This window comes from Stenotrophomonas sp. Sm10 (genome assembly GCF_030985515.1).
Lineage (GTDB): Bacteria > Pseudomonadota > Gammaproteobacteria > Xanthomonadales > Xanthomonadaceae > Stenotrophomonas > Stenotrophomonas hibiscicola.
Map to the genome: position 1 here is coordinate 1 of NZ_JAPTFO010000031.1, position 46561 is coordinate 46561.

A 46561-nucleotide genomic window follows, 5' to 3' on the forward strand; every position below is an offset into this window, starting at 1 on the left:
GCCGGCCGCTGGCCGGCAATCCCGTGTTCCCGGAGATGTCATGAGGTAGCCGGCCAGCGGCCGGCACTACCGTTTTCCAGCGATCAGCCGTTGTCGCGCAGGAACCGCGCCATCGACGAAACGCCCGGCACGCGCGGTTCGAACTCACCGGCCACGTCGATGAAGCCGCGCATCACGGCGATCTCGCGCGGGCTGCGGTTGAGGCTGTCGCGTGCTTCCGGATCCGCCCCCGCGCGCAGCAGGCGCTGCACCAGCAGCGGCAGGCCATGCAGCGCGGCCAAATGCAACGGGCCGAAGCCGCGCGGATCACGCACGTCCAGGCTCACGTCCTCATCCAGCAGGCGCTCTACCGCCGCCATCACCACCTGCTCGTCGCAGGCGGTACCCGGCTCGGCGCGTGCGCCCAGCAGCAGCAGCAGGGGCGTGACCGAACCGGCGGCGGCCTGGTCCGGCTCGGCGCCCGCCAACAGCAGGGTGTCGAGCAGGGCCAGCAGGCGCGAGCGGTCGCGGGCACTGAAACCGTACAGCGCGGCACAGTGCAGCGGGCCCAGCTGCTGCGCGTCACCGGCATGCACGTCGGCACCGGCAGTGAGCAGGCGCGCGACGATGTCCGGCAGACCCAGCGCCGAGGCCAGCATCAGCACGGTCACCCCGCCCGGCAGGCGATGTTCCAGCTTGGCGCCGGCATCGAGCAGGGCCGAAACGATGTCCACCTGGCGCATGCTGACCGCCGCCGACAGCGGCGTCGCGCCACTGGCCGCGGCGTGCTGCGGATCGGCGCCGCGCGCCAGCAGCAGGTCGGTCACCGCCAGGTGGCCGCCACCGGCTGCACGCAGCAGTGCGGTGCAGCCCTGTGCGTCGACCGCATCGACGGCGAAACCCAGATCGATCAGGCGCCGCACCGCATCCACATCACCTGCCATTGCAGCAGCCGGCAGATCGGCCTCGCGCAGGGTACGGCGCGGCAACGGCCACACCCGCCAGTCCAGCCAGTCGGCCAGATCACGGCGACCGATCGACAGCGCCACGCCCAACGGCGTCTGGCCGTCGGCGGCGCGGGCTTCCGGCGAGGCACCGTGCTGCACCAGCAGCTTCAGTGCGCCTTCGCGGGCCAACGCGGTGGCCAGGTGCAATGCGGTCATGCCGTGGCTGTCGCGCGCTTCACGATCGACACCGGCCTTGAGCAGGGCCTGCTGCAGGCGCAGCCAGCCCAGGCGCACCGCGAGCGACAGCGGCGGATCGCCGGCCGGCGAGGCGGCGAACGGATCGGCGCCACGTTCCAGCAGTTCCAGTGCCAGCTGTTCCAGGCCACGGGCGGCCTGGTCGTGTTGTGCGCAGGCAGCCAGGAAGCGCGCCAGGCCGCCGCGGCCGGTCGGCGACAGGCCACGCTGCAGCATGACCTGCAGCGCCGGCACCGCGTCGATGCCACGCGATAGTAGAGCGAACATCGGCGTGTCGGAACAGGCGTCACGCACGTATGGATCGGCACCGTGGGCCAGCAGCCAATCGACCGCACGCGGCTCCAGCGCCAGCTCCGGATCGAGCAGCAGGCCACCCAGCTCTTCCGGCTGGCACAGCTTGGCCAGCGCGGCCATGCCTTCGGTGTTGCCGAAGCCCAGCGCTTCGCGCAGCAGGGTCAGCGGCGGGCGGTCGGGCAGCAGGCCACTTGCGCCGGCGGCTTCGCCACGCTCGGCCAGTCCATCGCTGACCGCAGCCGGCAATGGATAGGACGGGTCCAGCAGAGCCACGATCGCCCAGCGGCCGGCTTCGGCGGCGTAGTCCACCGCACGGCGGCCGACCGGATCGGTGGCATCGGCCGCGATGCCCAGTTCGACCAGGCGCTTGATCAGCAGCGGCGAGACATCCTCGGCCATCGCCGCCAGCTGCACCGCATTGCGGCCTTCGCCGTCCACCGCGACCAGGTCCGGCTTGTGCGGCAGCAGGTGCTCGATCACGGCGGCGCGACCGGCACGGGCCGCTTCCAGCCACGGCGTACGGCCCAGCGCATCGCGCGCTTCCAGATTGGCGCCGGCAGCCAGCAGCACGCCGATGATCTCGACGTGACCGGCCAGCGCCGCTTCATGCAGCGCGCTGCGACGCTGGCGATCACGCGCGTCGGCCCGCGCCTTGTGCTTGAGCAGCAGCTGCACGCCCGCCGGATCGTCGTCCTCGGTGGCGGCGGCGGCCAGCAGCACCGGGGTGCCATCGGCCGGTTCGCAGCGTGCACCGCGTTCGAGCAGGAAACGGGCCAGGCGCCAGTTGCCGACCTGGCAGGCCACGGCCAGCGGCGACCAGCCCTCGTTGTTCAACGCATCGACTTCGGCGGCGGCATCGCGCAGCAGCGCCGCCACACCCGGGTCGGAACTGCGCGCGGCATGGTGCAGCGGCGTGTTGCCATCGCTGTCGGTGGCACGCGAGTCGGCACCGTTGGCGAGCAGGGTCATCACCGCCTCGGGGCGGCCATGCCAGCTGTCACGGGTGGCGGCCAGCAGCGGGGTCATGCCCCGGTGCGGTGCGTTCACATCGACGCCGCGGGCGATCAGCTCGCGCAGCAGGCGCAGGTCCGGCAGCACCGCTGCCAGCACCGCCAGGCTGCGCTGGTCGCGCCAGTTCGGGTCCGGCAGCGCATACGGATCGGCACCGGCCTGCAGCAGTTGCAGGCCCCGGTCGATGCGGCCATGGCGGGCGGCTTCATACAGCGCCGGGGTCAGCTCCTGCGGCGCCATCGCCTCCAGCGGCGTGGTTTCGACCGCAGCGGAGAACATCGGTTCGCGCTCGTCGCTGGCCGTGGCCAGTGGGCCTGCGCGCAGCGACACCAGCGGTGCCGGCGCCACCCGCTGCAGCAGCAGGTGCAGCACGGGAGACAGCAGCACCACCGCCAGCGCGGCGGGCCAGTGTGCGCTTTCCGGCAGCAGCCCCGGCCAGGCCGGCAGCACCACCAGCGCGGCCAGCGCGATCACCAGCGCGGCCACACCGAGGCCGCGCCAGGCGCCCAGGTCACGCCCCGCCAGCGCCTGCCAGTGCTGGGCCAGGCTGCCGTCGAGGCGTTCGACATCGTTCCACAACGGCCAGGTGCGCCAGGCGGCGAGCAGGCCGGCACTGACCAGCACGCTCAGGCCCAGCACCGCCGCAAGGCTGCCGCTGTCGCGCAGCGCCGCCAGCGGCCAAGCCAGCAACAGCGCCAGCAGCAGCGGCGCGGCCGTCCACAACGCCAGCAGCGCCGGCAGGTCCTGGCGAGCGACCACCTTCAGCGGCAGCAGCGCGCGGCTGCGACGCCACCATGAGATCGCCAGCGCGAACGCTGGCTGCGCCAGTGCGGCCAGGACGGCACCCGGGAAGCCGCCCACGGCGGCGCCCAGCGCCAGCACCGCGCCCGCGGCGAAGGCAATTGACACAAGGCGCGGACGGGAGGCGTCAGTCATAGTGGCGCGGCATCAGGCTGGCCACCGACGGCGGCACCTGCAGGTAGAACCCGCGCTCGCTCATTTCGCTGCGGACCTTTTCCGGGTCAGCCTGCGCCAGGCGGCGCTGGGCATCCAGGGCCACCTCCAGGACGAAGGCGAGCGTCCCCAGCGAGGTGAGCAGCGGCGCGGGCAGCGCGCTGAAATCATCGCGACGGGGAACGTAGACGTAGGTGTCCGGCTTGAGTTGGCTTTTATAGACGTAGGCGTGCATGTCCGCGGGACGATAACCCGGGAAGAGCCATGATTGTGTCGGAAAGCCGACACCGGGGAAAGCCGTCAGCCGACGTTGGCGGCGTGATCGACGGCGTTTCCCCGGCGAGGTTCAGCAATGTGGCGGCGTCGTTCAGCCACGGCTGCCACCACACGGGCGCTTACTTGACCTTGGCGTAGGTGCCCTTCAGCGCGACACCCGCGAGGATGGCACCGGCGTAGCACTCGTAGTTGGTGCTGCTCTTGAACTCGTTCTTCTTGTAATAGCTGACGATGTCGACCACGGCGTTGGCGCCGCGCGACTTGGCACCGTCCTGCAGCGCGCGCAGTGCCGACAACGCAACCCAGCGGCAGGCCTCGGCATCGCTCTTGTTGGCGGCGTTGGTCTTCTTGTTGGTCACGTCTTCGCCCAGGCGCTGCTGCACGCTGACCGGCTGGCCGGCCAGATAGAAGCGCACGCTGCCGTCGATGCCAGCGTCCTTGGCGGCCTGCGAATTGACCAGTTCCTGCAGGGACTGTTCGACACGCGTGTCGCGGGCAGAGGCGGTGGAGGTCAGGGCCAGCAGCGCGGTGGCAGTGGCGATCATGAGAGTGCGGCGCATCGAAACTTCTCCTTGTCAGGGGTGCGGGTGGGTAGCGGAAACAGTGCGGTGGGACGGTGGTTCACTCGCGCCAGCGGCGGAACACCAGCGAGGTGTTGATGCCGCCGAAGGCGAAGTTGTTGCTCATCACGTACTCGGCCTGCAGTTCGCGGCCCTGCCCGGTGATGAAGTCGAGCTGGCCACAGCGCGGATCGACCTCGGCCAGGTTCAGGGTCGGCGCGAACCAGCCGGTGCGCATCATCTCGATGCTCAGCCAGGCCTCGAACGCGCCACAGGCACCCAGCATGTGGCCGACGTAGCTCTTCAGCGAGCTGATCGGCACGCGGCTGCCGAACACCTGTGCGGTGGCCTGGGTCTCGGCGATGTCGCCGTGGTCGGTGGCGGTGCCATGGGCGTTGACGTAGTCGATCTGCGCCGGGTCCAGGCCGGCGTCCTCCAATGCCAGGCGCATGGCCTGGGCCATGGTGTCGGCACTGGGCTGGGTGACGTGCTGGCCATCGCTGTTGGTGCCGTAGCCGACCACCTCGGCCAGGATGGTGGCGCCGCGCGCCTGCGCGTGTTCCAGGTCCTCCAGGATCAGCGTGCAGGCGCCCTCGCCCAGCACCAGGCCATCGCGGCCGGCATCGAATGGGCGTGGCGTGGTCTGCGGCGCGTCGTTGCGCACGCTGGTGGCGAACAGCGTGTCGAACACCGCCGCAGCGGTGGCATCGAGCTGCTCGGCACCGCCGGCCACCATCACCGTCTGCTTGCCGCTGCGGATGGCTTCATAGGCCGCACCCACGCCCTGGCTGCCCGAGGTACAGGCACTGGACGTGGTGTACACGCGCCCGGACAGGCCGAAGAACACGCCGATGTTGACCGGCGCGGTGTGGCTCATCATCTTCAGGTAGGTGGTGGCACTGATGCCATCGGTGGTGAACTCGTTGAGCATGCGCCCGAATTCACCGGTGGCCTCATGGCTGCCCGACGAGGAACCATAGGCCACGCCGGTACGGCCGCTGCGCAGCACCGGATGCTCGTGCAGGCCGGCTTCACGCAGTGCCACCTCAGTGGCGCGCACCGACATGATCGCGACCTTGCCCATCGAGCGGGTGGTCTTGCGGTTGTAGTTGGGCGGCAGCGCGAAATCCTGCGCCGGCGCCGCCAGCTTGGTGTTCAGCCCGGCATACACATCCCACTCGGGCATCGCACGCACCGCATTGCGGCAGCTGCGCAGGTGTGCCTCGATGGTCGGCCAATCGTGGCCGAGCGGACTGATGGCGGCGGCACCGGTGACCACCACGCGACGATTGGCGGCCATCAGAGCATGCCTCCGTTCACCGAGATCACCTGGCGGGTGATGTAGCCGGCCGGCTCGGACAGCAGGAACGCCACCGTGGCCGCCACTTCGTCGGGACGGCCGACGCGGCCGGCGGGAATCAGCTTGAGCGCGTGTTCAACCACTTCATCGTTGAGCATTTCGGTTTCGATCAGGCCCGGAGCCACGCAGTTGACGGTGATCTGGCGGCTGGCCAGTTCCAGCGCCAGCGCCTTGGTGGCACCGATGATGCCGGCCTTGGCAGCACTGTAGTTGACCTGGCCGCGGTTGCCGGCCAACCCGGATACCGACGACAGGGTGACGATGCGGCCCGGCCTGCGCCGCCGTACCATCGGCATGATCAGCGGATGCAGCACGTTGTAGAAGCCATCCAGGTTGGTGTGGATGACCTGGTCCCAATCGTCCTCCGACAGCGCCGGGAAGGCGCCGTCACGGGCGATGCCGGCATTGCAGACCACGCCGTAATACGCGCCATGTGCCTCGACATCGGCTTCCAGCGCGGCCCTCGCGGCCTCGCGGTCGGCCACGTCGAACACCAGCACGCGGGCCTGCTGGCCCAGTGCCTGGATCTCAGCCTCCACGGCCTGTGCCTCTTCCAGGCGGCTGCGGCAATGCACCACCACGTCGAAGCCATCGCGCGCGATGCGCAGCGCAATGGCCCGGCCGATGCCCCGGCTGGCGCCGGTCACCAGCACGCTTCGATTCCCTGTCATGCCTGTCCACTCTCCAGATAAGCCATCGCGTCGGCCGGTTCGTACACCGACACGTTGGCTGTCGCCCATTCGTCCTCACCTGCCAGGATGCGGCAGGCGAACATCCCCAATCCATTGTCACCCAACAGCTCGCAGCGCGCCTGTACGCGCAGCCGCGAACCGGCGGGGAAGCTGCTGCGCGCGCTGCTGTAGCGGCGGCTGCCGAGCAGGAAGCCCAGCTGCGGCGGCTTGCCGGCCGCACGCGCGCGGCAGCCGGCCCAGGCCGCGATGGCCTGCGCCATGTATTCGATGCCGACCCACGCCGGCACTTCGCCGTTCTCCACGAACAGGCCGGCCTCGGGCACCACCAGTTCGGCCTCGAGGGTGTCCTGGTCCCAATGCGTGATGCGCTGCAGCAGGCACATGTCCTGGCGGTGCGGCACCACCTCTTCGATTGCATACAGCGTGTTCATCGACGCTCCAGTGCCAGCACGGCGTTGCTGCCGCCGAAGGCGAACGAATTGCTCAGCACCCGCCGCGGTGGCTGCGCAAGGCGCGTGCCCGGTGCGACCAGCGGCAGCACAGGCAGTGCCGGGTCGGCCACGCCGTCCCACCAGTGCGGCGGCAGCTGCTGCTGCGGGTTCTCGGCCAGCACGATCCAGCACAGCGCCGCCTCGATGGCACCCGAGGCACCCAGCGTGTGCCCGGTCAGCGGCTTGGTCGAACTGGCTGGCACGCTGTTGCCCAGCACCTGCGAGACCGCCAGGCTTTCCATCGCATCGTTGTGGCCGGTGGCGGTGCCATGCAGGTTCACGTAATCCACTTCGTCGGCGCCCCAGCCTGCGCGCAGCAGTGCCTGCTGCAGCGCGTCGATGGCACCCAGCCCCTGCGGGTCGGGAGCGGACATGTGGTGCGCGTCGGCCGATTCGCCCCACCCCGCCAGGCATACCGGGCCGGGCTCGCGGGTGAGCAGGAACAGCGCGGCACCCTCGCCGATGTTGATACCAGTACGATGCTGCGAGAACGGATTGCAGCGTTGGGCCGAGACCGATTCCAGCGCGCTGAAGCCAGCCACGGTGAAGCGGCACAGGGAGTCCGCGCCGCCTGCGATCACGGCGTCGACGATGCCGGCGCGCAGCATGCGCGCGGCCGACATCAATGCCTTGGCGCTGGACGAACACGCCGTGGACAGGGTCCACGCCGGTCCCAGCGCGCCACTGCGCTGGCGCACGAACTGCGCGGCGGTACCCATTTCCTGCCGGGCGTAATCGAACCCTGGCGGCCACTGGCCCTGCTCGGCATGGGTGCGCAAGGCCTGCTCGGATTCACCGATGCCCGAGGTGCTGGTGCCCAACACCACCGCTACGCGCTCGGCGCCATGGCGGGCAATGGCTGCGCTCACCGCCGGAGCGATCTGCGCCAGTGCCACGTCCAGCAGGGCGTTGTTGCGCCCACGCAGGGCCACCGGCAGGTCTTCCAGCTTCGGCAGCGGCGTGCGTACTTCTCCCAGCGCCAGGGTGCGCCCCGGCATCAGGCTGTCGTTGGTGCTGAGCCCGCCCGGTACATCGGCGAACAGCGCCGACGCCACTGTGGCACGGTCCTCGCCAAGCGCGCAGACCATGCCCAGGTCGTTCAGGTAGATCGGTGCACTCATCGGTCCTGCCCGGCCATGTCGATTGATTCGATGCGCAGCGCATAGCCTTCGGCGCGGTTGTCCAGCTGCATGCTGCCATCGTCCAGGCGCTGCAGCAGCAGCCACACCGTGCCGTCGCGCGACAAGCTGCGCTGGTGGCCGTCGTCGATGACCTCCCAGCCGGCCGGCAGCGCTGCGGCGATGGCCGCGGTCGGCCACAGCGCGAACTGCAGGTCATCCAGCACACGCTCGGCACGCACCTGCGGCGGCAACCACGGCGCACGCTGCTGGGTCAGCTGCTGGCCGTCCCACTGCAGGCGCACGCCGGTCTGGCCCATCGCCTGCACCGCCAGCTGCACCCGCTGTGCATCGGCTTCCAGCAGCGCATCGAGGTCGCGCTCATGGCTGCCGAAACGGAAGTGCAGCTGCTGCTGCAGCGCCAGCGGCGCCGGCAGGCTGGCCGGCGACAGGCGCAGCGGCGGCAGTTCCACCTGTGGCTTGGGCATGCGCCCGGCACAGGCGGCCAGCAGCAGGCACAGCAGCAGGGCCGCAGTACGGAAGATCAGGCGCTGCACAGTTCCTCCAGCACGCGCATGCGACGGCCGCTTTCGTCGGCCACATACGGGTTGTTGGTGTCCCAGGCGTAGCCGGCCAGGATGGAGCTGATCATGTCGCGCACTTCGGGCTGCTGCTGCGGGTGGTAGATGATCTTCTGGAAACCGCCGTCGTACCAGCTTTCGACGAAGCGCCGGAAGGTCTTCACGCCGGCACGCAGCGGAATGGAGAACTCAGCCTCCCAGTCCACGGCCTGGCCGGCATAGCGGCGCTTGAGGCATTCACTGGCCAGCTGCGCGGACTTGAAGGCAATGGTCACGCCCGAGGAGAACACCGGATCGAGGAACTCGCCGGCGTTGCCCAGCAACGCGTAGCCGGGCCCCCACAGCGAACTGACGTTGGCCGAGTAGCCGGTGATGCGGCGCACCGGCAGCACCGCCCATTCGGCGTTGGCCAGCAGCCCGGTCAGGTTGGGGTCCTCGCCGACGATGGCCTGCAGCTTCTGCAGGTCGTCGCCCTCGTAGCGCTCGAAGAACGACGGCTCGGCGACCACGCCCAGCGAACAGCAGCCGTTGGAGAACGGGATCGTCCAGTACCAGACGTCGATGTGCTCGGGATGGGTGGTGATCAGGATCTTGTTGCGGTCGAAGTCCGCTTCGGCCGGAATGTTGTCGCGCACGTGGCAGAAGATCGCGCCGCGCACCGGGAAGTTGGACGGCGACTCCAGCTGCAGCAGCCGCGGCAGCAGGCGCGCGAAGCCGGAGGCATCGAGGATGAAATCGGCCTCGATGCGGTATTCACTGCCGTCCGGGCGGCGCACCGTCACCGCCGGTTGCTCGCCCGGCTCGACAGCAAGCACTTCGTCGCCGAAGCGCAGCGTGGTGCCCATGCGCTCGGCACCGCGTGCCAGCACGTTGTCGAAGTCGGCGCGCTGCACCTGGTAGGTGGTGCCCCAACCCGGCGAGAACTTCTTCCTGAAGTCGAATGCAGTGCGCGCTTCGCCGTGCACGAAGGCGGCACCGTTCTTGTACTGGAAGCCCGCCTCGACCACATCCTGCAGCAGGCCGGCCGCCTCGATGTACTCCATGCTCTGCGGCAGCAGGCTTTCGCCGATGGAGAAGCGTGGGAACTGCTGGCGTTCCAGCATCAGCACCTGGCGGCCCTGCTGGCGCAGCATCGCCGCAGCCACCGAACCGGCCGGGCCCGCGCCGATGATCAGGATTTCAGTACGTTCGACAGCATCCACAGCAGTGTTCATCGGTGCGTCCTTGTTGCTCGATCAAGTGGAAAGAAGGAAGTCGGAAAACAGGCTCAGGCCGGCGGCAGATCGTGCGGCGGCGGACGGAACAGCGGCGAGATCAGCCAGACCAGGCCGATGCCGAACAGCAGGGTCAGGCCGAACGCGCGCAACGCCGGGGTCTGCGACAGGCCCAGCAGGCCGAACGACAGCCAGGTGCTGGCCGCGCCCACGCACACCGCCAGCCAGGCGCTGGCATCGCCGCGGTGCTCGATCAGGAAAATGCCGTAGTCGATGCCCATGCCCAGCAGCAGCATCAGTGCCAGCACGTTGAACAGCTGCAGCGGCTGGCCGAACAGGCCAAGCAGGCCCAGGGTCAATGCGCCGGCAATCAGGGTCGGCGCGAACACGCGCCAGGCCTGGCGGCGGTAGCGCAGCCACAGCGCGCCGAACACCAGTACGATGCCGACCAGCAGCAGCCCGCCCATCAGCTTGCGGTAGTGGCCCAGCAGCTGCGAGAAGTCGGCGGTGCGATCCACCCAGCGCACGCCGGGCAGGCCCTCGGCGGCACCTTCCAGCGTGGCCAGGGCATCGGCGCGCGACAGGTCGTCGACCATCACCACGCTGATCATCTGCCCACCGACTTCACCCACCCACAGGTGGCTGAACGGCTGCGAGGCCGGCGAGGCCAGGAAGGCTTCGGCGGTGAGCGGCGCTGCGGCGAACTGCGGACGCTGCAGCGGCTCTCCCACCGCCTCGGACACGGCCGACAGCACGCCAGGTTCCACCTTCGCGGTCAGCGCGGCATCGGCCTGCTGGCGTGCCGGCGACGGCAGCCAATCGCTGATCGCGCGATAGCCACCAATGCGCTTGTCGTTGGCCAGTACACGCAGGCGCTCGGTCAGTGCTTCCTCGCGCTGCAGCAGCTGCGCAGCATCCGCGCCCTGCACCAGGTAGAACTGCGCCGGGCTGGGCATGCCCAGCAGCTGGCTCAGGCGGATCTGCTGCGCCATCAACGCTGGCGGTGATGACTGCAGGCTGCGCAGGTCGTCGTTGCTGTGCAGGCGTGCGATGCCGATCGCAGACAGTGCCAGCGTGATCACCACGAACATCGTCACCGCGCGACGGCCATGCAGGCGCGGGAAACGTTCCAGCGTATTGCCCAGCCACTGCGAGAACCGGGTCTGGCGGATCTCGCCGCCATCGAGCCACGGGAACCAGAAGATCACCGTGAGGAAAGCAGCCGCCAGGCCGACCACCGAGAACAGCGCCATCTGGCGCAGGCCCGGGAACGGGGCCAGGCCCAGTGCCAGGTAGGCCAGCGCGCTGGTCAGCAGGGCCAGCCACAGGCCGGGCAGCAGGTGCCGCAGCAGCTTCCAGCGACGATCGGCCGGCTCGGCCTGGCGCGAGGCGAACCAGTGGATGCCGTAATCCTCGGCCACACCCACCAGCGATGCACCGAACACCAGGGTCAGCACGTGCACCTTGCCAAACACCAGCACGGTCACCGCCAGTGCCACGCCGCAGCCGATCAGCAATGACGCGGCGACCAGCAGGATCGGGCGCAGCGAACGGAACGCCAGCCACACCAGCAGCAGCACCGCGGCCAGCGAGCCCCAGCCGATCGTGTTGATCTCACGGTTGGCCTGCACTGCGGCTGCCTCGGCATGCAGCGGCACGCCGGCGTGCAGGATCTCCAGCTCCGGTGCTACGGCCTTGGCCGCCTTTCCGGCGCGTTCCAGCAGGCCATCGAGATGGCGTTCGCCGTCAAGCTGGAATGCCGAACCAGGTGTATCGAACTGCAGCACGGCCCAATGCCTGCCCTCGGCTTCGAGCAGGCCGTCATCGCCCAGCCGCAACCCCGAGCCCTGCGCCTGCTGCTGCCACCATTGCGGCCACAGCGACAGCGGGTCCTGGCGCCAATCGGTCAGGCGTGGGGCGCCCATCGGACCGTACAGCGCAGCCAACGCCTGCTCCGCCAGCGCGCCCGGCTCGCTGCCCTTCAACTGCTCGCGCTGGGCCGGCGTCAGCAGCCGGTCACGGTACGGCGCATAGAACGCGCGCGCCTCATCGAACCAGCCCTCGATGGAACCACTGGGCACCAGCAACGCGTGATCGGCGTCCTTGGCCATGGCCGCAGCGAACGCGGACTGCGCGCGCTTGGCGGCGGCACTGTCCTGGCTGCCGAGCAGCACCACCACCTGCCGTGAACTGCCATCGGCGATGCGCCGGGTGACATCGCTCAACAGGCGGTCATGCGCATCCTGCGGCAGCAGCGCGAGGATGTCGGTGTCGATCCGCGATTGCTGGCTCCACAGCTGCCACTGCTGTGCGCCCAGCGCCAGCAGCAACACCAGCCAGGCGATGCCCAGCCAGTGCCACCAGCGCCGCAGGCGGTCCGGTGCGTTCGATGCCACGGCCTCACTCAAAACGGCGGGCCTCGTCGGCGCTGAGCGTAGCCGGGGCCTCGCTCAACGCGCTGAACTGGATCTGCGTGCGGTCCTTGTTGGCCTCGACGATCTCGACCTGGCGCACGTAGCGGTCGCCCTGCAGGGTCAGCGACTGGAAGGCCTTGGCCAGCATCGCCGACTTCGGCGTCAGCCGCAGCCGCCAGCCCTGCCCTTCACGGCTGGCCGCCACGTTGAACTGGCCGGACAGCGCCTGCACGTCGCCACTCATCAGCGCGAACATGATCGCGTTCACCGAACGCATCGCCGGCTGCTGCCGTGCATCGAGCTCGACACGGGTGCTGCCATCGCGCTGGCGGCTGAGGATGCGGTCGGCGGTGACCACCACTTCGGAGGGGAACGGCTTGAGCGTGGTCCAGATCACGCCATGCTGGCGCGCGACCACGAACTGGCCCTGCGAGCGCAGCGGGTTCCTGAAGCCGCTGACCTGCTTTTCCTGGCTGAACTGGCCACGCAGCACGTCCGGCCGCGCCACCGCCTGGGTGATCGCATCAATGGCGGGGTCGGCCGCCTGCACCTGCGGTGCGGCAACGAAGATCAGCGCGCACAGCAGCGCGCTGGAAAGACGGACAAGGGTGTTCACGGTGCAGGCACTCCCAGGCGTTCCCACAGTACCGGCGGGCACTGGTACAGCATTTCCTTGCTGGCCGCGTCCACCGCGACCTGGATGGTCATCGCGCGGGTCAGCACCTGGCCGCTTTCCGCATCGAGGATTTCATACTCAATCTTCAGCCGGTTCTCCCATTCCACGATGCGCGCGACCACGCGCAGGGCCTGGTTGAACAGCAGCGGCCGCACGTACTTCACCCGCGCATCGACCACCGGCCACAGGTAGCCCGATTCCAGCATCTGCGGATAGTCGTAGTTGTAGCGCCCGAGCAGCGCGCAGCGCGCGATCTCGAAGTACTTGAAGTAGTTGCCATGCCAGACCACGTTCATCGGATCGCAGTCATGGAAGGCAGGGGTCAACGCGATTTCGCCAACCCGTTCGATGGCCTCATTCACCGGCGTACAGCTCCCAACGTTGCGCGCGGATCTCCACCAGCAGTTCCCGCAGTTCGCGATCCAGCGCGCGGTCTTCTTCGACCAGGGCGATGCGCTGCCCCAGGTCGGCGTACATGTCGGCCAGACTGCCATGCAGCTGCGCATTCAGGCCAACCCGTTCGCGCAGCGCCAGGCCCTGGCGGGCAGCGATCAGCATCGCGGCCACCACCTGCTCGGTCAGCTCGATCACGCGCAGGCAGTCGCGCGCGGCAATGGTGCCCATGCTGACCTTGTCCTGGTTGTGGCACTCGGTGGAGCGCGAGAACACGCTGGCCGGCATGGTCTGCTTCAGCGCTTCGGCGGTCCAGGCCGAAACGCTGATCTGCAGCGCCTTCAGGCCATGGTTGATGGCCGCGCGCGGGCCGGTGGCCGCCGACAGGTTGGCCGGAAGGCCATGGTTGTAGCGGGCATCGACCACCAGCGCCAGCTGCCGGTCGAGCAGATCGGCAACGTTGGCCACGGTGTTCTTCAGGGTGTCCATCGCCAGCGCGATGTGGCCGCCGTAGAAGTGGCCGCCGTGCAGGATCCGCTCGCCATCGGCATCGATCAGCGGGTTGTCGTTGGCGCTGTTCAGCTCGGTTTCGATCAGCTGGCGCAGGAACGGCAGGCTGTCTTCCAGCACGCCGATCACGTGCGGCGCGCAGCGCAATGAGTAACGGTCCTGCAGGCGCTGTTCATTGCGCGGCGGGCGTTCGCTGTGCAGGTCGCTGCGCAGGCGCGCGGCGATGCGGCCCTGGCCCGGGTGCGGCTTGGCCGCGAACAGGGTTTCGTCGAAGTGGTGCGCGTTGCCGTCGCTGGCCAGCACGTTGAACGCGGTCAGGCGCGTGGCCATGCGGGCCAGGTAATCGGCGCGCTGCCAGGCCAGGCAGGCCAGGCCGGTCATCACCGCGGTGCCGTTCATGATCGCCAGGCCTTCCTTCGGCCGCAGTTTCAGCGGGGTCATGCCGATCTTCGCCAGCACCTCGGCCGCCGGCTGCACGCGGCGCTCGTGCAGCACCTCGCGTTCGCCGCACAGCACTGCCGCCACGTACGACAGCGGGGTCAGGTCGCCACTGGCACCGACCGAGCCTTCGGCCGGAATCATCGGCAGCACGTCGTGCTGCAGCAGCGTGGCCAGGCCTTCCAGCAGCGGCAGGCTGACACCGGACATGCCGCGCACCAGCGACGCCAGGCGCGCAGCCAGCACCGCACGGGTCTCGACCGGGTCCAGGTAACGGCCCAGGCCGCAGCCATGGTAGGTGTACAGGTGGTGCGGCAGTTCAGCCACCAGTGCCGGCGGGATGTTCACCGTGCACGAGTCGCCATAGCCGGTGGTTACACCGTAGATCACGCCGTCCTCGCGCAGCAGGCGGTCGAGGAAGTCGGCGCCGCGCTGGATGTGCGCGCGGAATGCCGGCGCGTCGCTCAGTGCGGCCTCACACTGGCGCTGGGCCAGGGCAACCACGTCTTCGATGGTCAACGGTGCATCGCCAAAGCGGCACACGGGTACGGCGTCAGTCGTCATGCGGAGCCTGATCCCAGAAGGGGAAGAAATTGAACCAGTCCAACGGGGACTGGATGACCTGCAGTTCCAGCCAGCGCGCGAAGCGCTGTGCCTGTTCGGCCAGCGCGGCGTCGCGCGAGCCACGCGGCAGCACGATGCGTTCGGCGAACTGTTCGAATGCCACCCGATAGCCGTCGCCCTGGTGCAGGCAGGCCATGGTGTAGACCGGGCAGCCCAGCGCGGCGGCGAGCACATAGGCGCCGATCGGGAACGGCGCGCGGTGGCCCAGGAAATCGGCGGTGACGCTGCGGCCACCCTGTACCGGCGTGCGGTCGCCGACGATGGCAACGAAGCCCCCCGCCGCAACGCGCTCGGCCAGCATCACCGCCGTGGCCGGCCCCATTTCGGTCACCTGCACCAGTTCCACCGCCGCCAGCGGGTCCAGCCGCTGCAGCAGACGGTTGAAGCGCTGCGCGTGTGCGGTATGCACCAGCACGGTGATGCGGAATCCCGGCACCTGCTCGGCCAGCACCTGGCACAGCTCCAGGCAGCCGATGTGCGCGGTGAGGATCAGCCCGCCCTCGCGGCGCGCGATCTTCTGCAGCACCAGGTCGCGGTGCAGGTGGATGCGTTCGGCCGGGTAGCGCCCGCCCAGGCCGAGGATCTTGTCCAGCATCGTGTCGGCGAAGGTAAAGAAGTGGCGCAGGCTGTCACGCCGTTTCGGCGCGTGGCCGAGCACGCCGCTGTGCGCCTGCAGCCGCTGCAGGTACTGCATCGAGGCCTGTCGCCCCACACGGTTGCCCAGCCAATGGCAGGCCACCACCGGCCACACGCACAGGCGGAACGGCCAGCGCCCGAACCAGCGGTGCACCCAGCACAGGAACAGCACGCCGGCCACCGAGGTGGATTCGCCGATGTCGGCCCAGTGTGGGGCGCCCTGCGCGGCCGTCATCTCAGCGCTGCCCCCGCAGGCGGCGCCACAGCAGGCGCGGCGCGCGCCAGAGCATGCCGAAGAACAGACGGGCATGCATGCGGCTGATGCGCACGTTGTCGCGCCACACATCGAAGTGCGACACGCCATCGGCAGGATAGGTCACGCGCGTGGCCAGGTGCTCGACCGGCAGCCCGCGCCAGTACAGGCGCACCATTATTTCGGTATCGAAATCCATGCGCCGGCCGATGGTCTCTTCACCGATCAGGCGCAGCACCGGCGGCAGTGGATACACGCGTAAGCCGCACATGGTGTCGCGCAGGTGCAGCGACAGCGTGTTGATCCAGACCCAGATGTGGGTGGCGTAGCGACCGTACAGGCGCGCCTTGGGAACACTGGCGTCGTAGGCCGGAATGCCACAGATCACTGCACCCGGGTGCAGGCGCGCGGCTTCGATGAAGCGTGGCAGGTCAGCCGTATCATGCTGGCCGTCGGCATCGATCTGCAGCACGTGGCTGTAGCCTCGCGCGCCGGCCTCGGCGAAACCGGCCAGCATTGCCCCGCCCTTGCCCTGGTTCACGTCCAGGCGCAGCAGGTCGACACCCTGGCGTTGTGCCAGCGCGCGCAGCACCGCCGCGCACCCATCGTGCGAACCATCGTCGACCAGCAGGCAGGGCAGTCCCGCGGCCTGCACGCCGTCGAGCACCGCCGCGATGGCGTGCTCGTGGTCGTAGACGGGAATCACCACCAGTGGCGCGAATGCGGCACCGGCAACGGCCGGATCAGTCCGCATCGGCGAAGACCACTTTGCCGCTGGCATGCACACCATGGCTGGAGGTGTAACGGAAGGCCAGCGCGCTGCGTGCGGCATCCCAGTCCAGCTGCAGGGTCAGCTCATCGCCGGGGCGGGCCACATGCTGGAACTTCACCGCATCCATGCGCAGAAACGCTGCCGGCATTGCGAACACCTGGCGGCCGAAACGCACCGCCCAATCCAGCTGCGCCACGCCGGGCAGGATCGCTGCCTGGGGGAAGTGGCCCTGGAACGGCCGCAGCGTCGGGTCCAGGGTCATGCGCAGGGTGGCGCTGGCGGCGTCGCGGCGGTCCCAGACCGGCACCGGCATCAGTGGCTGGAACAGCGCTGCCAGCGCCGCCTGGGTTACCTTGCCCTGCGCATTGATCGGCAGCGCCTGCACCAGGCGCCAACGGCGCGGCCGGGTCACTGCGTCATGCGCGTGCGCCAGGCGCGCGCCAAGGCGCTGGCCCAGGGCGCGGCGCGCGGTGTCACCACCCGCCAGCAGCGCCCGGTCAGCCGGTACCACCACGGCCGCCAGCTGCTCGCGCTGGCCGGGCAGGACCAGCACGCGCGCGTCGTCCACTTCGGCGTCTTCGCGCAGCGCGCGCTCCAGTGCATCCAGCGAGACGCGGCGTTCTTCGATCTTGACGATGCGATCGGCCCGGCCCAGCAGGCGGAACCGGCCATCGGCCAACGCTTCCACGCGGTCCTGGGTACGCCACCAGTCGAGGGTTTCCAGATGCGCCGAGGCGACGGCCAGGCAGCCATCCTCGATGCGCCACTGCACGCCCGGCAACGGTTGCCACGGTGGCAGCTCGGTGTCCCAGCGGCGCCAGGCGATGCCACCGGTTTCGCTGCTGCCGTAAACCTCGGTCGGCGCCACACCCAGCCACTGCCGCACCTGGCGTGCGGCTTCTTCCGGCAGCGGGCCGCCGGAGGAGAACACCGCGCGCAGGCGGCCATGCAGGCTGGCCCAGTCCAGCTGCTCGGGCAGGCGCTTGAGGTGGGCTGGCGTCGCCACCAGCACCGTGTCGGTACCGGCCAGCGCACCCACCAGGTCTTCATGGAAGAACCGGCGTGGATGGATCAGGCGGCCGGCGGCCAACGGCCACAGCACGCGGAACAGCAGGCCGTAGATGTGCTGGTGGGATACCGTGCCATGGACCTGCACGCTCTCCATCTGCGCGCCGAACGCGGCCTGCAGCGCCTCCACCTCGCGCGCCAGCTGGTCCAGGCGCTTGCCGATCGCACTGGGCTGGCCGGTGCTGCCGGAGGTGAACACGCACAGCTCGCAGGCGCGCTCGTCCAGCGCCTGCAGTTCATCGTCCACCGTGATGTCCAGTGCCGCCAGCGGGTGGTAGTCGGCGCTGACATCACCCGCGAAACCGCTCACCTGCGGCTGCAGTGCCTGCAGCGTGGCCGGCAGGTTGTCGGCCGCCAGGAACACCCGCTTGCCGGCATGCCAGGCACCGAACAGCGCCGCCGCGAAGGCCACGGCGTCATCGAAGTACAGGGCCCAGTCGCGGCCTTCGGCCGCCGCAAAGGCGGCGCGCCAGCCCAGCACGCGCTGGCGGAAGCGGGCGTGGTCGATCACCTCGCCATCGCAGACGCCAACATTGCGCTGCGGCCGCGCCTCCAGCAGCAGCCGGTCCAGGGCAATCCACTCAGCCATGCACGTGCGCCGCCTTCACCCGCCGCCGCACCAGCCACTCACCTGCGAACAACACGCCCATCATCACGTACGCCAACAATCCGTTGTAGAGCATCCAGACCCGGTCCGACGCGTACAGCGCGGTCAGCAGGGCCAGGCTACCGTTGAGAACGAAAAACCCGCACCACACCTGGGTGACGCGTCGGGTATACGCCACCGCGAACGGGGGCAGGTCCGGCTCCTGCATCCGCGCCAGGCGCTCCACCAGCGGTGGCCCGAAGCGCAGGCTGGTGCCGAACACTGCCAGCATCACCGCATTGACCAGCGCCGGGTACAGCTTCAGTGGCAGGGCCTGGTTGAGCACGGTAGCCAGTACCGCCAGCAGGCCGGTGCCCGCCGCTGCGGCCCACCACAGCGGCTGGCGCGAACTCAGCGCGCGCAGCAGGGCCAGGGTGAACAGCAGCAGCGACAGCCAGCGTGGCTCGAAGCGACCCATCGCCAGGTACACCAGTACCGGGTAGGCCAGCGAGATCGCAGCCACCACGACGGTACGTGCGCGTGCCATGGTGGAGCCGTCGGCGCTGCGGTCAGGCGGCTGCCTGGTCCGGCAGCAGCCTGTGCACCACATCGACGATGTCCTGCACGGTACGCACGGCCTTGAACGCTTCCGGCTGCAGGTTGCGGCCGAGCAGCGGCTTGAGCTGCACGATCAGGTCCACCGCATCGATGCTGTCGATGTCCAGGTCGTCGTACAGGCGGGCTTCCGGGGTGATCCGGGCCGTTTCGATCTCGAAGCTGTCGGTCAGGATGCTGACGATGCGTTCGAACAGTTCATTCTTGGTCATGGCAATTCCTGGCGCCGTTACGACTGGCGGGCGGCGACGAACTCGCCGAGCGCGCGCACGCTGGAGAAATGGCGACGGGTTTCTTCCGAATCGGCCGAGAGGCTGACACCGTACTTCTTCTGCAGCGCCAGTCCCAGCTCCAGCGCGTCGATCGAATCCAGGCCGAGGCCCTCGACGAACAGCGGCGCGGTCGGATCGATGTCCTCCGGCGTGATGTCCTCCAGCGAAAGGGAGGAAATGATCAATTCCTTGATCTCGTGCTCAAGTGCTTGCACGGTTCGGATCTCCAGACAGGTCGAAATAACGAGAAAGGTGCTCGGTGACGCGACGGGCCGCCAAGGCATCCCCCCTTGGCGAGTCGTCTTCGGCCAGAAATGGCGCGATCGGGATATCTTCGCCGATCTGCAGCCGAACGTGAAAGCGACGTGAGGGGACACGATACCACTTCTGCCCCTTGGTCAGCGTTGGCGGGCTGCAGGTGATCCGCACCGGGGTGACGTCGATGCGGCCCCGTACGGCGATGTTGGCGGCCCCGCGCTGCAGCCGCGGTGGCTGCCCCGGCACGCTGCGGGTGCCTTCCGGGAAGATGACCAGGGTGCCTCCAGCGCGCACTGCGGCCACACAGTCATCGACCAGGCCGGCGCCATCATCATTGGAGATGTAGCCGGCAGCCCGCACCGGGCCGCGCATGAACGGGTTGCAGGCCACCGCCCGCTTGACCACGCAGTCGGCGTTGGGAAGCAGCGAGATCAGGCAGACCACGTCGATCAGGGTCGGGTGGTTGGCCAGCACCAGCAGGCCGTCGCGCTGCAGGCGTTCGCCGCCCTCGATCTCGTAGGTCATCACCCCCAGCCCGCGCATCAGCCGCAGATGGCTGGCGAACGCGACCTGGACCACGCGCCGGGCACGGCGGCGCCGCGCCACCGGATCACGCATCAGCAGCAGCACCGGCATCACCAGAACGCCGAGCAGCAGCCCGCCCAAGCCGAATGCGGCAAAGCTCAGGCCGGTGCCGAGCACCCGCCAAGCATGATCGAGACGGCGCAGCGCCTCAGCCACGGCGCCCCCAGCGCCAACGCTGGCCCTGAGCCACGTGCTCCAGCGCCGGCGCGCCGGACAGCAGAAAGCGGTGCAGGTCCAGCGCGTGCGGCAGCGTGCCCGGGGCGGTGGCAGTGGCCTCCGGCGCCGCCTCCCACTGCAGGGAGAGGATCGGCTGGCCCGGCATCGGCGCCGTCAAACGCCAGCACCAGGCAAAGAACGGGTCAGGTTCGTCGGCAAACGTCGCGTAAATTTCAGGAAGCGGCGACTCATAGACCACCACCCGCACTTCGCGGGCGCCATCGGCGAGCAGACCGGCCGCTTCCAGGCAGGCGGTCTCGACCGTGGCCTGGCCGGCGGCCAGCGCCAGGTAGTTGCCGCGGTGACCGCGCGCGATCGAATACAGTGCGGCGATCGCGTTGTGCACCGACAGGCCGAACCCCGTCGGTGACAGGGGCTGATCGCTGGCGAGCGCCCCCAGCAGCTCCATCGAACGGGCCACGTCGCCGTGGCGGCTGGCGAACACCAGCGGCACCTGGCTGTCAGCGCCCTGCCCGTCCTCGCACCAGCAGGCAGCCTGGATCGCCATCCGGCCCAGCCGCTCGATTCGGCGGCGCTGCATTGCCGGGATTTCGGCGAGCGGCGGCGTGTCTTCGCCAACCGGCGGATACGGCGCATCGGCCCAGCCCAGCCACTGGCTACGCTCGCTCAGGCCGGGCGCCCAGGCAGCCCAGTCGACGATGGAGAATTCGATCATTAGCGAAGGTGCTTCAACGGGAGAACGATAGGCACGAGCCATTACGGCGACGCGCGGCGGCCCCCCGTTCCTGCAGCCGTGCGTCCGTCCAGGACGTCGCCGGCTGCCCCCCTGGCTGCCGGAAAGGAGCGCACGCTAGCACGTCCCGCCCGGGGTGTGCAGATTTCACATTCCACAACAGGGGGCCCGGCACCAGCGGGCCCCGCTTCAATCGATCAGTGGTAACCGCTATCGGCGCGCACTTTGCCGCGGAACACCCGGTACGACCACGCCGTATAGCCGAGGATGACCGGCAGCAGCATGACCAGGCCGACCAGGCTGAAGCCCAGCGAGGAGGCCGGCGCGGCGGCCTGCCACAGGGTCATCGACGGCGGCAGCAGATAGGGCCACATGCCCAGCACCAGGCCGAGGAAGCCAAGCACGAACAAGGCCAGGCTGAGCAGGAACGGCGGCAGGTCGCGGCGCGGATGGGTCGCGCTGCGCCACAGCGCGGTGGCCACCGCCAGCGTCAACAGCGGCACCGGCGACAGCCACCAGAAGTTGCCGTCGCTGAACCAGCGCGCCATCAACCGCGAATCGAGGAACGGCAGCCAGCTGCTGACCAGGCCCATCGCCGCGATCACCGCCACCACCAGCGGCCGGGTCATCTGCCGGGCCAGCGCCTGCACGCGCCCTTCGGTCTTCAGGATCAGCCAGGTGCTGCCCAACAACGCATAGCCAGCCACCAACGCAGCACCGGTCAGCATCGCGAACGGGCTGAACCAGGTGAATGCGCCGCCCTGGTAGACGCCGTCCACCAGCGGGATGCCCTGCACCAGGGTGCCGAGGATCACGCCTTGGGCAAAGGTCGCCAGCAGCGAACCGAGGCCGAACGCCACGCTCCACAGCCGGCGCGATCGATGCGCCTTGAAGCGGAACTCGAAGGCCACGCCGCGGAACACCAGCGCCACCACCAGCAGCAGCACCGGCAGGTACAGCGCCGACAACAGCACCGCATAGGCCTTCGGGAACGCCGCCAGCAGCCCGGCGCCGCCCAGTACCAGCCAGGTCTCGTTGCCGTCCCAGATCGGCGCGGCGGTGTTCATCATCAGGTCCAGCTGCTCCTCGTCCTCGGCGAACGGGGCGAGGATGCCGATGCCGAGCACGAAGCCATCCAGCACCACGTACATCAGCACGCCGAAGCCGATCACCGCAAACCACGCCACCGGCAGCCAGGTCATCAGGTCCATGTCAGCGCTCCTCCAGCGGTTCGTCGGCCGCCGACAGCGGGCGTGCCGGGGTGTGGCTGCCGTGGTCCAGCGATGGCCCATCATCGTGCGGACGCGGTCCGTGGCGCAGGATCTTCACCAGGTACCAGATGCCCCAGCCGAACACGAAGGCGTAGCCGACCACGTAGACGCCCAGCGACAGCGCGGTCATCCACGCGCTCTGCGGGCCCACCGCATCAGCGGTGCGCAGCACGCCATACACCACCCACGGCTGGCGCCCCATCTCGGTAACGAACCAACCCGACAGCAGCGCGATGAAACCGCTGGGCAGCATCCAGTTCCAGCCGCGCAGCAGCCACGGCGAATCCAGCAGCTTCTTCCGCCACAACTGGAACGCTGACACCCAGGCCAGCAGCAGCATCAGCGTGCCCAGCCCGACCATGATCCGGAAGGCGAAGAACACCGGCGTCACCGGCGGCCGCTCGCTGGCGGGTACCGAGGTGAGAGGATCGAAGGTGCCGTCCAGGCTGTGGGTGAGGATCACGCTGCCCAGCTTCGGGATGGCAACTTCGAAATCATTGCGCTCTTCCTTCTCGTTCGGCAGCGCGAACACCACCAGCGGTACGCCCTCGCCCTCCTTGGTTTCATGCCAGTGCGCTTCCATCGCCGCGATCTTCATCGGCTGGTGCTTGAGCGTGTTCAGGCCATGCATGTCGCCGACGAAAATCTGCACCGGCACGGTCAGTGCCGCGAACGCCACCGCTGCCACCAGCATGCGCCGGCCCGCTTCCACATGCGTGCCCTTGCGCAGGTACCACGCACCGACACCACCGATCACGAAACAGGTGGTGATGAACGAACCCAGCGCCATGTGCGCCAGGCGATAGGGGAACGAGGGGTTGAACACCACCTGCCACCAGTCCACCGGATGCACGATGCCGTTGACCATCTCGTAGCCGGCCGGCGTATGCAGCCAGCTGTTGGACGACAGGATCCAGAACGTGGAGAACAGCGTGCCCAGCGCCACCATGCAGGTGGACAGGAAATGCAGGCGCGGCGAAACCCGGCCCCAGCCGAACATCATCACGCCGAGGAAGCTGGCTTCCAGGAAGAACGCGGTCAGCACTTCGTAGGTCAGCAGCGGGCCGATGACCGTGCCGGCCACCTCGCTCAGCCGTGGCCAGTTGGTTCCGAACTGGAAGGCCATGACGATGCCGCTGACCACGCCCATGCCGAACGACACCGCGAAGATCTTCTGCCAGAAGAAATACAGCTCGCGCCACACGGGCAACTTCGTGCGCAGCCAGCGCCATTCGATGAAGGCCAGCCAGCTGGCCGTGCCAATGGTGAAGGCGGGGAACAGCACATGGAAACTGATGACGAATCCGAACTGGATCCGGGACAACAACAACGCGTCCAAGGGACGCCTCCTGCCTGTGACCGGTGGGATACCGGACCATTTTAGGAGGATTTCGTTAAGGTGGGATGCGACCGGGTGACGCGCTGCTTCACTTTGTCGCAGGGGAAGCTGGGTGACAGGATGAATGGGCTACAGGGGCTTCAGCAAGGCCAAGGGCGGCTCCTTGGCGATTCGCAGGGCGCGGGGTACAAGTGCAGTCAAGCAGGCCGCCATCACCAGCACGACAGCGCTCGATATCGAGAACCACGGTGAACCTGTGATGCCGTCCTGCGGCGCCCCTACCCACTGCAACGACAACGCGCCGAGCAGGGCGCCCAGCGTGGTGAACAGTGAAACCTCGAACATGATTTCGGCGAAGATCACGGACCTGCGAGCACCCAATGTCCGTCGAACCCCGATGGAGTACCGGCGCCGGTCAAGCCACGCGCCTACAACTCCGGAAACGCCGGCCATCAGCACACCGAGAACAACGGCCGTCATGACCGCGAGCACGGTCGTAGCAAAGCGATCAGCTTTGACGTAGGCATCGCGATATCCCGCCAGGGTCTCGACACCGGCCGGAGTCACGATCCGATAAGGCCGCTGCAGCGCATCGACAGTACGATCAAGCGATGAACGATCAACCTCCGACCTCCACTTCGCCAGATAGTAGCGACTGGCGCCCATGGGGAGGCCCGGAAGCAGCGCCCACTGCGAGTCCCGCTCATTACCTCCTGGTGCCGGTCCAGCAACAGAGGCAAACACGCCCATGATGACCCGGCTGCTGCCGGGGCCGAAATACAGGTGGCGGCCAACAGCACTCTCCGTTCCGAACAGTCGGGCAGCCAGCGATTCACTGATCAGCACCACCGGAGTGCCTTCAACCATGTCGTCCTCCGTGGCGTCCCGCCCCAGGACGATTCCCGCGCCCAGCATCGCCAGCAGACCAGAGCTTGCAGTTACCACGGGAATGCGATCACATCCGGCAACGTCTGTCGTACCCGCATTCATCGAATACACCATGGCCGACTCACTGGTGCATACGCCGTATCGATGGGCTCTTCCTCCGAACGGAACAGCGTCGCTCACAACCGTGTCCTGAACACCGGGCAGCCGGATCGCGGACAGGTCTGCCCGCTGCACTGCTGCATCCGCGCCTTCTTCGACATCGGATACCCTGACCACACCAATCGATGCTGCCTCCCGGATGCTCCCGGTGTTCAATCTGGCGAAGCTGTCCAGCGCAGATTGCAGTGCGAACGCACATGCCAGGCTTGCAAGCGCTGCCTGCACTGCAAGCAGTGCGGCGCTTCCCAAATGCCGTCGGATCTCCCTCATCGATTCGATCATTTCAGGCAACCCCCTTCGCAAAGGCATTCGAAAGGGAGCTGACCCTGCAGATTTCAAACGACGGGACCAATGAACAGAGCAACGTCGTGACGACTCCCAGGCCGGCGGCCATCAGCATTGCCCCAGCATGCATCGCGGTTATCGCGCTGGGCAGAACGTCTCCCGCAGCAACCACGCGGATTCCCAGCGTATAGGTGACGACAGCGAGCGCACTGCTTGCGGCTCCCGCCGCGATGGATTCCCACATGAGCTGGATGAACACGTCCCGGCGTCGCGCTCCCAGTGCACGTCGTATCGCGAGCTCCCGCCGACGGCGCCCCAGACTGAAGCTCAGCAGCGCCGCCGCGTTGACGATGCACACACCGAGAAGGATCAGTGACAACCGAAGCTGCATCCTGGCCCGCTCTGGAACCAATCCCAGCCTGTCCAGCCACTCCATCAACGGCCAGAGTGCCACCTGCTGGGTGCCTGGTTCGATCCGAAGGCCCTTTGCCTGTGCATAGGCATTCAGATTCGCCCGGTAGGCGGCGACATCATCCGCGGTGGGCAGCCACGCCCACAATTGAAGCCATGACACGTTGGCTCCTGCAGGGTCCGTGTCCTGGTCCCCCCCCCAGATCGCCGTCCCGTCCACAAAAGTCAGCCTGTCTGCGATTGCGGTCTCAACCGGCAGGTAGATCTCGTCAGGTTCCACAAACGGCCGGCGTGTGAGATCTCCCTGAAACATCGGCACCGGATGCCAGTCCTCCGCGACACCCACAACAGTGTAGGTGCGCCTGCCCAGTTCCAACCGATGACCAACACAGTCCAGCGCACACTCGCGCTCGGCGAGCGCACGCGAAAGCACCACGATTCGACTCGCAGCATGCCCCTCCTCGGCGGTCCATGCCCGTCCTTGAACAACGGCAATGCCAAGCACACTGAAGACTTCCGACGTAGCGAACCTCGCACGCAGCCTTGCGCTGGAGGCTCCCGGCCGGGAGAGCGTCACCGCCCCCCCTGCCATTGCTGCCTGTTTCCACGTCCCACCTTGGCCCAGAAGCGCCTTCGCATCTGGCCAGGTCAGTGCCTGTCCCGGATCCGGGGAACCACTGCGCAGGGCATCTGGACGCGCGTCAAGGTACGGGCGGAACAATGCGGAGCTCCGGCCTGGTGCGGGATCCGACGATGCCTGGAGAACAATGGAGAGCATTACGGTGGTGATCCCTACCCCCGCACCCAGCATGAGAGCGATTGCCAGATGAGTGCCGATCCGTTGCTTGAATCGGGCAAGCGAAAGCTGGATGTAGTAGAGCATCATCCAACTGCATCCGGCGTTGGATTACTGGCGCACCTGTCCATGTGATTCTCACTCCATACCCGTGGAAGCTGATGGTTGAGAGTCTCTGATTGTGAAACTCCGACTCAAGCGGAGGCATGGAGTTTGCAACTTTCCTCAGGAAACACACGTAGCTCGCGGACCCTGGATAGAGCGACTGCCACTGATGACGAGGCCGACGTGACGGAGTCTGACGGGAAAGGCCAACTGCCGACGTGGAGACAACGCCCGACGCTTGGATATCTGATCGGAAGTTGGAGGAAGAGACGTCCCAAAGCAGTTGCGGGCGTCAATGTTCTTCTAGACCCAGAAGTACCAGGCCGCTGCAGCCAACAGCGCGCCAAACAACAGCACCTGCACCACCACATAGCCCACGCCACTGTCGCGCGACTCAGCGGCAATGCGCTTCTGCAGCGCCTCACTCACATCCGGCGTTTCTTCCTGCTGCGCCTGCTCACGCAACGCCTGCGCCAGCGCGCGCTCTTCCGCATCGCGAGGGTCGGTGGGTGGGTTCACAGCAGCTCTCCGGCAGTGGCATGCCGCGTCAGTTCCTGCTTCAGGACCTGGCGCGCGCGGTGCAGGTGGCTCTTGATGGTACCGCGTGCCAGTCCGGTCACCTGCTCGATCTCGGCCAGATCGAAATCCTCCAGGTAATGCAGGCCGACGATCAGCCGCTGCGGTGCACTCAGCCGTTCCAGCGCCTCGCCAAGATGGCGACCAGCCTGCAGCGCCTCGCTCAGTTCAGCCGGCCCCGGCCCTTCATCGCCGATCCCCAGTTCCTCCGGCACCTCCACCGCCACCATCCATTGCGCCTCCAGCCGCCGCCGGCGCAGGTGCTGCAACGCCGTGGTGTAGGCCACCCGTGAAACCCAGGTGCGCAAAGAGGATTCAAAACGGAACCGGTGCAGCTGGCGGAACACGGCCAGGAAGGTTTCCTGCAGCAGGTCAGCCACCTGGTCGCGGTCGCCCACCATGCGTCCGATCACATGCGCGCAGGTGCGTTGATGGGTCTCGACCAGCTGCGAAAACGCCGACTGCGAGCCATCGATGATGGCCCGCACCAGGGCCTGGTCCGCGTCGAGCGGCTCGGCGGGCGGTGCCGCCGATACTGCATCGTGGCGGCGACGGCCCCGCAGCGCCGACAGTGCTTCGCCGAGCAGGCTCATCTACGGGGCGCCCCCTGTGCCCGTGGCATGCGCCGGCTCAGCCCTTGCGCGCGGCAGGGCGGGTGAAGTGCCAGGCCAGCATCTGGCCAAGGCCGGCGCTGCCAACCATTGCAGCGGCGGCGCCGAAGGTCAGCTCGCGTGCACCGATCGCCTCCAGCAGGCCCATCGCCACGGCCAAGGTGACCAAGCTGATGCCCCAGCGCAGCGCGCCCTGGCGGCGGCGCTCTTCTTCCAGCACGGCCAGCGAGCGGATCACTTCCTCGGGCACGTGCGGGGCCACCAGCTTGCTACGCGCGCGGGCATCGGCAATGGCGTGGATCGCGTAGGCGATGCAGATGAAGAGGGTGATCGGGATCAATTCCTGCATGGTCGGGCTCCTGTTCGGTGGATGATGCGGGTTCAGGAGAATGGATGCGCGACCACGGCAACCGGTTGCGCCACTTTGCCAATGCCGCTGCCATGACCTGTGGCCCCTGCCCCCGGCCCGGACGGCTGCTACCCTTGGCCGGTTTCCTCTTCTGGTGCCGTCCGCCCATGTCCCGAGTGCTGCCCCTGTCCCTCCTGCTGTCGGCCGTGCTGGCCGCACCGGCCGCGCATGCCGCGCCGACGCCGATCACCATTGAACAGGCGATGGCCGACCCGGACTGGATCGGTCCGCCGGTCGAGAAGGCCTGGTGGTCGTGGAACAGCCAGCAGGTGGAGTACCAGCTCAAGCGCAGCGGCAGCCCGGTACGCGACACCTTCCGCCAGCCGCTGACCGGCGGCGTGGCCGCGCAGGTGGCCGATGACCAGCGCGGCACCCTGGACGTGGCCGATCCCGTCTACGATCGCAACCGCAGCCGCAGTGCCTTCGTGCGCAATGGCGATGTGTTCGTGCGCGACCTGCGCAGCGGCGCGCTGACCCAGCTCACCCGCAGCAACGAACGCGCGGGCAACGTGAACTTCGCCGCCGACAATGGCGTGATCTGGCGCGTCGGCCAGAACTGGTTCCACTGGACCGCCGCCAGCGGCGTGCAGCAGGTGGCCAGCCTGAAGGCCGAAAAGGATCCGCGTACGCCGCCGAAGGCCGATGTGCTGCGCGACCAGCAGCTGCGCACGCTGGAAACCCTGCGCCGCGACCGCGAGCAGCGCGAGGCATTGAAGGACCAGGACCAGCGCTGGCGCCAGGCCGACCCGACGCGTGCGCCGGGCCCGGTGTACCTGGGCGCCGACGTGGAGATCGCCGACAGCGTGCTGTCGCCGGACCTGACCCACCTGATCGTGGTGACCAAGCCGAAGGACTTCGACGACGGCCGCACCAGCAAGATGCCGCTGTACGTGACCGAATCGGGCTACGAGGAAACCGAGGACACCCGCACCCGCGTCGGCCGCAACGGCTTCGAGCCGCACACGCTGTGGTACGTGGACGTGCGCACCGGCAAGGCCGAAAAGGTCTCGCTGGCCAGCCTGCCGGGCATCAGCACCGACCCGCTGGCCGAACTGCGCCGCAAGGCCGGCAAGGACGCGCTGAAGGGTGAGCGCAGCGTGCAGGTGATGAGCGACTTCATGGGCGGCGGCATCCGCTGGAGCGCCGATGGCCAGCAGGCCGCGGTGATGCTGCGTGCCAACGACAACAAGGACCGCTGGATCATCAGCGTCAACGCTGCCGACGGCCGTGTGCAGAACCGCCACCGCCTGACCGACAACGCCTGGATCAACTGGGGCTTCAACGATTTCGGCTGGATGGCCGATGGCCGCACGCTGTGGCTGCTGTCGGAGGAATCGGGCTTCTCGCACCTGTATACCCAGGCCGGCACGGCCAAGCCGCAGGCGCTGACCAGCGGCAAGTGGGAAACCTCGGCGCCGGTGCCGTCGGCCGATGGCAAGGGCTTCTACTTCCTGTGCAACCAGCAGGCGCCGCATGACTACGAAGTCTGCGCGGTCGACACCGGCAGCCGCCAGGTGCGCGAGCTGACCAGCCTCAACGGCGTGGAGGATTTCTCGCTGTCGCCGGACGGCCAGCAGCTGCTGGTGCGCTACTCCGGCGCCTACCTGCCGCCGCAGCTGGCCGTGCTGCCCAGTGCCGGTGGCCAGGCACGCGTGCTGACCGACACCCGCACCGCCGACTACAAGGCGCGCCAGTGGATCCAGCCGAAGCTGGTGGCAGTGCCGTCCAAGCATGGTGCTGGCGTGGTCTGGGCCAAGTACTACGAACCGGAAAACAAGGAACCGGGGAAGAAGTACCCGATCGTGATGTTCGTGCACGGCGCCGGCTACCTGCAGAACGTGCACCAGCGCTACCCGGCCTACTTCCGCGAGCAGATGTTCCACAACCTGCTGGTGCAGAAGGGCTACATCGTGCTGGACATGGATTACCGCGGCAGCGAGGGCTACGGCCGCGACTGGCGCACGGCGATCTACCGCAACATGGGCCACCCGGAACTGGAAGACTACAAGGACGGCCTGGACTGGCTGGTCGACACCCAGCAGGGTGACCGCGACCACGCCGGCATCTACGGTGGTTCCTACGGCGGTTTCATGACCTTCATGGCGCTGTTCCGTGCACCGGGCACGTTCAAGGCCGGCGCCGCGCTGCGCCCGGTGGTGGACTGGCACAACTACAACCACGGCTACACCAGCAACATCCTCAACACCCCGGACATCGACCCGGAGGCGTACCGCGTTTCCTCGCCGATCGAGTATGCACAGAACCTGCAGGACAACCTGCTGATCGCCCACGGCATGATGGATGACAACGTGTTCTTCCAGGATTCGGTGAACCTGACCCAGCGCCTGATCGAACTGCACAAGGACAACTGGTCGATCGCACCATATCCGCTGGAGCGCCACGGCTACGTCCGCGCCGATTCCTGGCTGGACCAGTACAAGCGCATCCTCAAGCTGTTCGAGCAGAACCTGAAGTGAGCAACGCCGCAGCCACGATCCGGATCGTGGCTGCGGTCATCCTGGATGACCGCGGCCAGGCGCTGGTGGTGCGCAAGCACGGTGCACGCCGCTTCATCCAGCCAGGTGGCAAGCCCGAACCCGGCGAGGCGCCCCTGCAGGCGCTGGCCCGCGAGCTGGACGAGGAACTGGGGGTACAGCTGCGCGCCAATGCCGCCATCGGGCTGGGCACGTTCGAGGACTGGGCGGTGAACGAACCCGGCCACCGCGTGCAGGCACAGGCCTGGTGGGTGCAGGTGGACGGTGCGCCGCAGGCGCGCGCCGAAATTGCCGAGCTGGCCTGGGTGCCGCTGCAACCGCCGCATGGCCTGCCCTTGGCACCCTTGAGCGAACACCATATCCTGCCGGCGGTCGCCACCCGGGTGACGGTCCGCTGAGCAGGCGGGCGCCGACTGCAAGGACATCGGATGTCAATGTCGATCCCGTCGATCCCCTCGCCGCCGTCCCCGGCCTATCACGCCTGGGTGCGCCCGGTGGCACAGGCCTCGTTCTGGCTGTCACTGCTGCTGACGATCTACTTCGTGCTGCAGGGACTGGTGCTGTGGCCGCTGAACCACCTTGCGCTGTGGCACCTGGTGGAAAGCGAAGTGCAGCACCAGCAGCTGCACAGCCTGGTCTGGCTGCTGGCGCACCCGGTGGCCGCGTCAATGATCGTCGCGCTGTTGTGCCTGGCCTCGACCGTGTCCAGCTGGGGCCTGCTGCGTGAACGTCGCTGGGGCCTGTGGAGCTTCGTGGTGCTGCTGCTGTTGAGCGGCTTGAGCAACTTCGCAGTCGCCTGGTGGCTGGACGTGTTCATGCGCGACCTCATCCCATTGCTGGCCGATGACCCGGCCCTGCTGCAGGAGCTGCAGCTGAAACGCTGGCTGATCACGCTGACCGTGGTCGGCATGTCGTTCGTGCTTCTCGGCCTGCAGGGCTGGCTGGCCTGGCGCCTGCTGCGCCCCGACGTGCGCGCGCGCTTCCGCTGAGCTCTCGCTCCCGGCATTTTTGACGCGAACGACCTGCCCGGCACAGACGCCGTGACCGCAGCACAGGCGTTCCAGCGGGTTTGATTGCGGATCGGTGGCGGTTGGCTATCGTAGCCCGCGTCTTTCTGCCCTGGCTCCAAGATGCCTCCTTTCGCCCCACGCCACCTGATTCCGGCCTTCATTGCCTTGTTGCTGCTGACCTGGGCGCAGCAGGCGGCCGCAACCGGTCTGCCACGCTGTGGCCTATTCGCGGCCGAAGGCGGTGGCAACCAGCTGCGCGTGGATGGGCCTGACCGCGGGGTGGCGAAGAACACGCACATCTCTGATCGGCCCTTCGTTGTCCAAGAGATCGATGGCGAGCTGAGCCTCGTCAACCTCACCTTCGGAGTTGCATCTGGACTGAACGTCCAGCGTGGCGGTCGCGTCCTGCAGCAGGGCAACACGCGCTACCGCCTGATCCAGCCAGCGGCGTGCCTGCCCCCGGTCGAGCACGCGCCAGGCAGCTGCCTGGCAGATGCCCAGCGCTGCCTTGACAGGCATCATCATGAGCTGAGCCTGACGGCGCTGGAATCGGCCTGTGCCGAAGGGGTTCCATTTCTGTGCCAGCGCCTGCCCGATCGCTATCGCGAGGCTGACCAGGCCCCCGGCAGCGATACACCGACCGAAGCACAGATCGCGGTGATACAGGCCACGATGGAAAAGGAGATGGCCGAGATGGACTTCCCCCGCCAGTGTCGCAAGGATGACCCTGCGGCCGACACCGAGGCCTGCATGGCCATCCTGGAAGAGCGGCCAGAGCTGGTCGAGGCCGTCGCCACTGCCATCCGCACGGCCTCGATGGCGGCCAAGATGGTTGAAGTGTTCTCGCCTGCAGCCAAGCCTGCGCTGTCCGACGCGCGATTGCAGCGCCTGCAGGACCTATGCACGCAGGTGGGTGAAAGTGACTTCTGCATGGAGGTTGCCACCCTGCAGTGGACCGCCGGCAATCTGCAGGACGGCAGGGCGGCGTTGCAGATGGCCTGCGAAGGCGGCAACGAGACGTCCTGCCGGCAGGCGGCTGCACTGCGGGCGCTGGATGGGGAGCTGTTGCCGCAGGCCGCCAGCGCCGTGCCCTGTGGCCACTACGTGGCCTCCGGCGGGCTGTTGGACGAACTGACGTTCGGCGATGGTGGACTGGTGGAGGTGGGCTACGGTTCGCGGGTGCGTGCACGCGTGCAGGACGGCCAGATCCGCATGCGCCACGAGCTGGGGGGTGACTACGTGCTGCAACCGTTGGCCAACGGTGACCTGCTGGGGCTGGACGATTCGATGCGTTTTGAGCGCTTCCAGCGACAGCCGGGAAGTGCCCAGTGCAGCGCACCGCTGGTGTTCGACGAAATCCCATTCCCGCAGGATTGCCCACGCGCGTCGGTCGACGGCGAAGCAGAAACCTGCTGCGCGGCCGGCAGGATGCAGGGCTGCAATGTGCTGGGCAGCCGCGCCGCGCTGGGCGGGAAGTGGGTCGAGGCCAGCCAGCACTACCAGAAGGTGTGCCAGGCCGGCATCCGCGAAGGCTGTGAAAACCTGGCCAGCGTGATGGAGAACAGCAGCAGTGTGGACGTCCGCCCCATGCTTGAGGCCGTCTGCGAGGCCGAGGGCAGTGGCCGCCACGTGGCATGTGACGTGCTGGCGACGCGCAACTGGAGCTTGCTGGGTTTCGGCCAGGCCTTGCAGCGTGCTGTCCAGGAGCAGTCGGCGGACGAGGATCAGACCCGACCGGCGCCACGCACCCCCAACCACAAGCAGTAAGGGGCTTGCCTCCCCGGGCCCTGCGGTAAAGTACGCGCCATGAATGAATTCGAGCGCGTGCGCACCTACCTCACCGACCTGCAGGACCGCATCTGTGCGGCGATCGAGGCCGTCGATGGCCGGGCCCGCTTCCAGGAAGACCTGTGGCAGCGTGCAGAGGGCGGTGGCGGGCGTACCCGCGTGCTGCGCGACGGTGCGGTGTTCGAGCAGGCCGGCATCGGCTTCTCCGACGTTGCTGGCAGCCGCCTGCCGCCGTCGGCCTCGGCCAACCGCCCGGAACTGGCGGGCGCCTCCTGGCGCGCCACCGGCGTGTCGCTGGTGTTCCACCCGCTCAACCCGTACGTGCCGACCACCCATGCCAACGTGCGCTTTTTCCAGGCGCAGCGCGACGGTGAAGTGGTGGCCAGCTGGTTCGGCGGCGGCTTCGACCTGACCCCGTTCTACCCGTTCGACGAGGACGTGCAGCACTGGCACCGGGTCGCACGCGATCTGTGTGCACCGTTCGGCGACGAACGCTACGCCGCGCACAAGCGCTGGTGTGATGAGTACTTCTTCCTGCGCCACCGCAACGAAACGCGCGGCGTCGGCGGTCTGTTCTTCGACGACCTGCACGGCGACTTCGAGCGCGATTTCGATTATCTGCGCGCGGTCGGCGATGGCTTCCTCGACGCCTACCTGCCGATCGTGCAGCAGCGCAAGGACGCCATCTATGGCGAGCGCGAACGCGAGTTCCAGCTGTACCGCCGCGGCCGCTACGTGGAATTCAACCTGGTCTACGACCGCGGCACCCTGTTCGGGCTGCAGAGCGGTGGCCGCAGCGAAAGCATCCTGATGAGCCTGCCGCCGCGGGTGCGCTGGGAATACGGCTTCTCGCCCGAACCCGGCAGCCCCGAATCGCGCCTGGCCGACTACCTGGTGCCGCGCGACTGGCTCTGAGGGGTGTCGTCGCGCGGGGCGTGGGCTCGGCGCTGGTCAGCTGCCCTTCCGCGCGATGATGGTGATGTGCCCTGTCGTCTCCAGCAGGGCAATCTGCACATCTTCAATCTGCAGCCCGCCCTGCTGGCGCAGCGCGGCATCGAAGTCGGCGCGGCTGATCAGCTCGCGGCGAAGTACCGCCTCGAACAGGCGCCCATCGCGCGCGATTACGGTGGGTTCTCCTTCGATCAACCGCTCCATGCGCCGATTCCGCGTGGTGAGCCAGCCCACCCCGTAGTTCAGCAGGATCAGGGTCGCCGCCAGCAGCAGGCCGCCGCCCAGCGAGGTATCCGTGCCCAGCAGCGCGTTCTGCACCGCGTTGCCCAGCAGCACGATCAGCAGCACGTCGAACGGCGTGATCTGCCCCAGAGCCCGCTTGCCGCCCAGCCGGACCATGCCCAGCACCACGACGTAGACCACCACCGCGCGCAGGATGAATTCCCACCACGGCATGGCCAGGGCGAACAGGTCGGGCATGGTCTTCCCCTGCGGAACGGTGGCCCAGCCTAGCACCTGGGGTCAGATCCCTCTGCCCCATCAGCGCCCGGGGTATGCCATCGGCACAAATAAAAAGCCCCGCTGACCAGGGGGAGGTCAACGGGGCCGGGGAACGGGCACTTGGGGAGGAGTCCCCGTTCCGAGATCTGCTCCAGGGGATGGGAGAGATCCACAACAGGCATTGCGCCTGTCGGGAGTTATAGAAGCACTCCGAACACTAACGGTTCGTGAAGGGGCCCCATTTAATGAAATTCAATCGGGGCAACATTCATGGTCGAGTCAGAAACCCCCGACTCATGAACAAATTCACGTCGTTTTCGGCCCGGAATGCGGTCAGTGCGCTTCATCCCAGTTGCTGCCGACGCCCGTATCGACCACCAGCGGCACCCGCAGTTTGGCCGCTTGCGACATGCGTTCCACCACCTGCAAGCGCAAGTCTTCGACGAAACTGCTTTCGGTTTCGAACACCAGTTCATCGTGCACCTGCAGGATCATCCGTGCCGGTGCCCCGCTGTCGCGCAGCCACTGGTCCACATCCACCATCGCGCGCTTGATGATGTCGGCGGCTGTGCCCTGCATCGGCGCGTTGATCGCGGCGCGCTCGGCCCCGGCACGCAGGCCCTGGTTGCGGGCGTGGATGTCGTTCAGGTACAGGCGGCGGCCGAACAGGGTTTCCACATAGCCCTGGTCGCGGGCCTGCTGGCGCATCCGCTCCATGAAGTCGCGCACGCCCGGGTAGCGGCTGAAGTACAGCGCCACGTAGTCCTGCGCCTGGCCGCGGTCGATGCCCAGGTTGCGGGCCAGGCCGAAGGCGCTCATGCCGTACATCAGGCCGAAGTTGATCGCCTTGGCGGCGCGGCGCTCGTTCGGGGTCACCTCCTCCAGCGTGCGCCCGAACACCTCGGCGGCGGTGGCACGGTGCACGTCGGCACCCTGCTCGAAGGCGCGCACCAGGCCCGGGTCCTCGGACAGGTGCGCCATGATCCGCAGCTCGATCTGCGAATAGTCGGCGGCCAGCAGCTGGCAGCCTTCCGGGGCGATGAACGCGCGGCGGATGCGACGACCGTCCTCGGTGCGGATCGGGATGTTCTGCAGGTTCGGGTCCGACGAGGACAGGCGGCCGGTAGCGGCGCCGGACTGGTGGTAGCTGGTGTGCACCCGGCCGGTGTCCGGATTGACCATCTCCGGCAGCTTGTCGGTGTAGGTGCTGCGCAGCTTGGCCAATCCGCGGTAGTCGAGGATCACCCGCGGCAGTTCATGCTGGTCGGCAATCGCCTCCAGCGCCTCTTCATTGGTGCTGGGCTGGCCCTTCGGGGTCTTCACCACCGCCGGCAGCTTCAACTCGTCGAACAGCACCGCCTGCAACTGCTTGGGCGAATCCAGGTTGAAGCTGCGGCCGGCCAGCTCGGTGGCCTTCTGCTGCGCGGCCAGCATGCGCGAGGACAGGTCCTGGCTCTGGCGGCGCAGTTCGTCGGTGTCGATCCGCACGCCGTTGGCTTCAATGCTGGTCAGCACCGGCACCAGCGGCATCTCGATGTCGCGGTACACGCTGTCCAGCGCCGGCTCGGCCAGCAGCTGCGGCTGCAGCGCGCGATGGAGGCGCAGGGTAATGTCGGCGTCCTCGGCCGCATAGCGGCTGGCTTCGTCGATGCCCACCTGCGAGAACGGAATCTGCTTGGCGCCCTTGCCGGCCACGTCCTCGAACTTGAGGGTGGTGTAGCCCAGGTAACGCAGGGCCAGCGAATCCATGTCGTGGCGGGTGGCGGTGGAGTTGAGCACGAAGCTCTCGAGCATGGTGTCGTCGTGGTAGCCCTGCACCTCCACGCCGTGGCGGCGCAGCACATGCAGGTCGTACTTGCCGTGCTGGCCCAGCTTCTTCTTCGCCGGGTCCTGCAGCACCGGCCGCAGCGCATCCAGCACCTGCTGCATCGGCAGCTGGGCCGGCGCGCCCGGGTAATCGTGGCCGACCGGAATGTAGGCCGCCCTGCCCGGCTCGACAGCCAGGCTGACGCCGACCAGGCGCGCGCGCATCGCGTCCAGCGCATCGGTTTCGGTGTCGAAGCTGATCAGGTCGGCCTGCTGCAGGCGCTCGACCCAGGCCTGCAGCTGCCCGCTGGTCAGCACGGTCTCGTATTCACCCGGCGCGGACAGTGCCGGATCCAGCGTGCCGGCGGCGGGCGCCTCGGCGCTGCCCCGCGCGAAGCCGGCCGCGGTACCGCGCAGGCTCGGGGTGGCCTCGCTGGCCGCTGCCGGCGCCGGCACAGGCGCACCCAGTTCCTTCAGGGCCTGGGTGAAGCCGTAGCGCGTATACAGTTCGGTCAGCTCCGGCACGTCCTGCTCGCGCAGCGCCAGGCTGGTCGGGCTGGCCTCGAGCGCCAGGTCGGTGCGGATGGTCACCAGCTCGCGGTTCAGCGGCAGGCGCTCCAGCGCGGCGCGCAGGTTCTCGCCGATCTTGCCCTTCATGGTCGGCGCGGCCGCCATCACCCCGTCCAGGTGCTGGTACTCGGCCAGCCACTTGGCAGCGGTCTTCGGCCCGCACTTCTCCACGCCCGGCACGTTGTCGACCGCGTCGCCCATCAGCGCCAGCAGGTCGACGATCTGATCGGCGCGCACGCCGAACTTGTCCATCACCGCCGCGTCGGAATCCATGCGGCTGCCGGTCATGGTATTGACCAGCTCGATGCCCGGGCGCACCAGCTGGGCGAAGTCCTTGTCGCCGGTGGAGATGGTCACCTTCAGGTCCTGCGCCAGGCCCTGCAGCGCCAGCGTGCCGATCACATCGTCGGCTTCCACGCCGGGGATGCGCAGGATGCTGATGCCCAGCGCTTCGACGATGCGGCACATCGGCTCGACCTGGCTGCGCAGCTCATCGGGCATCGGCGGGCGGTTGGCCTTGTACTGGTCGTACAGGTCATCACGGAAGGTCTTGCCGGGCGCATCGACCACGAACGCGACGTAGGCCGGGCGCTCCTTCAGCGTCGAACGCAGCATGTTGACCACGCCGAACAGCGCGCCGGTGGGCTCACCCTGTGCATTGGACAGGGGCGGCAGCGCGTGGAACGCGCGGTACAGGTAACTGGACCCGTCGATCAGGACTAATCTGCTCATGCGCCGATTCTACGCGCCCGTGCCTGCACCGCGACGACACGGCACGCACTTGGCGATGGGGCATAATCAGGGCTCTCTCCAGGCAAAGGCCCCTGCCGATGAAGACCCTGATGCTGGCTTCCCTGCTCCTGCTCGCTGGCTGCGCCAGCATGGGTGGCGCAGGTGCTCCCCCGGTGGACGTCAAGGGCGCCGATGTCTCCAAGCGCACTATGGACAACGGCGATGTCATCGAGGAATACCGTGTGTCCGGCCAGCTGCGCATGGTCAAGGTGACGCCGTCGCGCGGTGCCCCGTTCTACATGTACGACAAGAACGGCGATGGCCGATTCGACAACGACAAGGATGGCGTGTCGCCGGTGTACTGGAAGCTGTACAGCTGGTGATGTGACCGGGGTCGGATCCCTGCGATCCAGTAGATCCACGCCATGCGTGGATTCACCCCAGCCCCCTACAAAAAACAACGCCGGCACGCATCCTGCGCACCGGCGTCGGGTCCCCTCCCCGGGGAACGCTTGAATCAGCGGGTATGGATCAGCGGATGACCAGCACCGGCAGCGTGCTGCGCGCCAGCACCTCGGCGGTCTGGCTGCCCAGCAGCACGCGGGTCACGCCCCGGCGGCCATGCGAGGTCATCACGATCAGGTCGCTGTTGCGCTCGGCCGCCGTCTCGATGATGCCGTCGGCCGCGTAGCGGTCCAGCACGTGCACCGGGTTGGCGGTGATGCCCTGCTCGGCGGCCTTGGCCAGCGCCGGCTGCAGCACCTTCTGCGCGCCTTCCTTGCGGTCGGCCTTGTATTCCGGGCTGTTCATGTAGCCCACGCTCCAGCCCATGGCGTCATACATGCCGACGGCCCACGGCTCGGACACAGTCACGATATCGACCTCGGCGTTGAGGTCCTTGGCCAGCTCCAGGCCCTTGGCCAGGCCCTTGTCGGCCAGCTCGGACCCGTCGGTGGCAATCAGGATGCGCTTGTACATGGTGGGGCTCCGTGGCGGTCTGCCAGATGGGAACGCCACCATTGCACACCGGATGTGGAGGCTGCGCCTTGAGCAGGATCAATCCGGCGTAGAGCAGCGCCCGTGCGCGCCACCCGCTTGCCCGCCCCCCCTTCTGTAGAGCCGAGCCCATGCTCGGCTGCTTCTGGCGGGAAAAGCAGCCGAGCCTGGCTATGCCGGTCGTCCTGACCGGCACCCTTCGGGCCGTCGCAAGCGACGTTGGCAGCGGCTCCTGCCGCTACCTTCGGCTCTACATCAGGCCCGCCTTCAGGCGATCTGCACGATCCGCGCGTTCTGGCACAGCGGGTAGCTGGCCACGAACCCGTCAATCGCATCGCGCATCGCCTCGAACGATTGGCCGTACATGTACAGCGCGGTCTCGGTCGGGCCCTGCCACCAGCTGCAGATCTCGCCAAGGCCATCAATGCGCTCGGACAGCTGCTCGAACACGTGGTTGGAATCGCACTGTTCGTAGACTTCGTCCGGCAGGTTCAGGCCATCCAGGTAGATGCCCAGCCCCTCGGTCACGCCGAAGCTGCGATCGGCTTCACCCGCGCCCTGGATCTTCGAGCCCTTCGGTGCACCCAGCTGCTCCAGCAGGTCGATCAGCTTGGGCACGCCATCGGCATCGACCAGCGCCACTTCGATATCGCCGTATTCGACCTCACCCAGGTCGGACATCGCCGTGCCGCCGCCGGTGATCTCGCCGACATTGGCCGCCTGCAGCAGCGCATCGAGTGGGTCCTCGAACAGTTCGTGGCGATGTTCGGGCTGCAGCCGGGCATTCAACGTCACGGTGACGTGCAGCGCGGGTTCGGTCATGGGAGCGTTCCTGAAAGAAGTGCCGCCTATTGTAGAGCCGAGCCCATGCTCGGCTGCTTTTCGCGCCAGAAGCAGCCGAGCATGGGCTCGGCTCTACAACAGCCCGTCAGCGCAGGAACGGGGTCACCTTGCGCTTGAGCAGCTCCACCAGCACCGGGTCCATGTACTCGTAGTCATCCGGGATATCCAGGCAGATCACGCGCTTCTCCTTCAGCCACGGCTTGTAGCGGCTGGACAGCCGGTTGCGGTGGGCCTTCTCCATCACGAACACCAGGTCGGCCCACTGCAGCAGCTCGGGGCTGAGCACTTCCTCGGCATCGGCCAGCAGCCCGGCCGAGGCAGTCTCGATGCCCGGCCAATCGGCGAATACCTGCTCGGCCGTCGGGCTGCGCAGGCGGTTCTGACTGCAGAGGAAGAGCACGTTGCGGGTCATGCCGGCAGCCTAATCGGGGTCGGATCCCTTTTCCAACGGAAAAGGGCTCTGACACCAACAGGGTGCTTTCAGACAAGTTGCATGGTCGGATGACCGTTCAAGGGGCCACCATGTGCTTCTGCCACCGTCCAGATGCCCATGATCACCAAGGATGACCTGTTAACGACGTTCGGAGAGGTGGCCGAAATCCACGACTGCTACTTCTGCAAGTACGTAGTCGCGACGTACGTACTCTATTGCTGCGTGAGGAACGCCAAGGGACATGACCTCGCGATCGCGTCCAAGAATGTCGATGATCCGGAATTCGCCACCAGCGTCGTGCTGAACGCACCGCACCATCTTTCACATGATGGGCCAACGATCTTCGAGATTCCTTCCAACGCCTATGGGTTCACTCATGCGATGGCGGTTCCCAGCACCTATCACGGGCTTCTGAATCGGATCGAGAAGCGCACGGGGCTGTTCCTATGCCTGCCGATCTTCCGGTGTGAGTTCAACGGCAAAGAATCAGCAGAGGATTTCAGATGGTCCACACATCACATCGTTGACGTCAACAACTGGCATAGGACCAGGCAGCCGAAGATAAGCGTGTACTTCGACAATCCCCGCACTGGCGGCGGAACGGACAAGGACGGCGCCATCGTGAGCCTGGAGACGTTAATGGCCGAGATCGACAACCTCAACGGAGTGAGCAGCGGCTTCATCGAGATCACCAACTATCGCGACGAGGTGATCGAGGTGTTGTCGCCGGAGGATGGCCACTACGTATTGATCCGCAACCGCCAGGACGAAGAAGCGATGGACCGAGCGCGGTTGGTGGCAGCCGTAGAGACGTTCACCACCGGCTGACGACCGACCGCGTTTGTAGAGCCGAGCCCATGCTCGGCTGGGTTTTCCCGGTACAAGCAGCCGAGCATAGGCTCGGCTCTACAGGAATTCCCGCCACTGACGGTGATCAGATCACCGTCAGGTTGGCGTAGGCCATCACCAGCCACTTGCTGCCGGCGTCGGCGAATTCGACCTGCACGCGGGCGTGCGCGCCGCTGCCTTCGTAGTCGGTCACCATGCCTTCGCCGAACTTGGGATGGGTGACCAGCGCGCCGAGCTTGACCGGCGGCGCCTCGATCGAGGCATGGCCCATCACCCGGCTGGCGCCCATGGAGGCCGGCCGCGAGACCTGCACCTTCGGGCGCACTTCGTGCAGCAGTTCGCGCGGAATCTCGCGCAGGAAGCGTGACGGCAGGCTGTAGTTGTCCTGGCCGTGGATGCGGCGCGATTCGGCGTAGCTCAGCACCAGCTTCTGGCGCGCGCGGGTGATGCCGACGTAGGCCAGGCGACGCTCTTCCTCCAGCCGCCCGCTTTCTTCCAGCGAACGTGCGCTGGGGAACAGGCCGTCTTCCATGCCTGCCAGGAACACCAGCGGGAATTCCAGGCCCTTGGCCGAGTGCAGGGTCATCAACTGCACACCGTCCTCGCCGGCCTGCGCCTGGCCTTCACCGGCCTCCAGCGCGGCATAGGCCAGGAACGCGACCAGCTCGTCCATGTCCTCGCCCACTTCCTCGATGTCGTCGGCGCGGCGCACGAAGCGCGACGCCACCGAGACCAGTTCGTCGAGGTTGTCGGTGCGCGATTCCGAATCCAGCGAATTGCGGCTTTCCTTGCTCCAGTGCTCGCGCAGCTGGGAGCGGGCCAGCACGTGGTCCACGCGCTCGGCCAGGGTCATGTGCACGGTCTGGGCCTGCAGCTCGTTGACCAGCCCCAGGAAGCCGGCCAGTGCATTGCGCGCACGTGCGGCCAGCGCGCTGCCCTGGGTGACCAGCATCGTCGCTTCCCACAACGAAATGCCCTGCGCACGCGCCTCGCGGCGCACTTCGTCAAGCGTGCGGTCGCCGATGCCCCGGGTGGGCGTGTTGACCGCGCGCTCGAAAGCGGCGTCATCATTGCGGTTGGACAGCAGGCGCAGGTAAGCCAGCGCGTCCTTGATTTCGGCACGTTCGAAGAAGCGCATGCCGCCGTACACGCGATAGGGCACCTGTTCGCTCAGCAGCGCTTCTTCCAGCGCGCGCGACTGTGCGTTGCTGCGGTAGAGCACGGCCACTTCGGTGTAGCTGCCACCGTCGCGCACCCACTGACGAGCACGCTCGACGATGTAACGCGCTTCGTCCATCTCGTTGTACGCCGCATACAGGTCGATCGGCTCGCCGTCGCCGCTGTCGGTCCACAGCTGCTTGCCGATGCGGTCCGGGTTGTGCGCGATCACCGCGTTGGCGGCGCCGAGGATGTTGGCGGTGGAGCGGTAGTTCTGCTCCAGGCGGATGGTCTGCGCACCCGGGAAGTCGCGCAGGAAGCCCTGCACGTTCTCGACCTTGGCGCCGCGCCAGCCGTAGATGGCCTGGTCATCGTCACCGACCACGAACACGTGGCCGGAATCGCCGGCCAGCACGCGCACGAAGGCGTACTGGATGGCATTGGTGTCCTGGAACTCGTCCACCAGGATCTCGCGGAAGCGGGCGCGGTAATGCGACAGCAGCGCCGGGTTGTCGCGCAGCAGTTCGTGCGCGCGCAGCAGCAGCTCGGCGAAGTCGACCAGGCCGGCCCGGTCGCAGCGCGCCTGGTACTCGATGTAGGCCTGGCGCATGGTTTCCAGCCACGCGTCGTGCGGTTCGGGCTGGATGTGCTGCGGGCGGCGGCCTTCGTCCTTCTGCGCGTTGATCCACCACGCGATCTGCTTGGGCGGGTACTTGCCGTCGTCCAGCTCCAGCGCCTGCACCACGCGCTTGACCAGCCGCAGCTGGTCGTCCGAGTCCATCACCTGGAAGCCTTCGGGCAGCTTGGCGTCCTGCCAGTGCAGGCGCAGCAGACGGTTGGCCAGGCCGTGGAAGGTACCGATCCACATGCCACGGCTGCCATGGGGCAGCTGGGTGTCGATGCGGTGGCGCATCTCGCCGGCCGCCTTGTTGGTGAAAGTCACCGCGAAAATGCCGTGGGTCGGCACGCCATCGACTTCATGCAGCCAGGCGATGCGGTGGGTGAGTACGCGGGTCTTGCCGGAACCGGCACCGGCCAGCACCAGGTGGTGGCCGGGAGGAGCGGAGACGGCTTCGCGCTGGGCCGGGTTCAGGCCATCAAGCAGGTGGGAGACATCCATGCCCCCATTTTACGGCATCGCCGTCGCGGCTCCTGCGACCACTTCGGTGGCCAGCGCCTGCGCCTGCTGACGCAGTTCAGGCACCGCCAGGCTTTCCCACAGGCTGCCGATGCGCAGGCTGCCGAGCACGCCCAGCCGTGCCTGCGGCTGGCCACTGGCGCTGCGCAGGCGGTCGCCCGGCACCGTGCTGTCCAGGCCCAGCCCATGCGGGCCGGGGCGAGCGAGGCCATCGGCCTGCAGCTGCTGCAGCAACGGATTGCGCAACGCGTTGGCGCGGGTTTCCACGCCGGTGGCGTTGACCACACCGCCGATCGTCCAGTGCTGTTCATTGCCGTTGGCATCGCGACCCGACAGCCGCAGGGCATCGCCTTCGCGGCCGACGGATTGCAGGCGGGACCGGTGAATGCGCAGTTGGCCGCTTACGGTCAGCGCCTGCAGCTGTGCGTCGACCTCTTCGGCGATGCGGTGGCGATGCACGTCCCAGTAGCGCACCACATGGCGCAGGAAACGACGCTGGTCGGCCTCGTCGAGGCTGCACCACAGCGCCTGCCCGTGCGGACGGATGCGGTCCATCACGCCCTGCCACGGCAGGCCATCGGCCTGCGCTTGACGGGCGAAGCCACGCAGCGCACGCAGGCGCTGGCGCAGGTTCATCGGCAGCAGCACCGCCGGATCGAAGCTGGGCAGGCCGCCGTGCGCGTGCGGCAACGGCAGCAGGCCATGGCGCGAGATCACATGCAGCGGGCCGGTATGACCGGCGGCGACCAGCGCCAGCACGGTGTCGGCCATGCTCAGGCCGGAGCCGACAATGGCCACGGCCTGGTCGCCGGCCAGGGTACGCACACCGTCGTAGTCCCAGGCCTCGATCACGTCATCGGCGGGCAGTGCGTCGGCACCAGCCACCGGCAGCGGTCGCATGCTGTTGCCGGTGGCGAGCACCGCCTGCGCGGCATGCAGCGTGCTGCCATCGCCGAGTGTCAGCTGGTAGCCGTGGTCATCCGGCTGCAGGCCCAGTACCGGCTGCGCGATCACCTGCAGCTGCGCCGGGCTCGCCGCGGCGGCCTCCTGCAGGCGCTGCTGCAGGTAGGCAGCAAAGTAATGGCGACACACGTAACGCTCGCCCAGCACCTCGCGCGCCTCGCCCGGGTAGGCGTTGGCGGCCATCAGGTAGTCGAGGAAATCGCCAGGCTGGTCGGCAAACGCACTCATCTTCGCCGCCGGCACGTTCAGCAGGTGCTCCGGCCACGGCGTGGCATAGGCGATGCCCTGCGCCAGCTGCGAAGCCGGTTCGAAGATGGCCAGCGCCAGCGGCGCCTGGGCCTGGCGCAACACCTGGATCGCCACCAGCACCCCGGCCGCACCACCACCGATGATTGCCAGGTCCAGTTCGCCATTACGCGGTGAATCAGTCATGCGCCGATTGTAGGCCATCGGCGATGACGGGCCGGGTTGCCGAAGCGGGCGGGATGGGCGCTTCTTCTTGTTTCAGACCGATCCTGATGAAGGATCTACCTGGCCAAGTGCCTTCAATTGGCGAATTCGATTACTGAACATCGCTGTCAGTAGACGCTTGCTGACTGAATCTATGTCGTCAGCGATCTCGTTGAGATCGGAAACTGAGTAACCCTCCGAAACCGCCGCGGCGAAGCTCGTGGCAACTTCAATTGCAGCCGCTGCAGGGGCGTTCATCCTTTCTACGTCTAGAAGCTTCAGGGCCAAAGCGAGGTACTGGTCAGAATGCACTCTATAGAGCCGATCGCTATCGGTTGCCTTTCGCGCCCAAACGTCGTGCTGAACTCGGTTCCGAGCATCCCGAACCTTATCCAGTGCACCCAGCAGCTCAACTACATCTTGAAGAGCTGCGCCATCAAGGGTCTCTGTAGCAATCTTCCGTGCCGCTTCGGAAGCCGACTTTGCCGAACGATGCTTTTTGAGAGAACTCTTCACCAACTCCGGCGTTGTATTGATAAGTACGGCGAGTAGACAGAAAAGATTCACCTCGGCTTGAGCCCAAGCTGTGGCGATGGAGCCTATTGCAGCGCCAAATTCGGGGCGATCCACCACAACATGTGGCCCGACCTCGACCAAAGAGGTTCCGCTCTCATCGAACACCTGCAACCCATGCTTGCCCTTTCCCATAAGCTCCCCGCATTCAGCTACTTTCGATTCGATTTCTCACATCAACGCATCGGCCAGCCGTGCGATGCCTTCGCGGCTGCGCCGCCACGTGGGGCGACTGCGCCACTGCTGCAGGTCCAGCTGCCGCGACTCGCGCAGGTAGCCATCCTCGATCGCGCACAGCTGCTGCACCAGCGCGCGGTCGTAGCAGATCAGGCCGATCTCGGCATTCAGCGCGAACGAACGGATATCCATGTTGATCGAGCCGAGTACGGCGATGCCCTCGTCCACGCTCATGTGCTTGGCGTGCAGGAACTGCGGTTCGTACAGCGCGATGCGCACGCCACAACGCAGCAGCTCGTCGTAGTAGGCCTCCTGCGCCCACGAGGTCAGCCGCTGGTTGTTGCTGGCCGAGAGGATCAGCTGCACCTGCACGCCGGACAACGCCGCAATGCGCAGCGCGCTGAGCGTGGCTTCGTCGGGCACGAAATACGGGGTGACCATCACCAGCCGTCGCCGCGCCAGATGGATCAGCGCCGCCACCGCGTCGCGTGCGTTGCTGTACGGATAAGCCGGGCCGCTGGGCAGCAGCTGGGTGGCGATGTCGTCGCTGCACTCGGGCACATCGGCGATCACGTCCAGGCGCTGGCCGGTTTCCATGTACCAGTCGCTGGCGAACACCGCTTCCAGATGCGCTACCGCCGGGCCACGCACGCGCGCCACCAGCTCGCGGTTCGGGTGGCCGGGCACGAACTGCGGGCCGGCCAGGTTCTGCGAACCGACATAGGCCACTTCGTTGTCGATCACCGCGATCTTGCGATGGTTGCGCAGGTCCATGCGCCCGCTGCGGCGCCAGCGCAGGCCACCGGGCAGCATCGCGCGCACTTCGATATCGCGAGCTTCCAGGCGTTTGCGATAGGCACGCAGGCCGCGCTTGGCGCCCACCGCGTCGAGCAGCACTCGGCACTGCACGCCCCGTGCAGCCGCACGCTGCAGGGCCTCGACGATAGCCTCGCCCACCGCGTCGTCGAACATCAGGTAGTACAGCAGGTGCACCCGGTCTTCGGCCTGGTCGATGTCGGCGATCAGCGTGTGCAGCGATTCGTCGTAGTCGGTCAGCAGATCGACGGCGTTGCCGTGCACCGGCATGAAATCGCCCTGGCGCTGCACCAGCGGCACGATCTCGGCGCTTGCGGTATCCGGCTGCGGGGTCCAGCGCAGGCGGTGCTGCAGCGCCTGTTCCTCGCGGATGACCTGCGAGGCCTCGGCCTGGCGGCGGATGCGTTCGCGTGACAGCCACGGGTGGCCAAACAGCAGGTACAGCGGCAGGCCCAGCAGCGGCACGAAGCCCACCAGCAGCAGCCAGCTGCGCGCCGCCCCCGGCGTGGTGCGGGTGGGAATCCAGCACAGCGCGACCAGCCGGATCAGCCAGTCGATCAGCAGCAGATACGAACCCAGCAACCACTCGAACAGCATCGCGTCGCCCGTCGGGAGGTGATGGGCCATTCTGCCCAGCAGGATTTGTAGAGTCGAGATCCTATGTTCGTGGTCAAGCCTGCTGGAAGCAGGCTTGACCCACCTTCAGCATGGCCGGATCGA

Annotated in this window: 44 protein-coding genes; 7 read left to right on the forward strand and 37 right to left on the reverse strand. The window is 67.4% G+C overall.

The features are described from left to right. Positions 1–83: 83 nt before the first annotated feature. From O0J15_RS10705 to O0J15_RS10840, 28 genes are all read right to left on the reverse strand, one after another. Complete coding sequence (locus O0J15_RS10705) at positions 84–3422, reverse strand: ankyrin repeat domain-containing protein (RefSeq protein WP_164145030.1); 3339 nt, start codon at positions 3420–3422, stop codon at positions 84–86. Then, positions 3415–3675 carry a YcgL domain-containing protein gene (locus O0J15_RS10710; RefSeq protein ID WP_014648833.1) on the reverse strand — a complete coding sequence of 87 codons (261 nt, stop codon included), beginning with the start codon at positions 3673–3675 and terminating at the stop codon, positions 3415–3417. The genes O0J15_RS10705 and O0J15_RS10710 overlap by 8 nt, the downstream gene beginning before the upstream one ends. Positions 3676–3835: 160 nt before the next feature. Further along, positions 3836–4276 carry a hypothetical protein gene (locus O0J15_RS10715; protein WP_005420284.1) on the reverse strand — a complete coding sequence of 147 codons (441 nt, stop codon included), beginning with the start codon at positions 4274–4276 and terminating at the stop codon, positions 3836–3838. Between the two features lie 61 nt (positions 4277–4337). After that, positions 4338–5576: a beta-ketoacyl-ACP synthase gene (locus tag O0J15_RS10720; protein ID WP_019661702.1), complete on the reverse strand. Its 1239-nt coding sequence runs from the start codon at positions 5574–5576 to the stop codon at positions 4338–4340. Further along, positions 5576–6307, reverse strand: a complete 732-nt coding sequence (locus O0J15_RS10725; RefSeq protein ID WP_049454155.1) for a 3-ketoacyl-ACP reductase FabG2 — start codon at positions 6305–6307, stop codon at positions 5576–5578. The genes O0J15_RS10720 and O0J15_RS10725 overlap by 1 nt, the downstream gene beginning before the upstream one ends. Beyond that, positions 6304–6759 carry a hypothetical protein gene (locus O0J15_RS10730; protein WP_134732095.1) on the reverse strand — a complete coding sequence of 152 codons (456 nt, stop codon included), beginning with the start codon at positions 6757–6759 and terminating at the stop codon, positions 6304–6306. Before O0J15_RS10730 ends, O0J15_RS10725 begins: the two co-directional genes overlap by 4 nt. After that, on the reverse strand, positions 6756–7940 hold the full coding sequence (locus O0J15_RS10735) for a beta-ketoacyl-[acyl-carrier-protein] synthase family protein (RefSeq protein WP_308305627.1): 1185 nt from the start codon (positions 7938–7940) through the stop codon (positions 6756–6758). Before O0J15_RS10735 ends, O0J15_RS10730 begins: the two co-directional genes overlap by 4 nt. Next, positions 7937–8494, reverse strand: a complete 558-nt coding sequence (locus tag O0J15_RS10740; protein WP_019661706.1) for a DUF3261 domain-containing protein — start codon at positions 8492–8494, stop codon at positions 7937–7939. The genes O0J15_RS10735 and O0J15_RS10740 overlap by 4 nt, the downstream gene beginning before the upstream one ends. Next, positions 8482–9732 (reverse strand): NAD(P)/FAD-dependent oxidoreductase, encoded by a 1251-nt coding sequence (locus O0J15_RS10745; RefSeq protein WP_308305628.1) that lies wholly within the window; start codon positions 9730–9732, stop codon positions 8482–8484. Before O0J15_RS10745 ends, O0J15_RS10740 begins: the two co-directional genes overlap by 13 nt. A 53-nt stretch (positions 9733–9785) precedes the next feature. Continuing rightward, the gene (locus O0J15_RS10750; RefSeq protein WP_308305629.1) at positions 9786–12140 is read right to left on the reverse strand and encodes an MMPL family transporter; all 2355 of its coding nucleotides are present in this window, start codon (positions 12138–12140) and stop codon (positions 9786–9788) included. Continuing rightward, positions 12133–12762, reverse strand: a complete 630-nt coding sequence (locus O0J15_RS10755) for an outer membrane lipoprotein carrier protein LolA (RefSeq protein WP_134735288.1) — start codon at positions 12760–12762, stop codon at positions 12133–12135. Before O0J15_RS10755 ends, O0J15_RS10750 begins: the two co-directional genes overlap by 8 nt. Continuing rightward, entirely contained in the window at positions 12759–13184 is a 426-nt protein-coding gene (locus tag O0J15_RS10760; protein WP_111102292.1) for a thioesterase family protein, read from the reverse strand. Before O0J15_RS10760 ends, O0J15_RS10755 begins: the two co-directional genes overlap by 4 nt. Further along, entirely contained in the window at positions 13177–14727 is a 1551-nt protein-coding gene (hutH, locus tag O0J15_RS10765; RefSeq protein ID WP_058979158.1) for a histidine ammonia-lyase, read from the reverse strand. Before hutH ends, O0J15_RS10760 begins: the two co-directional genes overlap by 8 nt. Then, complete coding sequence (locus O0J15_RS10770; RefSeq protein ID WP_134735289.1) at positions 14717–15658, reverse strand: acyltransferase; 942 nt, start codon at positions 15656–15658, stop codon at positions 14717–14719. Before O0J15_RS10770 ends, hutH begins: the two co-directional genes overlap by 11 nt. Before the next feature lies 1 nt (position 15659). Further along, positions 15660–16430, reverse strand: a complete 771-nt coding sequence (locus O0J15_RS10775; RefSeq protein ID WP_308305630.1) for a glycosyltransferase family 2 protein — start codon at positions 16428–16430, stop codon at positions 15660–15662. After that, complete coding sequence (locus tag O0J15_RS10780; protein WP_308305631.1) at positions 16420–18105, reverse strand: AMP-binding protein; 1686 nt, start codon at positions 18103–18105, stop codon at positions 16420–16422. Before O0J15_RS10780 ends, O0J15_RS10775 begins: the two co-directional genes overlap by 11 nt. Further along, a complete protein-coding gene (locus tag O0J15_RS10785) occupies positions 18098–18649 on the reverse strand; it encodes a hypothetical protein (RefSeq protein WP_155030336.1) in 552 nt (183 codons plus the stop codon). The genes O0J15_RS10780 and O0J15_RS10785 overlap by 8 nt, the downstream gene beginning before the upstream one ends. A 22-nt stretch (positions 18650–18671) precedes the next feature. Beyond that, positions 18672–18929, reverse strand: coding sequence for an acyl carrier protein (locus O0J15_RS10790; protein ID WP_006402206.1), 258 nt, complete (start codon positions 18927–18929; stop codon positions 18672–18674). A gap of 17 nt (positions 18930–18946) precedes the next feature. Continuing rightward, complete coding sequence (locus O0J15_RS10795) at positions 18947–19204, reverse strand: phosphopantetheine-binding protein (RefSeq protein ID WP_005411610.1); 258 nt, start codon at positions 19202–19204, stop codon at positions 18947–18949. Next, complete coding sequence (locus O0J15_RS10800) at positions 19191–19988, reverse strand: 1-acyl-sn-glycerol-3-phosphate acyltransferase (protein ID WP_021203501.1); 798 nt, start codon at positions 19986–19988, stop codon at positions 19191–19193. Before O0J15_RS10800 ends, O0J15_RS10795 begins: the two co-directional genes overlap by 14 nt. Further along, on the reverse strand, positions 19981–20724 hold the full coding sequence (locus O0J15_RS10805) for a beta-ketoacyl synthase chain length factor (protein ID WP_019661717.1): 744 nt from the start codon (positions 20722–20724) through the stop codon (positions 19981–19983). The genes O0J15_RS10800 and O0J15_RS10805 overlap by 8 nt, the downstream gene beginning before the upstream one ends. A 215-nt stretch (positions 20725–20939) precedes the next feature. Next, positions 20940–21953: a cytochrome d ubiquinol oxidase subunit II gene (gene cydB, locus O0J15_RS10810; RefSeq protein WP_308305632.1), complete on the reverse strand. Its 1014-nt coding sequence runs from the start codon at positions 21951–21953 to the stop codon at positions 20940–20942. 1 nt (position 21954) lies between these two features. Next, complete coding sequence (locus O0J15_RS10815; RefSeq protein WP_308305633.1) at positions 21955–23352, reverse strand: cytochrome ubiquinol oxidase subunit I; 1398 nt, start codon at positions 23350–23352, stop codon at positions 21955–21957. Between the two features lie 129 nt (positions 23353–23481). After that, positions 23482–24681, reverse strand: coding sequence for an ABC transporter permease (locus tag O0J15_RS10820; RefSeq protein ID WP_308305634.1), 1200 nt, complete (start codon positions 24679–24681; stop codon positions 23482–23484). A 1-nt stretch (position 24682) separates the two neighbouring features. Then, on the reverse strand, positions 24683–25978 hold the full coding sequence (locus O0J15_RS10825) for an ABC transporter permease (protein ID WP_308305635.1): 1296 nt from the start codon (positions 25976–25978) through the stop codon (positions 24683–24685). Positions 25979–26299: 321 nt separating this feature from the next. Next, complete coding sequence (locus O0J15_RS10830; RefSeq protein WP_308305636.1) at positions 26300–26515, reverse strand: hypothetical protein; 216 nt, start codon at positions 26513–26515, stop codon at positions 26300–26302. After that, a complete protein-coding gene (locus tag O0J15_RS10835; protein ID WP_155030341.1) occupies positions 26512–27165 on the reverse strand; it encodes an RNA polymerase sigma factor in 654 nt (217 codons plus the stop codon). The genes O0J15_RS10830 and O0J15_RS10835 overlap by 4 nt, the downstream gene beginning before the upstream one ends. Before the next feature lie 37 nt (positions 27166–27202). Further along, positions 27203–27532, reverse strand: coding sequence for a hypothetical protein (locus tag O0J15_RS10840; RefSeq protein WP_308305637.1), 330 nt, complete (start codon positions 27530–27532; stop codon positions 27203–27205). A gap of 167 nt (positions 27533–27699) precedes the next feature. On the opposite strand from O0J15_RS10840, the gene O0J15_RS10845 reads away from it, so the two are divergent. The 5 genes from O0J15_RS10845 to hemF all read left to right on the forward strand — a co-directional run bounded on the left by O0J15_RS10845 (position 27700) and on the right by hemF (position 33800). Beyond that, positions 27700–30069, forward strand: a complete 2370-nt coding sequence (locus tag O0J15_RS10845) for a S9 family peptidase (RefSeq protein WP_227852344.1) — start codon at positions 27700–27702, stop codon at positions 30067–30069. Continuing rightward, complete coding sequence (locus O0J15_RS10850) at positions 30066–30485, forward strand: NUDIX domain-containing protein (protein ID WP_111102303.1); 420 nt, start codon at positions 30066–30068, stop codon at positions 30483–30485. The genes O0J15_RS10845 and O0J15_RS10850 overlap by 4 nt, the downstream gene beginning before the upstream one ends. 30 nt (positions 30486–30515) lie before the next feature. Continuing rightward, positions 30516–31076: a hypothetical protein gene (locus O0J15_RS10855; protein ID WP_111102304.1), complete on the forward strand. Its 561-nt coding sequence runs from the start codon at positions 30516–30518 to the stop codon at positions 31074–31076. Positions 31077–31217: 141 nt separating this feature from the next. After that, positions 31218–32864, forward strand: coding sequence for a hypothetical protein (locus O0J15_RS10860; RefSeq protein WP_171952468.1), 1647 nt, complete (start codon positions 31218–31220; stop codon positions 32862–32864). A gap of 39 nt (positions 32865–32903) precedes the next feature. Next, positions 32904–33800 carry an oxygen-dependent coproporphyrinogen oxidase gene (gene hemF, locus O0J15_RS10865; protein ID WP_021203513.1) on the forward strand — a complete coding sequence of 299 codons (897 nt, stop codon included), beginning with the start codon at positions 32904–32906 and terminating at the stop codon, positions 33798–33800. 36 nt (positions 33801–33836) lie between these two features. Here hemF and O0J15_RS10870 read toward each other — a convergent pair whose 3' ends face one another. Together O0J15_RS10870 and polA are read right to left on the reverse strand one after the other, a co-directional pair. Next, positions 33837–34316, reverse strand: a complete 480-nt coding sequence (locus O0J15_RS10870) for a DUF421 domain-containing protein (RefSeq protein WP_021203514.1) — start codon at positions 34314–34316, stop codon at positions 33837–33839. A 354-nt stretch (positions 34317–34670) separates the two neighbouring features. Next, positions 34671–37445 (reverse strand): DNA polymerase I, encoded by a 2775-nt coding sequence (polA, locus tag O0J15_RS10875; protein WP_308305638.1) that lies wholly within the window; start codon positions 37443–37445, stop codon positions 34671–34673. Positions 37446–37543: 98 nt separating this feature from the next. Here polA and O0J15_RS10880 point away from each other — a divergent pair, with 98 nt between their 5' ends. Then, the gene (locus O0J15_RS10880; protein WP_005411628.1) at positions 37544–37828 is read left to right on the forward strand and encodes a DUF2782 domain-containing protein; all 285 of its coding nucleotides are present in this window, start codon (positions 37544–37546) and stop codon (positions 37826–37828) included. 148 nt (positions 37829–37976) lie between these two features. Here O0J15_RS10880 and O0J15_RS10885 read toward each other — a convergent pair whose 3' ends face one another. From O0J15_RS10885 to O0J15_RS10895, 3 genes are all read right to left on the reverse strand, one after another. Continuing rightward, positions 37977–38423, reverse strand: a complete 447-nt coding sequence (locus O0J15_RS10885; protein ID WP_308305639.1) for a universal stress protein — start codon at positions 38421–38423, stop codon at positions 37977–37979. Between the two features lie 285 nt (positions 38424–38708). Next, positions 38709–39263 carry a hypothetical protein gene (locus tag O0J15_RS10890; RefSeq protein ID WP_100450801.1) on the reverse strand — a complete coding sequence of 185 codons (555 nt, stop codon included), beginning with the start codon at positions 39261–39263 and terminating at the stop codon, positions 38709–38711. A gap of 106 nt (positions 39264–39369) precedes the next feature. Continuing rightward, positions 39370–39696, reverse strand: coding sequence for a low molecular weight protein tyrosine phosphatase family protein (locus tag O0J15_RS10895; protein ID WP_019661736.1), 327 nt, complete (start codon positions 39694–39696; stop codon positions 39370–39372). Positions 39697–39834: 138 nt separating this feature from the next. On the opposite strand from O0J15_RS10895, the gene O0J15_RS10900 reads away from it, so the two are divergent. Beyond that, a complete protein-coding gene (locus O0J15_RS10900; RefSeq protein WP_308305640.1) occupies positions 39835–40545 on the forward strand; it encodes a hypothetical protein in 711 nt (236 codons plus the stop codon). Positions 40546–40651: 106 nt separating this feature from the next. Here the strand turns inward: O0J15_RS10900 and uvrD are convergent, their stop codons facing one another. The 4 genes from uvrD to cls are packed head-to-tail and all read right to left on the reverse strand — an operon-like array spanning position 40652 to position 46438. Beyond that, on the reverse strand, positions 40652–42844 hold the full coding sequence (gene uvrD, locus O0J15_RS10905) for a DNA helicase II (protein WP_308305641.1): 2193 nt from the start codon (positions 42842–42844) through the stop codon (positions 40652–40654). Positions 42845–42853: 9 nt separating this feature from the next. Beyond that, a complete protein-coding gene (locus O0J15_RS10910; RefSeq protein WP_308305642.1) occupies positions 42854–44275 on the reverse strand; it encodes an FAD/NAD(P)-binding protein in 1422 nt (473 codons plus the stop codon). 54 nt (positions 44276–44329) lie between these two features. Continuing rightward, positions 44330–44983, reverse strand: coding sequence for a hypothetical protein (locus tag O0J15_RS10915; protein ID WP_308305643.1), 654 nt, complete (start codon positions 44981–44983; stop codon positions 44330–44332). A 36-nt stretch (positions 44984–45019) separates the two neighbouring features. Next, positions 45020–46438 (reverse strand): cardiolipin synthase, encoded by a 1419-nt coding sequence (cls, locus tag O0J15_RS10920; RefSeq protein ID WP_134735324.1) that lies wholly within the window; start codon positions 46436–46438, stop codon positions 45020–45022. Positions 46439–46561: the final 123 nt, after the last annotated feature.

Coding starts and splice junctions, on each gene's coding strand:
- O0J15_RS10705 (WP_164145030.1), bottom strand. CDS start 3,422: ATGACTGACGCCTCCCGTCCGCGCCTTGTGTCAATTGCCTTCGCCGCG.
- O0J15_RS10710 (WP_014648833.1), bottom strand. CDS start 3,675: ATGCACGCCTACGTCTATAAAAGCCAACTCAAGCCGGACACCTACGTC.
- O0J15_RS10715 (WP_005420284.1), bottom strand. CDS start 4,276: ATGCGCCGCACTCTCATGATCGCCACTGCCACCGCGCTGCTGGCCCTG.
- O0J15_RS10720 (WP_019661702.1), bottom strand. CDS start 5,576: ATGGCCGCCAATCGTCGCGTGGTGGTCACCGGTGCCGCCGCCATCAGT.
- O0J15_RS10725 (WP_049454155.1), bottom strand. CDS start 6,307: ATGACAGGGAATCGAAGCGTGCTGGTGACCGGCGCCAGCCGGGGCATC.
- O0J15_RS10730 (WP_134732095.1), bottom strand. CDS start 6,759: ATGAACACGCTGTATGCAATCGAAGAGGTGGTGCCGCACCGCCAGGAC.
- O0J15_RS10735 (WP_308305627.1), bottom strand. CDS start 7,940: ATGAGTGCACCGATCTACCTGAACGACCTGGGCATGGTCTGCGCGCTT.
- O0J15_RS10745 (WP_308305628.1), bottom strand. CDS start 9,732: ATGAACACTGCTGTGGATGCTGTCGAACGTACTGAAATCCTGATCATC.
- hutH (WP_058979158.1), bottom strand. CDS start 14,727: ATGACGACTGACGCCGTACCCGTGTGCCGCTTTGGCGATGCACCGTTG.
- O0J15_RS10770 (WP_134735289.1), bottom strand. CDS start 15,658: ATGACGGCCGCGCAGGGCGCCCCACACTGGGCCGACATCGGCGAATCC.
- O0J15_RS10775 (WP_308305630.1), bottom strand. CDS start 16,430: ATGCGGACTGATCCGGCCGTTGCCGGTGCCGCATTCGCGCCACTGGTG.
- O0J15_RS10780 (WP_308305631.1), bottom strand. CDS start 18,105: ATGGCTGAGTGGATTGCCCTGGACCGGCTGCTGCTGGAGGCGCGGCCG.
- O0J15_RS10785 (WP_155030336.1), bottom strand. CDS start 18,649: ATGGCACGCGCACGTACCGTCGTGGTGGCTGCGATCTCGCTGGCCTAC.
- O0J15_RS10790 (WP_006402206.1), bottom strand. CDS start 18,929: ATGACCAAGAATGAACTGTTCGAACGCATCGTCAGCATCCTGACCGAC.
- O0J15_RS10805 (WP_019661717.1), bottom strand. CDS start 20,724: ATGATCGAATTCTCCATCGTCGACTGGGCTGCCTGGGCGCCCGGCCTG.
- cydB (WP_308305632.1), bottom strand. CDS start 21,953: ATGGACCTGATGACCTGGCTGCCGGTGGCGTGGTTTGCGGTGATCGGC.
- O0J15_RS10820 (WP_308305634.1), bottom strand. CDS start 24,681: ATGATCGAATCGATGAGGGAGATCCGACGGCATTTGGGAAGCGCCGCA.
- O0J15_RS10825 (WP_308305635.1), bottom strand. CDS start 25,978: ATGCTCTACTACATCCAGCTTTCGCTTGCCCGATTCAAGCAACGGATC.
- O0J15_RS10835 (WP_155030341.1), bottom strand. CDS start 27,165: ATGAGCCTGCTCGGCGAAGCACTGTCGGCGCTGCGGGGCCGTCGCCGC.
- O0J15_RS10840 (WP_308305637.1), bottom strand. CDS start 27,532: ATGCAGGAATTGATCCCGATCACCCTCTTCATCTGCATCGCCTACGCG.
- O0J15_RS10845 (WP_227852344.1), top strand. CDS start 27,700: ATGTCCCGAGTGCTGCCCCTGTCCCTCCTGCTGTCGGCCGTGCTGGCC.
- O0J15_RS10855 (WP_111102304.1), top strand. CDS start 30,516: ATGTCAATGTCGATCCCGTCGATCCCCTCGCCGCCGTCCCCGGCCTAT.
- O0J15_RS10860 (WP_171952468.1), top strand. CDS start 31,218: ATGCCTCCTTTCGCCCCACGCCACCTGATTCCGGCCTTCATTGCCTTG.
- hemF (WP_021203513.1), top strand. CDS start 32,904: ATGAATGAATTCGAGCGCGTGCGCACCTACCTCACCGACCTGCAGGAC.
- O0J15_RS10870 (WP_021203514.1), bottom strand. CDS start 34,316: ATGCCCGACCTGTTCGCCCTGGCCATGCCGTGGTGGGAATTCATCCTG.
- polA (WP_308305638.1), bottom strand. CDS start 37,445: ATGAGCAGATTAGTCCTGATCGACGGGTCCAGTTACCTGTACCGCGCG.
- O0J15_RS10880 (WP_005411628.1), top strand. CDS start 37,544: ATGAAGACCCTGATGCTGGCTTCCCTGCTCCTGCTCGCTGGCTGCGCC.
- O0J15_RS10885 (WP_308305639.1), bottom strand. CDS start 38,423: ATGTACAAGCGCATCCTGATTGCCACCGACGGGTCCGAGCTGGCCGAC.
- O0J15_RS10890 (WP_100450801.1), bottom strand. CDS start 39,263: ATGACCGAACCCGCGCTGCACGTCACCGTGACGTTGAATGCCCGGCTG.
- O0J15_RS10895 (WP_019661736.1), bottom strand. CDS start 39,696: ATGACCCGCAACGTGCTCTTCCTCTGCAGTCAGAACCGCCTGCGCAGC.
- O0J15_RS10900 (WP_308305640.1), top strand. CDS start 39,835: ATGATCACCAAGGATGACCTGTTAACGACGTTCGGAGAGGTGGCCGAA.
- uvrD (WP_308305641.1), bottom strand. CDS start 42,844: ATGGATGTCTCCCACCTGCTTGATGGCCTGAACCCGGCCCAGCGCGAA.
- O0J15_RS10910 (WP_308305642.1), bottom strand. CDS start 44,275: ATGGCCTACAATCGGCGCATGACTGATTCACCGCGTAATGGCGAACTG.
- O0J15_RS10915 (WP_308305643.1), bottom strand. CDS start 44,983: ATGGGAAAGGGCAAGCATGGGTTGCAGGTGTTCGATGAGAGCGGAACC.
- cls (WP_134735324.1), bottom strand. CDS start 46,438: ATGCTGTTCGAGTGGTTGCTGGGTTCGTATCTGCTGCTGATCGACTGG.